The 57,102-nt window shown below is 70.7% G+C and carries 49 protein-coding genes and 2 pseudogenes (1 of these 51 only partly in view); 26 read left to right on the forward strand and 25 right to left on the reverse strand.

The window, feature by feature from the left end; genetic code table 11:
- Positions 1-301: pseudogene (locus HHX35_RS31935) on the reverse strand (esterase); the annotation flags it as partial.
- A gap of 777 nt (positions 302-1,078) precedes the next feature.
- On the opposite strand from HHX35_RS31935, the gene HHX35_RS31940 reads away from it, so the two are divergent.
- From HHX35_RS31940 to HHX35_RS31955, 4 genes are all read left to right on the forward strand, one after another.
- Positions 1,079-2,461, forward strand: coding sequence for an endo-1,4-beta-xylanase (locus tag HHX35_RS31940; protein WP_310739440.1), 1,383 nt, complete (start codon positions 1,079-1,081; stop codon positions 2,459-2,461).
- Between the two features lie 123 nt (positions 2,462-2,584).
- Positions 2,585-3,094 (forward strand): HAD domain-containing protein, encoded by a 510-nt coding sequence (locus HHX35_RS31945; protein ID WP_182902393.1) that lies wholly within the window; start codon positions 2,585-2,587, stop codon positions 3,092-3,094.
- Between the two features lie 76 nt (positions 3,095-3,170).
- On the forward strand, positions 3,171-4,058 hold the full coding sequence (locus HHX35_RS31950; RefSeq protein WP_182902394.1) for a sulfotransferase: 888 nt from the start codon (positions 3,171-3,173) through the stop codon (positions 4,056-4,058).
- Positions 4,055-5,230 carry a glycosyltransferase family 4 protein gene (locus HHX35_RS31955; RefSeq protein ID WP_182902395.1) on the forward strand — a complete coding sequence of 392 codons (1,176 nt, stop codon included), beginning with the start codon at positions 4,055-4,057 and terminating at the stop codon, positions 5,228-5,230. Before HHX35_RS31950 ends, HHX35_RS31955 begins: the two co-directional genes overlap by 4 nt.
- 137 nt (positions 5,231-5,367) lie before the next feature.
- Here HHX35_RS31955 and HHX35_RS31960 read toward each other — a convergent pair whose 3' ends face one another.
- From HHX35_RS31960 to HHX35_RS31970, 3 genes are read right to left on the reverse strand one after another with little or no spacing between them, the layout of a single operon-like run.
- Positions 5,368-8,121 (reverse strand): alkaline phosphatase family protein, encoded by a 2,754-nt coding sequence (locus HHX35_RS31960; RefSeq protein WP_182902396.1) that lies wholly within the window; start codon positions 8,119-8,121, stop codon positions 5,368-5,370.
- Positions 8,122-8,124: 3 nt separating this feature from the next.
- Positions 8,125-9,480: an ABC transporter permease gene (locus tag HHX35_RS31965; protein WP_182902397.1), complete on the reverse strand. Its 1,356-nt coding sequence runs from the start codon at positions 9,478-9,480 to the stop codon at positions 8,125-8,127.
- Positions 9,477-10,460: an ABC transporter ATP-binding protein gene (locus HHX35_RS31970; RefSeq protein ID WP_182902398.1), complete on the reverse strand. Its 984-nt coding sequence runs from the start codon at positions 10,458-10,460 to the stop codon at positions 9,477-9,479. Before HHX35_RS31970 ends, HHX35_RS31965 begins: the two co-directional genes overlap by 4 nt.
- Before the next feature lie 351 nt (positions 10,461-10,811).
- On the opposite strand from HHX35_RS31970, the gene HHX35_RS31975 reads away from it, so the two are divergent.
- A complete protein-coding gene (locus HHX35_RS31975; protein WP_220506148.1) occupies positions 10,812-12,044 on the forward strand; it encodes an alkaline phosphatase in 1,233 nt (410 codons plus the stop codon).
- Here the strand turns inward: HHX35_RS31975 and HHX35_RS43935 are convergent.
- Both HHX35_RS43935 and HHX35_RS43940 read right to left on the reverse strand, forming a co-directional pair.
- The gene (locus HHX35_RS43935) at positions 12,033-12,557 is read right to left on the reverse strand and encodes a helix-turn-helix transcriptional regulator (RefSeq protein ID WP_259405597.1); all 525 of its coding nucleotides are present in this window, start codon (positions 12,555-12,557) and stop codon (positions 12,033-12,035) included. The genes HHX35_RS31975 and HHX35_RS43935 overlap by 12 nt on opposite strands.
- A complete protein-coding gene (locus HHX35_RS43940; protein ID WP_259405598.1) occupies positions 12,554-13,027 on the reverse strand; it encodes a hypothetical protein in 474 nt (157 codons plus the stop codon). The genes HHX35_RS43935 and HHX35_RS43940 overlap by 4 nt, the downstream gene beginning before the upstream one ends.
- On the opposite strand from HHX35_RS43940, the gene HHX35_RS42795 reads away from it, so the two are divergent.
- On the forward strand, positions 12,999-13,946 hold the full coding sequence (locus HHX35_RS42795) for an MFS transporter (protein WP_310739441.1): 948 nt from the start codon (positions 12,999-13,001) through the stop codon (positions 13,944-13,946). The two genes, HHX35_RS43940 and HHX35_RS42795, sit on opposite strands and share 29 nt — an antisense overlap.
- Positions 13,947-13,996: 50 nt before the next feature.
- Here HHX35_RS42795 and HHX35_RS43945 read toward each other — a convergent pair.
- A pseudogene (locus HHX35_RS43945) lies at positions 13,997-14,146 on the reverse strand (winged helix-turn-helix transcriptional regulator); the annotation flags it as partial.
- 184 nt (positions 14,147-14,330) lie between these two features.
- Between HHX35_RS43945 and HHX35_RS31990 the strand changes: the two are divergent.
- The 4 genes from HHX35_RS31990 to HHX35_RS32005 are packed head-to-tail and all read left to right on the forward strand — an operon-like array spanning position 14,331 to position 17,313.
- Positions 14,331-14,762 carry a nuclear transport factor 2 family protein gene (locus HHX35_RS31990; protein ID WP_182902400.1) on the forward strand — a complete coding sequence of 144 codons (432 nt, stop codon included), beginning with the start codon at positions 14,331-14,333 and terminating at the stop codon, positions 14,760-14,762.
- Positions 14,763-14,798: 36 nt separating this feature from the next.
- Positions 14,799-15,716 (forward strand): ADP-ribosylglycohydrolase family protein, encoded by a 918-nt coding sequence (locus HHX35_RS31995; protein WP_182902401.1) that lies wholly within the window; start codon positions 14,799-14,801, stop codon positions 15,714-15,716.
- Positions 15,713-16,333, forward strand: coding sequence for a hypothetical protein (locus tag HHX35_RS32000; protein WP_182902402.1), 621 nt, complete (start codon positions 15,713-15,715; stop codon positions 16,331-16,333). The genes HHX35_RS31995 and HHX35_RS32000 overlap by 4 nt, the downstream gene beginning before the upstream one ends.
- Positions 16,330-17,313: a nucleotidyl transferase AbiEii/AbiGii toxin family protein gene (locus HHX35_RS32005; RefSeq protein WP_182902403.1), complete on the forward strand. Its 984-nt coding sequence runs from the start codon at positions 16,330-16,332 to the stop codon at positions 17,311-17,313. Before HHX35_RS32000 ends, HHX35_RS32005 begins: the two co-directional genes overlap by 4 nt.
- Positions 17,314-17,319: 6 nt before the next feature.
- Here the strand turns inward: HHX35_RS32005 and HHX35_RS32010 are convergent, their stop codons facing one another.
- Positions 17,320-17,847, reverse strand: a complete 528-nt coding sequence (locus HHX35_RS32010; RefSeq protein ID WP_142620493.1) for an NUDIX hydrolase family protein — start codon at positions 17,845-17,847, stop codon at positions 17,320-17,322.
- 398 nt (positions 17,848-18,245) lie between these two features.
- Here HHX35_RS32010 and HHX35_RS32015 point away from each other — a divergent pair, with 398 nt between their 5' ends.
- The 3 genes from HHX35_RS32015 (at position 18,246) to HHX35_RS32025 (ending at position 20,341) form a co-directional block, all read left to right on the forward strand.
- The gene (locus tag HHX35_RS32015) at positions 18,246-18,449 is read left to right on the forward strand and encodes a cold-shock protein (protein WP_139572803.1); all 204 of its coding nucleotides are present in this window, start codon (positions 18,246-18,248) and stop codon (positions 18,447-18,449) included.
- Between the two features lie 995 nt (positions 18,450-19,444).
- On the forward strand, positions 19,445-19,918 hold the full coding sequence (locus HHX35_RS32020) for a hypothetical protein (RefSeq protein ID WP_182902404.1): 474 nt from the start codon (positions 19,445-19,447) through the stop codon (positions 19,916-19,918).
- Positions 19,919-19,936: 18 nt separating this feature from the next.
- Positions 19,937-20,341, forward strand: a complete 405-nt coding sequence (locus HHX35_RS32025) for a hypothetical protein (RefSeq protein WP_182902405.1) — start codon at positions 19,937-19,939, stop codon at positions 20,339-20,341.
- A 181-nt stretch (positions 20,342-20,522) separates the two neighbouring features.
- On the opposite strand, the gene HHX35_RS32030 is transcribed toward HHX35_RS32025, so the two are convergent.
- The 3 genes from HHX35_RS32030 to HHX35_RS32040 are packed head-to-tail and all read right to left on the reverse strand — an operon-like array spanning position 20,523 to position 24,015.
- On the reverse strand, positions 20,523-21,734 hold the full coding sequence (locus HHX35_RS32030; protein WP_182902406.1) for an acyl-CoA dehydrogenase family protein: 1,212 nt from the start codon (positions 21,732-21,734) through the stop codon (positions 20,523-20,525).
- A 56-nt stretch (positions 21,735-21,790) separates the two neighbouring features.
- Complete coding sequence (locus tag HHX35_RS32035; protein ID WP_182902541.1) at positions 21,791-22,756, reverse strand: glucosyl-3-phosphoglycerate synthase; 966 nt, start codon at positions 22,754-22,756, stop codon at positions 21,791-21,793.
- 35 nt (positions 22,757-22,791) lie between these two features.
- Positions 22,792-24,015, reverse strand: coding sequence for an MFS transporter (locus HHX35_RS32040; RefSeq protein WP_182902407.1), 1,224 nt, complete (start codon positions 24,013-24,015; stop codon positions 22,792-22,794).
- Positions 24,016-24,131: 116 nt separating this feature from the next.
- On the opposite strand from HHX35_RS32040, the gene HHX35_RS32045 reads away from it, so the two are divergent.
- Both HHX35_RS32045 and HHX35_RS32050 read left to right on the forward strand, forming a co-directional pair.
- Positions 24,132-24,731 carry a TetR/AcrR family transcriptional regulator gene (locus HHX35_RS32045; protein WP_182902408.1) on the forward strand — a complete coding sequence of 200 codons (600 nt, stop codon included), beginning with the start codon at positions 24,132-24,134 and terminating at the stop codon, positions 24,729-24,731.
- 217 nt (positions 24,732-24,948) lie between these two features.
- Entirely contained in the window at positions 24,949-25,947 is a 999-nt protein-coding gene (locus HHX35_RS32050) for a D-alanyl-D-alanine carboxypeptidase family protein (protein WP_182902409.1), read from the forward strand.
- A gap of 28 nt (positions 25,948-25,975) precedes the next feature.
- Here HHX35_RS32050 and HHX35_RS32055 read toward each other — a convergent pair whose 3' ends face one another.
- From HHX35_RS32055 to HHX35_RS32070, 4 genes are all read right to left on the reverse strand, one after another.
- Positions 25,976-26,470: a GerMN domain-containing protein gene (locus HHX35_RS32055; protein ID WP_182902410.1), complete on the reverse strand. Its 495-nt coding sequence runs from the start codon at positions 26,468-26,470 to the stop codon at positions 25,976-25,978.
- A complete protein-coding gene (locus HHX35_RS32060) occupies positions 26,467-28,017 on the reverse strand; it encodes a HAMP domain-containing sensor histidine kinase (protein WP_310739445.1) in 1,551 nt (516 codons plus the stop codon). Before HHX35_RS32060 ends, HHX35_RS32055 begins: the two co-directional genes overlap by 4 nt.
- 7 nt (positions 28,018-28,024) lie before the next feature.
- Positions 28,025-28,699 (reverse strand): response regulator transcription factor, encoded by a 675-nt coding sequence (locus HHX35_RS32065; RefSeq protein WP_182902543.1) that lies wholly within the window; start codon positions 28,697-28,699, stop codon positions 28,025-28,027.
- Between the two features lie 292 nt (positions 28,700-28,991).
- Positions 28,992-30,464 carry a helix-turn-helix domain-containing protein gene (locus HHX35_RS32070; protein WP_259405600.1) on the reverse strand — a complete coding sequence of 491 codons (1,473 nt, stop codon included), beginning with the start codon at positions 30,462-30,464 and terminating at the stop codon, positions 28,992-28,994.
- Positions 30,465-30,708: 244 nt separating this feature from the next.
- Here HHX35_RS32070 and aceA point away from each other — a divergent pair, with 244 nt between their 5' ends.
- Positions 30,709-32,001, forward strand: coding sequence for an isocitrate lyase (gene aceA / locus HHX35_RS32075; protein ID WP_182902411.1), 1,293 nt, complete (start codon positions 30,709-30,711; stop codon positions 31,999-32,001).
- A gap of 111 nt (positions 32,002-32,112) precedes the next feature.
- Here aceA and HHX35_RS32080 read toward each other — a convergent pair whose 3' ends face one another.
- From HHX35_RS32080 to HHX35_RS32095, 4 genes are all read right to left on the reverse strand, one after another.
- Positions 32,113-32,916: an ABC transporter ATP-binding protein gene (locus tag HHX35_RS32080; protein ID WP_182902412.1), complete on the reverse strand. Its 804-nt coding sequence runs from the start codon at positions 32,914-32,916 to the stop codon at positions 32,113-32,115.
- Between the two features lie 45 nt (positions 32,917-32,961).
- Complete coding sequence (locus HHX35_RS32085) at positions 32,962-34,617, reverse strand: serine/threonine-protein kinase (protein ID WP_182902413.1); 1,656 nt, start codon at positions 34,615-34,617, stop codon at positions 32,962-32,964.
- 169 nt (positions 34,618-34,786) lie between these two features.
- Positions 34,787-35,272, reverse strand: coding sequence for a hypothetical protein (locus HHX35_RS32090; protein WP_182902414.1), 486 nt, complete (start codon positions 35,270-35,272; stop codon positions 34,787-34,789).
- Between the two features lie 62 nt (positions 35,273-35,334).
- Positions 35,335-39,981: a DNRLRE domain-containing protein gene (locus HHX35_RS32095; protein ID WP_182902415.1), complete on the reverse strand. Its 4,647-nt coding sequence runs from the start codon at positions 39,979-39,981 to the stop codon at positions 35,335-35,337.
- Positions 39,982-40,610: 629 nt separating this feature from the next.
- Here HHX35_RS32095 and HHX35_RS32100 point away from each other — a divergent pair.
- On the forward strand, positions 40,611-41,594 hold the full coding sequence (locus tag HHX35_RS32100; RefSeq protein WP_259405610.1) for a helix-turn-helix domain-containing protein: 984 nt from the start codon (positions 40,611-40,613) through the stop codon (positions 41,592-41,594).
- Positions 41,595-41,615: 21 nt separating this feature from the next.
- On the opposite strand, the gene HHX35_RS32105 is transcribed toward HHX35_RS32100, so the two are convergent.
- Complete coding sequence (locus HHX35_RS32105) at positions 41,616-42,596, reverse strand: alpha/beta hydrolase (RefSeq protein WP_182902417.1); 981 nt, start codon at positions 42,594-42,596, stop codon at positions 41,616-41,618.
- 116 nt (positions 42,597-42,712) lie between these two features.
- Here HHX35_RS32105 and HHX35_RS32110 point away from each other — a divergent pair, with 116 nt between their 5' ends.
- From HHX35_RS32110 to HHX35_RS32125, 4 genes are read left to right on the forward strand one after another with little or no spacing between them, the layout of a single operon-like run.
- A complete protein-coding gene (locus HHX35_RS32110; protein ID WP_182902418.1) occupies positions 42,713-43,099 on the forward strand; it encodes a DUF3052 domain-containing protein in 387 nt (128 codons plus the stop codon).
- The gene (locus HHX35_RS32115) at positions 43,096-43,896 is read left to right on the forward strand and encodes an ABC-2 family transporter protein (RefSeq protein ID WP_310739446.1); all 801 of its coding nucleotides are present in this window, start codon (positions 43,096-43,098) and stop codon (positions 43,894-43,896) included. The genes HHX35_RS32110 and HHX35_RS32115 overlap by 4 nt, the downstream gene beginning before the upstream one ends.
- 6 nt (positions 43,897-43,902) lie before the next feature.
- Positions 43,903-44,691 carry an ABC transporter permease gene (locus HHX35_RS43950; protein ID WP_182902419.1) on the forward strand — a complete coding sequence of 263 codons (789 nt, stop codon included), beginning with the start codon at positions 43,903-43,905 and terminating at the stop codon, positions 44,689-44,691.
- A 3-nt stretch (positions 44,692-44,694) separates the two neighbouring features.
- Complete coding sequence (locus tag HHX35_RS32125; RefSeq protein WP_182902420.1) at positions 44,695-45,498, forward strand: ATP-binding cassette domain-containing protein; 804 nt, start codon at positions 44,695-44,697, stop codon at positions 45,496-45,498.
- Here the strand turns inward: HHX35_RS32125 and HHX35_RS32130 are convergent.
- The 4 genes from HHX35_RS32130 to HHX35_RS32145 all read right to left on the reverse strand — a co-directional run bounded on the left by HHX35_RS32130 (position 45,425) and on the right by HHX35_RS32145 (position 49,121).
- A complete protein-coding gene (locus HHX35_RS32130; protein WP_182902421.1) occupies positions 45,425-45,898 on the reverse strand; it encodes a hypothetical protein in 474 nt (157 codons plus the stop codon). The genes HHX35_RS32125 and HHX35_RS32130 overlap by 74 nt on opposite strands.
- Positions 45,899-45,962: 64 nt before the next feature.
- Complete coding sequence (locus tag HHX35_RS32135; RefSeq protein WP_182902422.1) at positions 45,963-46,916, reverse strand: ABC transporter permease; 954 nt, start codon at positions 46,914-46,916, stop codon at positions 45,963-45,965.
- Positions 46,903-47,958 carry an ABC transporter ATP-binding protein gene (locus HHX35_RS32140; RefSeq protein WP_182902423.1) on the reverse strand — a complete coding sequence of 352 codons (1,056 nt, stop codon included), beginning with the start codon at positions 47,956-47,958 and terminating at the stop codon, positions 46,903-46,905. The genes HHX35_RS32135 and HHX35_RS32140 overlap by 14 nt, the downstream gene beginning before the upstream one ends.
- Positions 47,955-49,121 carry a DUF2092 domain-containing protein gene (locus tag HHX35_RS32145; protein ID WP_182902424.1) on the reverse strand — a complete coding sequence of 389 codons (1,167 nt, stop codon included), beginning with the start codon at positions 49,119-49,121 and terminating at the stop codon, positions 47,955-47,957. Before HHX35_RS32145 ends, HHX35_RS32140 begins: the two co-directional genes overlap by 4 nt.
- Positions 49,122-49,257: 136 nt before the next feature.
- On the opposite strand from HHX35_RS32145, the gene HHX35_RS32150 reads away from it, so the two are divergent.
- From HHX35_RS32150 to HHX35_RS32170, 5 genes are all read left to right on the forward strand, one after another.
- Positions 49,258-49,932, forward strand: coding sequence for a response regulator transcription factor (locus HHX35_RS32150; RefSeq protein ID WP_139572824.1), 675 nt, complete (start codon positions 49,258-49,260; stop codon positions 49,930-49,932).
- 2 nt (positions 49,933-49,934) lie between these two features.
- The gene (locus tag HHX35_RS32155) at positions 49,935-51,347 is read left to right on the forward strand and encodes an ATP-binding protein (protein ID WP_310739447.1); all 1,413 of its coding nucleotides are present in this window, start codon (positions 49,935-49,937) and stop codon (positions 51,345-51,347) included.
- Between the two features lie 8 nt (positions 51,348-51,355).
- Entirely contained in the window at positions 51,356-52,774 is a 1,419-nt protein-coding gene (locus HHX35_RS32160; protein ID WP_182902425.1) for an aspartate aminotransferase family protein, read from the forward strand.
- 111 nt (positions 52,775-52,885) lie between these two features.
- Positions 52,886-54,655, forward strand: coding sequence for a bifunctional UDP-sugar hydrolase/5'-nucleotidase (locus tag HHX35_RS32165; RefSeq protein WP_220506152.1), 1,770 nt, complete (start codon positions 52,886-52,888; stop codon positions 54,653-54,655).
- 147 nt (positions 54,656-54,802) lie between these two features.
- Positions 54,803-55,870 carry a glycerophosphodiester phosphodiesterase family protein gene (locus HHX35_RS32170; RefSeq protein ID WP_182902426.1) on the forward strand — a complete coding sequence of 356 codons (1,068 nt, stop codon included), beginning with the start codon at positions 54,803-54,805 and terminating at the stop codon, positions 55,868-55,870.
- A gap of 97 nt (positions 55,871-55,967) precedes the next feature.
- Here the strand turns inward: HHX35_RS32170 and HHX35_RS32175 are convergent, their stop codons facing one another.
- Positions 55,968-57,102, reverse strand: partial view of a Cmx/CmrA family chloramphenicol efflux MFS transporter gene (locus HHX35_RS32175; RefSeq protein WP_182902427.1) — the 3' portion only. Its footprint extends 56 nt past the window's final position; the window shows 1,135 of its 1,191 coding nt (coding positions 57-1,191); the start codon falls outside the window, past its right edge — the gene reads right to left on this strand; its stop codon occupies positions 55,968-55,970.

Here is a 57,102-nt window from a genome sequence, read left to right on the forward strand (position 1 = left end):
TGGCCTCGGGGACCACGATGATGTAGCCGTAGCGGTCGGCGGCGGTGACGTAGTCGTGCCCGTTGCCGTTGAAGATGGCGCTGGCCGATCCGCTGCAGTAGTGGACCAGGACCAGCAGCGCCGGCCGTGCCGCGACCCTGTCGGGCACGTAGAGGTACATGTTCAGGTTCGTCGGGTTGGTGCCGAAATTGGTCACCCGGGTCAGCGACGCCGCCGCGGCGGGCCGGACCCCGAGGAACATTCCCGCCACCACCAGAGGCAAGGCGACGGCCGCCAGTATCGCTCTGAACCTTCGTTTCACGCCATGTCCTTCCGTCGCGAGATGACGCGGATGCCGCGCGTATTCGGCCTCTCTTCGAGGCGGCACCGGTCTGTGAGCGTTAACATCAATGGCCGATCAACCCCTTCGATGACGGCGAGATGGGCCGAGGCCCAGGTGCCGCGACGCGGTCTCCAGGGGCGGGCCCCGTCAGGCGGCGAGGCCGGGGTCCGTGGCACTCGACAGTGGCCTTGTTAGCGCTAACATCAGCTGGACGAGTCGACTGCTCCTCTTCCCGTGGAGGCCGGCCGGTGGTGGTGCGCCGGAGCAAACACGAAGCGGGGAGGCGCCGTCAAGAGGGCCGGCGCCCTTCGTTCCACGCCGCCGTACGGGCCGGACGTCGCCCATCTGGAGATATCGGGGATGGCCGGACCACGATCGACACCGGCATTGTGTTGAAAATTTCATCGACGACTCTTCTCACACAGCGAGATAATTGCCGTGTTTTCGAAGGCAGGAGCGCTCATCGGAGCGCATGCAGGGTTTGCCCGGCGACCACGATCGCCGAAAGTTTCAAAGGAGTCTTGACACATTTCGGCGAGATTTCCAGACTGAGTCCCCGAGGCGGTCTCCCCTGCCAGGTCGGTGGTGAAGGGGCAGGGGGGCGCCGTCCGCGACGTCCTCGTGGTGTGCGTCCCCGCAACGGGACGCGGTGCCGATCCCGCGGATGTCCGCTTTCCGTGATTCAGTTGTGGAGGCTCAGGCATGGATACAAACGCCACCCCCTTAGATCGGCTCCGGCGCCCAGGCCGCGGCCGGGTGCTGCTGGCCGGCGCCCTCGGCGTTCTGGGCGCGATCACCGCCGTGGCGGTGTCGGTTCCCGCGGACGCGGCGGCGAGCACCCTGGGCGCCGCGGCCGCGCAGAGCGGTCGTTACTTCGGTACGGCGATCAGCGCGAACAAGCTCGGTGACTCGGCGTACACCACGATCGCGAACCGTGAGTTCAACATGGTGACGGCCGAGAACGAGATGAAGATCGACGCCACCGAGCCGAACCAGAACCAGTTCAACTTCACCAACGCCGACCGGATCTACAACTGGGCGGTGCAGAACGGCAAGCAGGTGCGCGGGCACACGCTGGCCTGGTACGCCCAGCAGCCGGGCTGGATGCAGTCGCTGTCGGGCAGCGCGCTGCGCCAGGCGATGATCAACCACATCAACGGCGTGATGGCCCATTACAAGGGCAAGATCCCCTACTGGGACGTCGTCAACGAGGCCTACGCCGACAGCGGCGGCGGCCGCCGCGACTCCAACCTGCAGCGCACCGGCAACGACTGGATCGAGGTCGCCTTCCGCACCGCCCGCGCCGCCGACCCCGCGGCCAAGCTGTGCTACAACGACTACAACACCGACAACTGGACCTGGGCCAAGACCCAGGGCGTCTACAACATGGTCAAGGACTTCAAGTCCCGCGGCGTCCCGATCGACTGCGTCGGCTTCCAGTCCCACTTCAACAGCGGCAGCCCCTACCCCAGCAACTACCGCCAGACGCTGCAGAACTTCGCCGCTCTGGGCGTCGACGTGGCCATCACCGAGCTGGACGTCGAGGGCGCCTCGGCCACCACCTACGCCAACATCGTCAACGACTGCCTGGCCGTGCCGCGCTGCGTCGGCATCACCACGTGGGGCGTGCGCGACAGCGACTCCTGGCGCTCCAGCCAGACCCCGCTGCTGTTCGACGGCAACGGCAACAAGAAGCCCGCCTACACCGCGGTCCTCAACGCCCTCAACAGCGCTCCCAACACCTCGCCCAGCCCCACCCCGCCGGTCAGCCCGAGCGCCAGCCCGACCCCGCCGGTAAGCCCCAGCCCGACTCCTCCGGTCAGCCCGTCGCCCGATACCTCGCCGCAGCCCGGCGGGTGCAGCGCGACGATGCGTACGATCAACTCCTGGCCCGGCGGCTTCCAGTCCGAGGTGACGGTCAGCGCCGGCAGCTCGGCGGTCAACGGCTGGACCGTGAACTGGACCTGGCCCGGCGGGCAGACCATCAGCAGCCTGTGGAACGGCACGCAGAGCGTGTCCGGCTCCTCCGTGACGGTCCGCAACGCCCCCTACAACGGCTCCATCGCGGCCGGCTCGTCCACCACCCTCGGCTTCACCGCCAACGGCACCGCGGCCACTCCGTCGGTCACCTGCAGCTGACCCCTGGCCCCTGACGAAACCGGATCCGGTTCGGACGATGTCCGGCCGGATCCGGTTTCGCGTTGTCATACCTGCGGATTCGGGGGTGGAGGAGCGGATGCCGACGGCGGGATGATGGCCGTGATGGACGGGACGCTGCTGCTGCTGGACGTCGACGGGGTGCTCAACCCCATTCGGCGCTCCTCTGCGCGCTTCCGCCGCTTCGAGTGCGTGGCGGAGGGCGAGTGGTTCCGCCTGCTGCTCGATCCCCGGCACGGTGCCAAGCTGACCGCGCTGCGCCGGGAGACCGGCGCGACGCTGACCTGGGCGACGACCTGGGGCGAGCGCGCCAACGAGGAGATCGGCCCTAGGATCGGGCTGCCCCCGCTGCCGGTGATCCCGATCGACGGCGACCCTCCCCGCCCGCCCGGCGTGAACCTCAAGACCTGGCACGTCGCCGAGTACGTCCGGGGCCGGCCGTTCGTATGGTTCGACGACGATCTCGGTCCGGCCGATCTGGAGTTCCTGCACGGCCATCCGGGCGTCGGGGAGTTCCTGGTCGTGGCCGTCGACCCCAGAGACGGGCTGGGCGACGCCCACCTGGACGCGGCCCGCCGGTGGCTGACCGCGCGGAGGCCGCAAGCCAGCTGGTGAGACAAGGTGGCGTCACAGGTGAGCGGGGGGTGGATTCTCAGGGTTTTCCCCGGAAGCCCCGGTAATCTCGCGGGCCATGACATGGCAGCGGAGGATCAACGGCGCACTCGTCAAGTTCACAGGAGTCCAGCTCACCCGTGTCCGGCCCGCCGCCCAGTCGTCGCCCGCGGGCTCCGCCCCGGCTCCGGCGCCGGAGGAACTGGTGCGTCCTCCCGCCGACCCTCGCGCCGACCGCCTTCTGGTCGCACCGGTGTTCATCATGTCCCCGGTGCGGTCGGGCTCCACCCTGCTGCGGTCGATCCTGAACGCGCACCCCGAACTCCACGCCCCGCATGAGCTGCACGTCAGACGGCTGACCGTCGGCTTCGGCACGCCGCTGGCCCGCAAGGCCATGGAGGCGCTCGGCCACAACCAGGCCGACCTGGAGCACATGCTGTGGGACCGGGTGCTCCACCGGGAACTGGTGCGGAGCGGCAAACGGACCATCGTGGACAAGACTCCCGCCAACGCCTTCGCGTACGCCCGGATCTCCGCCTGCTGGCCCGACGCCCGGTACGTCTTCCTGCTGCGGCACCCCGCGTCCATCGCCGACTCCTGGTACGAGGCCGACCCCGTCAAGCGCACCCGGGAGGAGGCCGCCTCCGACGCGCTGCGTTACATGAAGGCGGTGCAGCGGGCCAGGAAGGCGCTCACCGGCCTGACCGTGCGGTATGAGGATCTGACCGGCGAGCCGGAGAAGACGACCCGCGCCATCTGCGCCTTTCTCGAGGTGGAGTGGGAGCCCGGCATGCTGGCGTACGGCGAGCAGAAGGTGGTGCAGAAGGGCCTGGGCGACTGGAGCGACAAGATCCGGTCGGGCGCGGTGCAGCCGGGACGCGACCTGCCCGGGCCGGACGAGATACCCGACCTGCTCAAACCCATCTGCCGCAGCTGGGGCTACCTCCCCAAGGAGGAGGGCCGATGAGGATCCGTTACATGCTCCTGCACGCCTACGGCATGGGCGGCACGATCCGCACCGTGGTCAACCAGGCGAACGCGATGGCCACGCTCGGCCACGAGGTCGAGATCGTCAGTGTGGTGCGCCGCCGTGAGGAGCCGCAGTTCCGGCTGAATCCCGACGTCACGCTCACCACGCTGGTGGACCAGCGGACCGGCGTGCAGGCCGACTCCCTCGGCCGGCGCGTGTGGCGGCGGCTTCGCGGCAAGATCGTGCCGTACGGCGAGTTCGCCGCGGGCTACTTCACCGAGCGCGTCGAGAAGGCGGTCATCGACTACGTCACCTCGGTGGACGACGGGGTCCTCGTCACCACGCGCCCGGCGCTGAACCTCATCTCCGCACGCCGCGCCTCCGAGAACGTCGTGCGGGTGGCGCAGGAGCACATGAACCTCGGCACCTATCCCGGCCCGCTGCGCGAGGAGATCGTCCGGCACTACGGCGGGTTCGACGCGGTCGCCGTGCTGACGGCCAGCGACCGGCGCGAGTACGAGCAGGCGCTGCCCGGCACGAGGATCGTGCGGATCCCGAACGCGGTGCACTCGGTGAACCAGACGCCGTCCCGGCAGGAGCACCCCGTCGTGGTCGCCGCCGGACGCCTGGTCAGGCAGAAGGGCTTCGACCTGCTGCTGCCGGCGTTCGCCCAGGTGGTGAAGGAACATCCGGAGTGGCGCCTGCGCGTCTTCGGCACCGGCCCGAGGAAGGCCGCCCTGCGGGCGCTGATCGGCGAGCACGGCCTGTCCGCGCACGTGACGTTGATGGGCCGGACCAACCGCCTCGACGACGAGCTCGCCCGGGCCTCGGTCTACGCGCTCAGCAGCCGTTTCGAGGGCCTGCCGATGGTCATGATCGAGGCGATGACCCACGCGCTGCCGATCGTGGCCTTCGACTGCCCGACCGGCCCCGGCGACGTGCTCACCGACGGGACCGACGGCGTCCTGGTGCCCTGCGAGGACGTGGACGCCCTCGCCGCGGCCATGAACCGGCTCATCGCCGACCGCGACCTGCGGCTGCGCATGGGCGCCGCCGCCGCGGTCACCGCCAGGGAGTACGCGCCGGAGAACGTCATGCCGCTGTGGGAGAACCTGTTCACCGAACTCCTGGGGGCCAAAACGGGCAGCGACGCACGGGCACGGCGGTGACCCGGCTCACGCGGACGCGGCCCCGGCCGGCCTGTCGCCGAGGGAAGCGGCCGGGCCTGCCGCCCGCGTGGGGAACGGAAGAGGCCCCTGGCCGGCGGTGACGCCGGTCAAGGGCCCTTCCGTCTGATCGGCCTGCGTCAGCCGTCGTTGTCCGACGACGGGATGTAGGCGCCCGGCACCTGGTCCGGCGCGTAGACCTCGCCGTCACCCGGGTAGGGCTTCTTGTAGTCGTGCGCCTCGTACCACGAGAAGCGGTTCATCTGCTCCGGGTTCCCGGAGTCGGCCCTGGCGTCGGGCCCGTTGAACGCCTGGTGCGACTTCCAGGCGCCCCACTTCTTCGCGGTCTCCTGCTTGTCCGCGGGCACCTTCGCCGACGGCGCCGCCGCCGCGGCCGGGTTCTGCGGCGCCGGGGTGTCCGCACCACAGGACGGCAGGTTGGAGCCCGACAGGCCCAGCGTCAGCGACGTGCGGTTCGGCAGGGCGGTGAACGGCGTGTAGTCGGGCTTGTTGGTGAAAACCGCCGCCATCGGGGTGGCGGCGCTGTCCTTCTGGTTCATCGGCTGGATCCCGAGGATCTGCTCGATGGTGCGGATCATGGTGATCTGCGTGTAGTAGCGGCTGTCCACGGTGCCGTGCTTGGCCCAGGGGCTGATGATCTGGATCGGGGCACGGTGGCCGTCGACGTGGTCGAGGCCGTTCTGGGAGTCGTCCTCGACGACGAAGATCGCCGAGTCCTTCCAGTACTCGCTGTGCGAGATCTTGTCCACGATCTTGCCCACGGCCAGGTCGTTGTCGGCGACCTGGGCGGCCCCGTTCACCGGACCGCCCGTGTGGTCGCTGGACAGCCAGAACATGTTCAGGTTGGCCAGCCCGTTGGCCTCGAAGTCACGCTTCCAGATCTCGTACCGGTAGATGTCCGGGACGCTGGTGTCGAACTTCGGGAAGCCGTGCACCGACACGTCGTCGAGCGACGGGATCGGCGAGGACGAGTTCAGGGTGTAGGCGGTGTTCTGGCCGGTCGCCTGCATGTTCTTGGTGTCGCAGTACAGGTTCTGCCAGGTGGCTCCGGACGGCTTGGTCAGGAACTGGTGGAACTCGCCGAAGTTCCGCACGGTCTTGCCCGCCGCCTGCGCACCGCTCCAGATGAAGCCGGTCCGCTGGTGGCCGAGGGCGTCGTCCTCGGTGTCGTAGCTGCGCAGGTACTGACCGGCCGAGGACTCGGTGTACTCCGGGTTGTCGGCCTGCATCAGCCAGTTGTGGCCCTCGGCCGAGTTGGTGCCGATGTCGTAGGTGTTGTCGTACAGCCCGAACTGACGCGCCAGCGCGTGCTGGTTCGGCGTCACGTTCTCGCCGTACTGGGCCAGCGACGGGTCGCCGTTGCCCTGCGGAATGTCACCGAGGACCTGGTCGTAGGTCCGGTTCTCCTTGACGATCAGGAAGACGTGCTTGATCGTCGAGGGGTCGCCGAGACGCTTCGGGACCGCCACGGCCTTCTGCTTGTTGCCTTCGGCCTTCTTGACGTCGTTCTTGCCCCAGCCGTTCTGTGCGAACACCCGGGCCGTGTACTTGGCGATCTCCCTGTCGTCCGGCAGCGTGAACCGCTGCAGGCTCGACGTCGTGTCGTGGGTGCCGTGCCCGGCGGCGGTGGTGGGACGGCGGGCGTCGATGCCACGGGTGTTGGAGACCAGTACTTGGTCGCCGATGGTGGTGATCTCGGCGGGGAAGTAGTCCGTCGGGAGCAGGCCGACGTAGCTCACCGGCTCCTGCGGCGTCGTGTAGCGGTAGACGGCGACCGCGTTGGCGCGGCCGAGCGTCACCAGCAGGTGGCCGTCGTCGGTGAGCGTCACCGCGTCGGGCTCGTAACCCACCGAGGCCTCCGGCCACGGCTGGGTGGCGATGGTCTGGACGACCTTGTCGCTGGAGGTGTCGATGACCGACACGTCGTTGGTGGCGGTGTTCGTGACGAACAGCGCCCCGTTCTTGGCGTACAGGGCGGTCGGGTGCAGCCCGACGTCGATGCTCGTGGCGGCGGCGGCCGGGTTCCCCAGGTCGATGACGCTGACCGTGCCGGTGGTGGTGGCGCCGGTGTTCGGGTCGGCCGGCACCTGGGTGCCGTAGGAGTTGATCGTCGTCTCGCCGGGCTTGGCCGGACGTCCGCCCTCGTTGCCGACGTAGAGCTTGGTCCCGACCATGACCATGTCACGGGGGGCGTTGCCCACGGCCCAGCTCTGCTGGACGGCGCCGGTCGCCGCGTCGATGGCGACCACCCGGTTCTGGCCGTTGACGGCGGCGTACACGGTCTTGCCGTCGGCGGAGAACACCGGCTCGCCCACCAGCGCGCGCTTCGAGCCCTGTGCGGCGATGGTGACGTTCGTCGGGTTGGCGAGACTGCCGTCGGGGTTCACGGTGAACCTGGTGTAGCCGTCGGCCCGGCCCAGCCACAGCTGCGAACCGTCCGGCGAGTACGTGGGACCTTCCTGGCCCACGTCGTTGCCGCTGATGCGCAGGTTCGCCGCCGCGTTGTTGCCGACGAGCTGCTGCACCGTCCAGTTCTTCAGGTCGACGACGACGAGCGCCATGCCGCCGTCGGTGATCGAGGCCGCGAGGTGGGTGCCGTCCGGGCTGACCGAGGACGACATGATCTTGCCGTTGTTGATGACGAGACGCTCGCCGATGGGCTTGATGTACTGGTCGGCGGAGACGACCAGGCCCTTGTCGGTGGTCTGGCCGACCTGATCGGTGCCGAAGACGTCGGTGGACGCGTAGGCGATGCCCCCGCCCGCGACGACGAGAGTTGCGGTGGCGGCCGCGAGGAGGCGGGTCCGCCGGCCGGTGCGCCCGTCGAGGAGCCCGGTCCGGACCTTGGCGACGCGCTGGCGCGTGACGTGCATGAATCATTCCTTCGGGGTGCTTGCGAGCAGGTCGACGTTCCCGTCGAACTGCCACAGGGGGTTCGGCGCGTCTCCCGTCGGAGTACGCACCTGGAAGTAGCCGTTGACCTCCTTAGGTCCGTCACCGTCGGCGACGTACCGCCCGTCGGCGGTGACGTCGAGCTGGTAGATGGCGGAGCCCACGGCGGTCGCGCCGGGGAGGCGCCAGGACACGACACACCGCCAGTCGTTGCCCGGTCCCTGGTCGAGGACCCGGGAACCGCCCTTGTCGCAGGACGCGGACGCCCCCAGCTGCGCCTCGGTGACGTCGGGGCGATGGAGCTCCCGCGTCTGCAGCCGATAGAGATGGGCGTACGCCGTGGCGAGGGAGTCCTGCAGCTTCCCCTTCTCGATCCCCGAGCCCGTGGCCGGGGTCGCGACGGCGATCACGCCCACGGTGAGGACGACCAGTGCGGCCAGCGGCAGGGCCCCCGCCACGACGACCCGCCGGCCCGACCCGTCGTACGTCAGGTCGGTGAAGTCGCGGCGCAGGAACAGCCGGTAGGCCAGCGCGGTGGCGGTGACCGCCCACACCAGGCTCACCGCGAGACCGACGAGGAGGGGGCCCGCCTGCGCCGGGCTGGTGAAGAGCCCGCGCCAGGCGAGGAAGGCGCTGCTCGGCAGGGCCGTCCGCACCGCCACCGGTAGCGGGAGCAGCTGCGCGAGCTGCAGCACCAAGGCGAGCAGTGCGGGCATCAGCAGCCCCATCGGCGAGCGGCCCAGGGCGACCGAGCCGAGGAGCCCGACGGCGGCGAACGCCAGCGTCGGCGCCAGCACGCACACCCAGGCGAGCAGAACCGTGGCGGCGGCGTCCGCCGGGGCGAGGAGATGGCCGTCCAAGCCGGCGAGCGGCCGGTTGCCGACCGCGACCAGGCCCCCCGCCACACCCGACGCGGCCAGCCCGGCCGCCAGCAGCAGGAGCACGGTCAGGCTGGCGAGACCCTTCGCCACGAAGATCCGCCTCGGTGAGCGGACCGCCACGAGGAGGTGGCGCCAGGTGCCCAGCCGGTCCTCGGCCGCGAAGACGTCGCCGGCGACCAGCGCCGTCAGCAGCGGGAGCGCCCAGCTGCACGAGAAGTCCAGTACGACCAGCGCTCCCGCCCAGCCGGTCGCGTTCATCCAGCGGCCGAAGACCGTGTCGGCGGGTAGCGAGCTCTGCAGGCTCACGGCGGCCACGAAGGCCGCCGGGGCGATCCAGCAGGCGAGCAGCAGCAGGCGGATTCGCCACTGGGAGAGCAGCTTGACCAGCTCGAACCGATAGCCGGGCAGTACGGGCGCCGGCCGGGCGCCGACCCGGGGTCGGGTGGCGGTCGCGGTCATCGCGGGTCCTCCTGGTCGGTATGCGCGGGTACGGTCCCGGTCAGGCTGAGGAACGCGGCCTCGAGCGGCGTCACCACGGGCGCCAGCTCCCGGAGCGCCACGCCGGCTCGCACCAGCCGTACGACCAGCTCGTCGATGGCCGGCACGGGCCCGCGGACCACGAGTACGTCGGCGTCCGGTCGCAGAGCGGGGTCGCGGCCGGGCGCGACGCGGAGCCCGGGCGTCTCCGACGCCAGCCGGTGGGCGGCCTCCGAGTCGGAGGTGCGCAGCCGGTAGTCGAGCTCGCCGCTCTCGGCGGCGAGCTTGCTCACCGGACCGGAGAAGACGACCCGTCCGGTGGCGAGGATGGTCACCTCGGCGCACAGCGCGGCGAGGTCGTCCATCCGGTGGCTGGAGAGGACCACCGCGGTCCCGTCCGCGGCGAGTCCCGTGATGACGCGGTGCACGTGGTGCTTGCCCGCGGGGTCCAGGCCGTTGGCCGGCTCGTCGAGAACGAGCAGGCGCGGCTTGGTGAGCAGCGCGGCGGCCAGCCCGAGCCGCTGGCGCATCCCCAGCGAGAAGCCCCGGACACGGTCGTCGGCGACGTCGGTGAGGCCGACCTGCTCCAGCGCGTCGTCGACGCCGGTGGCGCCAGCGGTGTCATACCGGCCCAGCGAGGCCAGGGCCGAGAGGTTCTGGCGCGCGGTGAGCGAGGGATAGAGCCCGGGTCCGTCCACGAAGCCCGCGACGCCGTCGGGGACGGCGAGCGTCCGCCCGACCGGCGTGCCCAGGATCTCAAGGCGCCCGCCGTCCGCGACGGCCAGGCCCAGCAGCAGACCGAGGAGCGTCGTCTTGCCCGCGCCGTTCGGGCCGACCAGACCGTGCACCTGCCCGCGCGCCACGTCGAGGTCGACGCCGTCGAGCGCGACGACATCACCGAAGGACTTCGTGATCTCGCGAGCCCGGACCGCGGGGCTCCTGTGCGTCTCGCCTTTTCGCATCCCTGTCCTTCCTCGACAGCCGGCAGCCGGCAGCGAGAAAGTTAGCCACGCTAAGGACGCGGCGAGGTGTGCATCGCGACAACGAAGGATTTATGCCGCGTGAACAGACAGATGATCAGGGCCCCACCTCCGCGGAGCGCTCACCTGTACCGGCACGCCGATCACGCGACGATGCCTCAAGAGCCTCAGGCGAGACTTGGCCCGGTCTGGTTAAAGATATCGCCAAGGCATGTTCACCCCAGCGTGGCCTTCTGCCCGTAATATCCCCGTCTTGCCAACACGTACCCACGGGGGTTTTACATGCTTTCCTCCCGCAAGCGACTGCTGCGGCTGCTTGTACCTACGACGGCTGTGGCTACGACAGCGGTCGTCAGCGCGGTGCTCAATCCCGTCCTGTCCGCGAACGCCGCCACCCCCGACCACGGCGGTGGCCGGGCACGCAGTGTGATCTTCATCAACGGTGACGGCATGTCCGCGGCTCATCGTGAAGCCGCGAGGCTGTACCTGACCGGTCTCGACGGACAGCTGACCATGGACAAGCTTCCGGTCTCCGGGCAGTTGAGCACCAGTCCGCACGACCCCGCGACAGCCATCACCGACTCCGCCGCCGCGGCTACCGCCTGGGCGACGGGGACCAAGACCTACAACGGCGCCATCAGCGTGGACGTCGACGGCAAGCCTCTGCCGATCCTGGGCCTGCAGGCCAAGGCGGCGGGCAAGTCCACCGGCCTCGTCACCACGGCTCAGGTGACCGACGCCAGCCCTGCCGCGTGGTTCTCCCAGACCGCCAACCGCTCCGCTCAGGACGAGATCGCGCGGCAGTACCTGGCGGTCAGCAAGCCGGACGTCATCCTCGGCGGCGGCGAGGACTGGTGGCTCCCGGCAGGTACGCCCGGCGCGTGGCCGGACAAGCCCGCCGAGGATCCGAGCGAGGCCAGCAAGGGGACCAAGGGCAACCTGATCGACCAGGCCAAGAGCGCCGGCTACCAGTACGTCTCCACCGCCCAGGACCTCGCCCGGGCGAAGCGGGGGAAGCTGCTGGGCCTGTTCAGCAACGAGGAGATGTTCCAGCAGAGGCCCGAAGGCCAGGGTGACGTCTACGCTCCGGCCGTGGACCTGGCCACCATGACCAAGAAGGCCCTGGACACCCTCAGCACGAACAAGAAGGGCTTCTTCCTCTTCGTCGAAGAGGAGGGCGTCGACGAGTTCGCGCACGAGAACAACGGCACCCGCGTGCTCCAGGCCATGGAATCCCTGGAGAAGGCCGTCCAGGTCGCCAGGGCGTACGTGACCGCGCACCCCGACACGCTTCTCGTCGTCACGGGTGACCACGACTGCGGCGGTCTCACCGTGGAAGACACCTCAGGCAGCGACGAGAGCGGCAGCGACCTGTCGACCGAGGACGGTCCGTTCCCGGTCCACGGCAGCGACCTCAAGTTCGTCATGGACTGGACCACCACGGGGCACACCGGCGTGGACGTGCCGGTTACGGCGCAGGGGCCCCTCTCCACCCTCTTCACCGGCAAGCACCCCAACACCTACGTGCACGAGGTCCTCTCACAGGTGCTGACCTCACGTCACTGAACGACCGCTCGTCGCGCCGGCGCCGGCCAGCCTGTCGCCCAGGGAGCTGCGCCGGTACAGCACCTGCCGTCCGTCGCGGGCCCGGGTGACCAGGCCCGAGGCGTACAGCATGCGCAGGTGCTGGGAAACGGCGCTCGGGGTGACCCTGAGACGGCGGGCGATCTCGACGGTGGGCAGCGGCTCGCCGAGGAGGCCGAGCAGCCTCGCCCTCGGCGCGCCGAGAAGCGCCACGAGAGCGGTCTGGTCCGCTGCGGGCGCCGGGGCCCAGAGCGTCGCCACGCCGCGGCTGGGATAGACCAGCGTAGGAGGCTCCTCCGGGACGACCGGGGGTGCGGGCTTGTGCGCGAACACGGAGGGCACGAGCAGCAGCCCCCGGCCGGCCGCCGCGACGCGGAAGCCGCCGATCATCTTGTCGACGTACAGCACGCCGTCGTCCCAGCGCAGGTTCGGGTGCATGCCCGCGAACAGCAGGCGGGCGCCTCCCACGGCCAGTTGCCGCGCCCGGTAGGTCATGTCGGCCTCCAGCACCAGCCGCAACTGCGGCCACAACGGCCTGACCGCGATCTCCCAGTAGCGTTCAGGAGATCGCAGCCGGCGTCCCGGAGCCGTACGACCGGCGCGTCGCCGGTGGTGGTGGCGGCGTCGCGCAGCGGCCCGGGGAGCGGAGCCTGCGCGTGCGTGGCCGCCAGGTCGCGGCGGACCAGATCGGGTGGGGTCCGGCGGACCACCGCCAGCTCCTCCTCGAACTCCGGGGCGAAGGTCTCGGGTCTCGGGGTCGGGAAGTCGGGAAGGGTGAACCTCTCCGCCACCAGGGACATCAGCAGGTCCGTGTCGAGCGTGCCGAGCCTGCCGACGACAGATCTGCGCCATGGGAGATGCACCGCGGACAGGCCCGGGTCGCGCAGCACCCGCAGGCTGAGCACCGTCTCGGTCAGGGGCGAGAGGGCGAACCTCGTGTCCGCGAGGTCCTCGACGCCGAGCACAAAACGCCTGCTCGCCGCCGGCGCCCTGGTCGGTCTCGCCACCGTGGCCGCGCAGGTCGTCGGCCCGCTGGCGGCCGGTCTCGCGGCGGCCGACCGCCGGGGAGCGGTGCTCGGCACGCTGCTGAGCGGATCGACCGGCGGCATGCTGCTGGCCCGCACCTTCAGCGGAACCCTCGGCGAATGGCTGGGCTGGCGGGCTCCGTACCTCGTCGCCGCGGCCCTGGCGCTGCTCCTCGCGGCGGGCCTGGCCGTCACGGTGCCGGTCACGGTGCCGGTCACGGCCCCGTCCATCCGCCGGCGTTACCCGGCGCTCCTGGCCGAACCGCTGCGCCTGCTGCGCGCCGAGCCCGAGCTGCGCCGCTCCTGCCTCTATCAGGCGGCCGTCTTCGCCGGGTTCTCGGCCGTCTGGACCTGCCTGGCGCTCCTGCTCACCGGCCCGGCGTACGGGCTGGGCCCCCGGGCCGTCGGGATGCTCGCCCTGGTCGGCGCGGCGACCATGCTGTGCACTCCCGTCGCCGGCCGCCTGGTGGACCGCGTCGCGCCGGATCCGGTGAACCTCGTCTGCATGCTCGGGATCCTCGTCTACATGACCTGCGCCTACCTCGGCGGCAGCGCGGGGTCCTGGCTCGGGATACGCGTCTGGAACGCGGCCGGCTGGCGGGGCGTGTGCGCGCTCGCCGGCCTGCTCGCCGCGGTCGCACTGACCCGCCACCTCCGCGGTCACCGGCGTCAGGGATGTGCGAGGAAGCGGGCGACCAGAGCGGTCCCAGGAGCGGTTCGGCCCCCCGGCCCGGGTGCGGCCACGACGGTGTCGGGGGTGAGCTCTCCCCCGCATCGGTCGCAGGTCATCGTCGGCACGACCGGCGCTCCGCAGCCGGTGTGCACCAGTCGCAGCGGCGGCCCCTGGTCGGCCAGATGACGGTCTCCCCAGGCCAGCAGCGCCAGCACCACGTCGTACAACTCCCGCCCCGCCTCGGTCAGGCGGTACTCGTGGCGCACCGGCCGCTCGGCGTACGGCCGGCGCTCGGCCAGCCCGCCCTCCACCAGCCGGTCGAGCCGGTCGGCGAGCACGTTGGTCGCCACGCCGAGGTCGCGGCGCAGTTCCTCATACCGCGTCATGCCGAGGAACAGGTCACGCAGGATGAGCAGCGTCCACGGGTCCGCGACGAGACCCGCGGTGCGGGCGACCGAACAGTGAATGGCGGCGAATCGTTCCCTGTCCACGCCCGCAGCCTAGTCCCTTGCTAGGAGCAAGTGACTCTTCTAGAGTCCGAGTCACTTGTCGTCAGCAAGGGAGCAGGTCGTGTACCACTGGATCACCGGTCTTCGAGTCCGGCGGCTCTGGCGCCGCGTGGGAACGGGCGACTATCGGGCCGCCGTCGCGATCGCGGCGCCGGACGTGCTGTTCCGCTTCGCCGGGGACACGCCGCTGAGTGTCCAGGCTCGTGGCAGGGAGGCGTTCGAGGCGTGGTTCCGCGAACTTTTCGCACGCCTGCCGGGGCTGCGGCTGACCTTGCGCGACGTCGTCGTCCGCGGCTGGCCGTGGAACACCACGGTCGTGGTCCGCCTCGACGCCGCCGCCACGCTGGCCGACGGCACGGCGTACCGCAACGAGGCCGTGCAGTGGGTGCGCCTGCGCTGGGGACGCATGGTCTCCGACGAAGTGCTGGAGGACACCCAGCGACTGGCCGACGCACTGCGCCGCCAGGCCGCCGCGACCGGCCCCCATAGCTGAGTCCGAGCCCGGTGCCGTGTGCCAGACTTGGCCGCGATGGCGTCAGATCCCCTCACCCGCGCGACCGCCTCCCTGTACGGCCTGGCATTGGGCGACGCGCTCGGTTCCCAGTTCTTCGTGCCCGCCAACCGCGAGGCGCTCACCACCCGAACCCTGCCGCCCGGGCCGTGGCAGTGGACCGACGACACGGAGATGGCCTGCTCGATCTACCGGGTCCTGGCCGACCGCGGCACGGTCGATCAGGACGCGCTGGCGGCCTCGTTCGCCACCCACCACGACTTCGACCGCGGCTACGGCCCGGCCACCGGCCGGATGCTGCGGCTCGTCCGGCAGGGAGGCGACTGGCGGGCGCTCGCGTCGGGGCTCTTCGACGGGAGCGGCTCGTGGGGAAACGGCGCGGCCATGCGCGTCGCCCCGCTGGGCGCCTGGTTCGCCGGAGACCCGGTCCGCGCCGTACGGCAGGCCGAGTTGTCCGCCCGGGTCACGCACACGCATTCCGAGGCCACCGCCGGCGCGATCGCCGTGGCCGTGGCCGCCGCCGTGGCGGCCTGCGAGGCCGACCTGTCCCCCGGCCGGTTCCTCGACGCCGTCCTGGAGCACGCGCCGCCCGGCCGCGTACGGAGCGGGATCGGCGCGGCCAGGCGACTGCTCACGATCACCGATCCCCTGCTCGCCGCCGAGGCCCTGGGCAACGGCCGGAAGGCGACGGCGCACGACACCGTGCCGTTCACGCTGTGGGCCGCGGCCCGGCATCTCGACGACGTCGAGCGGGCGATCTGGACGACCGCGACGGCGGGCGGCGACGTCGACACCACCTGCGCGATCGTCGGCGGCATCCTGGGCGGGCGGGCCGGGATCGGCGGGCTGCCGCACGACTGGCTACGCCGGGTGGAACCGCTGCCCGGCTGGGCCGGGGTGCCGGCGAGCTTGCCGGGAAGCGGCGCCCGCCGATGAACGGCCCGCAGTTCAGGGGCGTCTTCGACATCCACCTGACGGTGGCCGCGGACGACGCCGGGTCGCTCGGCGCCTGGGCGCGGGAGAACGGCGTGAAGTTCACGCACATCATGCTCGAACGCGGGACGGCCCGTTCCCAGCCGATGCTCACCGTCCGGGGCGAGGGCACGCTCGGCGCGCAGAGGACGGCCGCCGCCGCCCACGCCGAGCGGTTGCGGGACGAGGGGTTTCGCGTGGTCCGGGTCAAGATCGAGGCGGCTCCCTGGAACGAGGACGTCCCGGAGACCGCCGAGGCCGCCGCGGCGATGCCGGGCCTCTACTTCGAACACCACGTCAAGGTCGCCGTCCGGGGAGACCTGGCGCCCCTCACCGAACTCGCCGTCGTCCATGGTGCGCACGTGTCGCGGAACGCCCGCCGGCGGCGCGACGACGGTTCACACGAGCGGTTCGTCACGCAGCGATGCCGAGGGGTCGGGCTGGCCACGGCCGGCCGCCGCTTCGAGGCGCTGCTGTCCGATCTCGAAGGGCACGGCTACGCCGTACTCGAAGCCGAGCGAGAGTACGTCGTGCACGACGACAACCCCGGTATCGACCACGGCTGGATCGAGGAGCGATGACGTCAAGCTGGGACCGGTTCAAGGGAGTCAGCCTCCCCGAGGGGACCACGGTTCCGCCTCGTGGCACACCGTGGTTCCCCTCGACCTACCTGCCCGTCACGGACAGGCCGGGCATCCGCCAGCCGCCGATCTTCGATCCGGCGCTGAAGCAGTTCGACCGTGCGTTCCGAGCCGGCGAACCGATCTTCGACGACCCGGAGGTGGAGCGCCGGTGGCGGCGGGCTCGCCGCCGGGCGATCGATCACCTGGTCCGGGTCGTCGCCGAGTCCCCGTGGAACGAGAACCTCGTGCTGCGCGGGAGCCTGCTGCTCGAGGCGTGGGTCGGTGAGGAGGCGCGTGAACCGGGCGACCTCGACTGGGTCGTCGTCCCGCCCACCGTGAACATGGACAGCCCGCTCACCGTCGCGATGTTCAAGGGCGTCATCGCCGCTGCCGTGGCCGGACCGGCCGACGGCAGGGTGACCTTCGATCCCGGCGACATCGCGACGGACGAGATCTGGACGTACGACCGCGTCCCCGGGCGGCGGCTCGTGTTCACCTGGCGGGCCGGCGAACTTCCGCCGGGAACCGTCCAGCTCGACTTCACCTTCAACGAGCGCCTGCCCGTTCCGCCGGAAGTCGCCCTGATCCCCCGCACCGGCGGGGGTGAGCCCACGCCGATCCTCGCCGCCTCCCCGGAGCTGTCGCTGGCGTGGAAGCTGCTCTGGCTGGCCTCCGACGGCTACCCGCAGGGCAAGGACCTCTACGACGCCGTCCTGCTCGCCGAGCGTGTAGCGCTTCCCCGCGACCTCCTTCACGGGGTTCTGCGCGACGCGCTCGGAGAGCGCGAGGCCGGTGAGTTCGGCCCGGAGACGATCCGTTCTCTCGACGAGGTGGACTGGGACGAGTTCCGCGCCGAGTATCCGCACGTCACCGGGAACGCCTGCGACTGGCTGGAACGGCTGGCGCGGGCGCTCGGCCCCGCCTTCGCGGAGGAGTGACCCCGATCAGGTCAGGCGGCCGACGTAAGCGAGCGCCTGCTTGAGCAGCACGCCCTGGCCGCCGGTCATCTCCTGCTGGACGATCGGGGAGGCCGCCTCCTCGGGCGTGAACCACTCCAGGTCCAAGGCGTCCTGCCGGGGCCGGCAGTCCCCGCGTACCGGGACGATGTACGCCAGGGAGACCGCGTGCTGGCGGGGATCGTGGAACGGCGTGACCCCAGGCGTGGGGAAGTACTCCGCCACGGTGAACGGCGTCGGCGAGACCGGCACGCTCGGTAGCGCCACCGGCCCGAGGTCCTTCTCCAGATGGCGCAGGAGCGCGTCACGGATGCGCTCGTGGTAGTACACCCGCCCGGACACCAGCGCCCGGCTCACGGTGCCGTCGGCGCCGATCCGCAGCAGCAGGCCGACGCGGGTCACGGTGCCCGTGTCGTCCACGCGCACCGGCACGGCGTCCACGTAGAGGATCGGCATCCGGCCCCGCACCGACTCGATCTCGTCGGGAGCGAGCCAGCCTGGCGTCGTTTCGGTCATTTCGGTCACGGGTCGATCGTACTTGCCCAGGCGGGGGACGGTTCGCAGGTCGGCGCAACCCGTGCCGGGCCTCCGGCCACCGGCGCGGTGTCAGACCCGGACGGCCGGGCCGCGGCGGGCGCGGACCGTGGATCAAGCCGGGGCCGGCCGGTGCCGCCGGTGGTCCTCGCCGTGCGGGACATCCAGCTTTTTGCACCCCAGATGTGTCCGTCGACTCAGGGGCGTGCTACCATCTCTGCAGTTGCAGTTGTGGTACCCATGAAACTTGTGTGCGCCTGGCGGGATGTAACCTTCAGGCGCATTTTGTTTTTCCGGCCTTCTCCGGAGGGGCCTCATCCGGCGACGCGGAATCTGTGCAGTGCGGATTCCGGTTCGGCCCCTGTTCAAGGAGATTCAGCATGGCTGTCGGAACCGTGAAGTGGTTCAACGCGGAAAAGGGCTTCGGCTTCATCGAGCAGGAGGGTGGCGGCCCCGACGTCTTCGCCCACTACTCGAACATCGCCGCCCGCGGATACCGCGAGCTGCACGAGGGCCAGAAGGTGTCGTTCGACATCACCCAGGGCCAGAAGGGACCCCAGGCCGAGAACATCGTGCTCGCCTGACCCAGGCCCGCATCGTGATTCGGGGTCCGCGCTCGACAAGCGCGGGCCCCGACTCATGTCCGGGCAGACGCTCCGTCGTGCTGCACCTCGTCGATCCTGCAAGCGCCGCTGCCCAATCTGGGCAGGTGCGCTTCCGGCGAGGGCGGACGAAGATTCAGATCCTGGCCGCGAGGAGAGGCGCCCGGGCGTGAACGCCCGCCGGCGTGCCGCCGACGGAGCCGTACTCGCGGGAGGCGCTCCTCCTACGGCGCATCTGCCTCAGAGTTTGTGCAGCTTCTTGTATGGGGTCATGATTCGTTCCTGCTGTGATCGGAAATCGACGATCACAGCGACCCCGTCCTCTACTTCCAGGACCACGCCAAGACCGTAGCGATCATGGGTGACTTGGTCGTTCACACTGAACTGCTCGAGAGGCGGGGCGGGAGGCGGGGGCTTGAAGGGACTTGTGGGCAGGTGACGGCGGGACGCGCCGCTGGCTGGCTTCATTCCCTCCAGTATGTGCTGCTCGCCGAGCCACTCACAACCAACCCCTGGTCTTGACGCGCTGACTTCGTCCCGGCAGCGGTCTGCTTCGGTGACCCATGGTGGCGCGAGGAAGCTCACCGCAGTCGCCGGCGAAGCGATCCAAAATTCCACTGACCTGCGGGGAAGCCCCTGAAAACACTCGCCCCTCGCGGCCGGCTGCGATCGGCGTGCGCTCCCTGCTCACGCCCGCCCGAGCGGCGGGCGGAACACGGTTTCCGCCTGGTGCGCACGGGCCCTGCGCGTGTCGGCCACGATCTCGCGCTAGCGGGCGGCCAGGGCGCGCGGCCGAGCGTGGACGACGCGTTGCCGGTATCCGCGCCGTCTCCGGGGAAAGGACGAGGTTATGCGTTCAGCCGGCCCTTCGCCGACGTCGTTCAATCAGCCTTCCGGACGCCCGGGACAGTCAACCCTATCTGGCAAGATAGGCTCCCGTTCCCTCACGGGCAGGGCATCGGGAGAAGAAACCATAGATGGACACATCCAGTTACGCGGGGCTGCTGGCGCAGGTGATACCGGTGGTCCTGCTTGCCGTGATCGTGGAATACCGCGGCGCCTACGAGGCCTGGCGTATCGTCGGCACGGAATCGCGAAAAAAGATGTCTCCGGAACAGGGACGCAGATTAGCCAACCAGTTCCTGTTCATCCTGGCCGTGCAGACCATATTCCTTTCCGTGCTCACCGTGCTCGAAATGGCGGCCCTGGTGGTCGCCGGGGGCAAACCGGGGTCACACACGCTGGCCGAATCGATCATCCGCTCCGATGCGACCCTGACGGTCGTCTCGATCGGGATCGGCCTGACCATCGCCATGCAAGCCCTCGCCGTCGCGCAGAGTTATCAGCGAGCAGGGATGATCGAAGACGGTCACCGGCGCCACTTTCACTGGGTGATACGAATAGCCGTCGTCGTTGTCGTTCTCGGAACGGGCCTGCTGCTGAAGGGCTGATCAGTGAAGAGGCTCCATGTGCCGGCTTCCATCTCGAACAGGACCGCTATAAGCCTGCTTCTCGTCGGCCAGATCGCATCACTGGCAGGCTGCGGCAGACAGCCGTACTGGGATCAGGTCGTCAGGGCGACGGTCTCGGATGACGAGCGCACCATTGTCGCGATAATGACCATAGGGCCTCCCGAAGCCGACGGCACCTCCTGTTACGAGGTGACGGACAAGGAAACCGAGGAATCCGCCACCCAGGTGCGCATCGCGGTCCAGTTGCGCAACAACTGCACACCGGTCTTCCCCTGGCAGCAGGAATTGACTTCGCTCGAAGGCTACCCGCTGAAGGTGGAATTCCGGCTGAAAGCACCGCTGGCGGAGCGGAAGGTCATCGACAGGCTCAGCGGCGAGCCGATCACGGTCATCGACGGATGACCGGCCGTCCGGCGGCGGACCGACAGGCTCTCCGTCGCGGAAGTCCTCTTCAGGCTCATCGAACGTGACCTGGACGCCGGTTCGCCAGAAGCCACCCCCCGCCTGTTCCGTCCGCGCTCCGTCTCGGACGGAACAGGAACGGAACAGGGGGTCTGGACGTGGGCCGCAGGTGAGGTACGAATCAGCGGACGGGGAGGCCGGTGACGGCACGGCCGATGATGAGGCGCTGGATCTCGCTGGTGCCCTCGAAGATCGTGAAAATCTTGGCGTCGCGGTGGAAGCGCTCGACCGGGTGCTCACGGGTGTAGCCGGCTCCACCAAGGATCTGGATGGCCTGCTCGGTCGTCCAGACGGCCGTCTCGCTCGCGACCAGCTTGCTCATCGACCCTTCGGCCTGCTCGAACCGCCGGCCGTGCCTGGCCATCCACGCCGCCCGCCAGGTCATCAGCCGGGCGACGTCCACCCGGGTGGCCATGTCGGCCAGCAGGAACGCGACCGCCTGGTTCTCCCCGATCTTGCGGCCGAACTGCTCGCGCTCCCGGGCATAGTCGCGGGCGTACTCGTAGGCCGCACGGGCGACGCCGACGGCCATGGCGGCGACGAGGGGGCGGGTGGTCTCGAAGGTCCGCATCGCGGCCTGCTCGCCGGACCGCGCGCCGGCGCGCACCCGGGCGAGCCGCTCGTCCAGCTTCTCCTTGCCGCCCACCAGGCACCGGCCGGGCACCCGTACGTCGTCAAGGACGACCTCGGCGGTGTGCGAGGCGCGGATGCCGTGCTTCTTGAACTTCTGCCCCTGGGACAGGCCGCGCGTGCCCGGCGGGACGACGAAGGACGCCTGGCCCCGGGTGCCCAGGGAGGGGTCGACCGTGGCCACGATGACGTGGACGTTGGCGATGCCGCCGTTGGTGGCCCAGGTCTTCACGCCGTTGAGGACCCACTCGTCCTTCGCCTCGTCGTAGACGGCCCGCGTCCTGATCGCGCCGACGTCGCTGCCCGCGTCCGGCTCCGAGGAGCAGAACGCGCCGAGCTTGACGTCGTCGGGAGTGCCGAACATCTGGGGCAGCCACTCCCCCATCTGCTCGGGAGTGCCGTTCGCGGCGATGGAGGCGGCGGCGAGGCCGGTGCCCACGATCGACAGGCCGATCCCGGCGTCCCCCCAGAACAACTCCTCGAACGCCACGGGCAGGCCGAGCCCCGACTCCTCGAACCACTGCTGGGCGAAGAAGTCCAGCGAGTACAGCCCGATCTTGGCGGCCTCCTGGATGACCGGCCAGGGCGTCTCCTCGCGCTCGTCCCACTCCACCCCGGCCGGGCGGATGACGTCCCGGGCGAACTCGTGGACCCAGTCGCGCAGCTCGCGAAGGTCGTCGCTCAACTCGGGGCAGAAGGTCATCGGGGGGTCTCCTCTCCTTGGTGTTACCAACGGTAACACTCAAAGGAAGGAGCCGGTCAGCGCAGCCGGGACGCATACTGCGGGACCGTCGCCATCGGCGGGCGCTCGGCCACGCCGACGTCCCGCGTCAGCGGGCGGTGCCCGGCGGGCCCGCGTTCGAACTGGACGAGCCGCGCGGACGGCTCGTGCAACGGAACGATCTTGTCCTGGCGCTCCAGCCGCGCCCAGGCGGTGTGCATGATCTGCCCGGCCATCCCGCCGAGCGCCTCCGTCGACTGGTGGGAGTGGACCCGGCGGCCCAGATCGACCTGGGCGAGCGCGTCGAGCCCCACCATGTCCAGGAGGTCGATGAGGAGTCCCAGCTCCACGCCGTACCCGGTCACGAACGGCACCCGTTCCAGGACCGCGCGGCGGCCGGCGTACTCACCCGCGAGCGGCTGCACGAATCCGGCGAGCAACGGCCAGTGCAGGTTGAGCAGCGGCCGGGCGACCAGCTCGGTGACCCTGCCCCCGGCGTTCGGTTCCGTCGCGCCGAGCAGGGGCCGGTCGTAGCACGCCTTCACGTATCCGACCGCGGGGTCGGCCAGCAGGGGCCCCAGCAGGCCGGTCACGAACGAGGTCCGGAACTCGCGCAGGTCGGCGTCGACGAACACCACCAGGTCGCCGGTCGTCACCGCGAGGGACTTCCACAGCGCCTCGCCCTTGCCGTCGTAGCGCGGATCGTGCAGCTCGGGCAGGATCTCGTCCTGCGCGAAGACCTTCGCCCCGGCGCGTAAGGCCCGGGCCGCCGTGTCGTCCGACGACCGGGAGTCGATCACGACCAGCTCGTCCACGAGCGGCACGGCCTCGACGAGGTCGCGCCGCACGGCGGAGACGATCTCCCCGACCGTCTCCTCCTCGTTTCTCGCGGGCAGCACCACCGAGATGGTGGCGCCTCCCTTGGCGGACAGCAGGGCGCGGGCCGGCCAGTCGGCCGCCGACGAGGTACGCCGACTCAGCCAGGCCTCCACCTCAGGCAGCACGCCCGTCCTCCCCCTGTCCGCCACGTTCACTGGCATCACCTTATGCGGCGGCCGGAGGAGGCGATCAGCACGAGCCCCCCTCCCAGCGCGAGCACCCCCGCCACGCCGTACATCAGGGCGGCGAAGCCGTACGGCGCCGCGGCCGAGGCCACGACCGGGCCGATGCTGGCCCCGGTGAACAGGAAGAAGGTGAACAGGGAGACGGCCGTGCCCCGCGCGGGACCGGCCAGCAGGCCCACGGTCTCGATCACGGCGGGGGCGGCGACGCCGATCGCGAAGGCGAAGACGGCGAGCAGCACCGCCAGTGCGGTGACACCGGGGGCGGCCAGCCCGACCACCAGCGCGAGCACCGCGGCGAGCCCGAGGGCCAGCGCCGCCCTGCGGGCCGGGGAGATCCGGGCCAGGTACGGCGTGGCGAACGGGATGGCGATGATCGCCGGCAGCGCGGTGGCCCGCAGCGTCAGCAGCGCGGAGGGGTCGCCGGCGATGTCCGCGGGGCCTTCGAGCTGCAACGCGGTGTAGAGGGCGACGAACGCGCCGAGGATCGTCAGCGTGGCGGCGTACACCAGGACCAGGCGCGGGTTGCGCAGCAGCGCCGGGACGACGGCGTAGGGGTTCGCTCCGGCACGGCGGGCGGTGTCGGGCAGCATCACCCGGCGCAGCACCACGGTCACGACGGCGAACGCGGCGGCGCCGAGCAGGAAGACCGGCCGCCACCCGAGCAGGTCGACGAGGACCTTGGCGGCGAGCTGCGCGACCACGGCCGAGGCGAACAGCGCGCTGACCACGGAGGTCATCGTGACGGCCCGGCGGCGGGGTTCGACGCGCTCGGCGATGTACGCGAAGGCGGTGGGGGCGAAGACGGCGGTGGTGACGCCTTCGACCACCCGCAGGGCGAGCGCCGCCCCGGGCCCGGGGCTCAGCGCGACCAGCGCGGTCGTCACCGCCGTGGCGGCCATGCCCCAGGTCATCACGCGGCGCCTGCCGTACAGGTCGGACAGCGGGCCGAACAGCAGGAACCCGCCCGCGTAGCCGAGGCCGAAGGCGCTGACGAGCCAGGTCAGGACGGCGGCGGGGGCGCCCCAATCGGCCGACATCCGGGCCAGCAGGGGGATCACGACGTAGAGGTGGCCGGTGGCGAGCAGCCCGGCCGGCACGAACGCGGCCACGGTGCGCCACGCCGGCGCGTACGTCTCACGCGGGGTGGCGGGAGCAGCGGGTCCGGCGGGTGCGGAAACGACGGGAGTCGATGTGCTCATGGCGAGGACAGTAGCCAACCAACCAGTTGGGTGTCAACCAACTAGTTGGTGGCAGGAATGGGTATGCTGATGGAGCACCCCTGAGCCCCGTCCACCCATGCACACGGAGGAAGCCGATGTCGCCCCGCAAAGACGTCAAGGACCCCACCGCCGCCACCAAGGCCGCCCTGCTGGAGGCCGCGCGGACGGAGTTCGCGGCGTACGGCGTGGCGGGCGCCCGGGTGGACCGCATCGCCGAGCGGGCCGGGGTCAACAAGGAGCGGATCTACGGGCACTTCGGCAGCAAGGAGAAGCTGTTCGACACCGTCATCAAGTCGGCGCTCGACGAGGTCGCCGCGGCGGTGGCGATGCCGGGCAAGGATCCGGCGGAGTACGTCGGCAACCTCTTCGACTTCTACTCCGCCCACCCCGACCTGGTACGCCTGCTGATGTGGGAGGCGCTGCACTACAGAGGTGAGGACGACCTGCTGCCCGGCCAGGAGCTCCGGGTGGACAAGTGCCGGTCGAAGACCGAATCGCTCGCCGAGGGCCTCGGCCGGGAGCCGGACGCCTCGGTCGCCCGGATGGTGTTCTCGCTGGTGGGTATGGCGATGTGGCCGAGCGTCATGCCGCAACTCGCCCGGATCACGGTGGGTGAGGAGGCGGGGACTCCCGAGGGACGCGAGGCGCTGCGCGAGCACCTCGTGGCGTTCGTCCGCGCCGCCGTCGAGAGATGACCTCCCACCGTCGAGAGATGACCGCTCGCCGTCGAGAGACGACCGGCACTGTCGGGAACTGACCGGCGCCCCCAGACGTGGACGTCCTCCTCGAGTGCGTCTCCTCGTCCGCGCCGTGTCATGGTTGTGTCACGGCCGCGCCGGCGGTGGCCGCCGTCGATGAACGGTGACATGCGGCTGACAACGCGCGCACATGCGGCGTCAATCGTGGTTCGGCATGAACGAGCCACGCACCATCCCCCTTCGGCCCCGAGACCGGCTGTACGCCGCGGTCACGCGGGTGCTCGTCGTCATCGTGTCCGCCGCCCTCGCCGTAGGGGGTTGGCTGGTCTACACCGGCGCGCAGGACCAGCCACCACGGTTGTCGAACTCCACGCCGGCGTCGATCAGCTCGGCCTGGCCGTGGGCTCTGCCCTGGCCGTCGACGGGGCAGGCGGCGGTCGAGGTCGCCGGGAAGGCGGACAGCCTCAGTGTGTACGGCGAGCAGCGGCCCGTGCCGATCGCCAGCGTCACCAAGGTGATGACCGCTCTGGTGATTCTTCGCGACCACCCGCTCGGCAGGAACGCCGCGGGGCCGTCCATCCAGGTCGACTGGCAGGCGGCGGTCGAGTCAGGGAACCGAGACGAGTCCACGGTGCCGATCACCGCAGGCCAGGTCTTCACCGAGCGGCAGCTTCTCGAGTTGATGCTGATCCCCTCGGGGAACAACGCCGCACGTCTGCTGGCACGATGGGACGCCGGCTCTGAGCAGGCCTTCGCCCGCAAGATGAACGCGGCCGCCGCCAAGCTGGGCATGACGAACACCACCTACACCGGGGCGAGCGGATATGAACCCACCACGGTCAGCACGGCGGTGGATCAGCTGAAGCTGGCCAGGCAGGCCATGAAGTCCCCGGTGCTGCGCGACATCGTCGCCACCGCCACGACCGCCGTCCCGGGTATCGCGGGCGAGATCGTCAACGGCAACGCGCTGCTCGGGCTGCCCGGGGTGGTCGGCATCAAGACCGGCACCAGCACCGCGGCGGGCGGAGCGCTGCTATGGGCCGTCCGTGCCACTTCCGGGGGCCGTGACCGGCTGGTCCTCGGGGTGGTCCTGCGCCAGGGCGACCCCGACGACACGCTCGAGGAGAAGAAGGAGGCCGCGTTCGTCGCGAGCAGGAAGCTGATCGAGGCGGCCCTGCGATACCTCAATTCTGAAAGAACGCCGGCTTCGTGAATGCCCCAACCGTTCAGAGGATGGGTCGCTACCGTTGCCTCGGGCAGTTCCGGGGGCCGACGCTCTGCCCAGCACCGACGACGGTGACCTGGACAGGGCTTTCCGGCGTCGTGGCGGCGACCGTGCACACGATCTGCTCGACGGCCAGTGTGGACAGGTCGCGGGCCGCGGCCGACAGGGTCACCACCACGTGGCCGGTCGGCTCGGCGGTCACCGAGAACGGGCCGGCTTCGGGCGGAATGTCGGAGGTCAGTCCGTCCGCCTGTTCTTCCGGAGTGGGTCCGGCGGCCAGCAGCATGAGCGTGTCCCCTGGGAACAGCGGACGACCGATGGGCCGCCGCGTCACCGCGCTGAGCCGGCCGTTCTTCACCAAGAAGAGGGTGATCGTCGTGGTGCGTGCGACGGCTCCGCTGGGCGGGTCGCCGCCGATGATGACGCCGCTGGGTCGCACACCGCAGCCGGCCACGGCGACGAGCGCAACCAGGCCCGCGGCGAGCACGCGGCGGGCGAGCCCGGTCCTCACTCGGGGCCTCCGTCCGGATCGTGTGCCTCGCGCGGCAGCCGCAGCGTGAATACGGCGCCGCCGTCCGGGGCGTTGGTGACGGTGAGGTCGCCTCGGTGGAGGCGCGCGTTCTCCCGCGCGATCGCGAGGCCCAGGCCGCTGCCCTCGGACCTGGCCCTGGCCGCGCTGGCCTTGTAGAACCGGTCGAACACGTGCGGCAGCACCGCTTCGTCCAGCCCCGGTCCGTGATCGCGGACCTCGACAGCGATCCAGTGCGGGTCGGCGTGAAGCCAGACCGACACCGGTGGCTCGCCATGCCGCAGGGCGTTGCCGACCAGGTTCGCGAGGATGACGTCCACTCGGCGCGGGTCCAGCCGCGCCGTCACCGCGGCTGCAAGCTCGGTGTGCACCAGATCCGACCAGCCCCGGACACGCAGGGTCGCGTGCACCAGCTCGGCCACGTCGACCTCGTTCAGCGCGAGGGCCGCCACGCCGGAGTCGAACCTGCTGATCTCGATGAGATCGTTAACCAGAGCGGTGAGGTTGAGCGTCTCCTGGCTGACCAGCCTGGCGGCCCTGCCGGCGGGCTCGGGCAGCCGGACCGCCTCCTCGTCCAGGACGTCCGCGACCGCGGCCAGCGCGGCCAGCGGGGTACGCAGCTCATGCGACACATCGGCCACGAACCTGCGGGCGTCGGCCTCCATCTCGCGCAACTGCTCGACGTGCCGTTCCAGCTCCGCGGCGGTGGTGTTGAACGTGCGCGCCACCTCGGCCAGCTCGTCAGAGCCGCGCACCGCGATCCTGGTCCGCAACTCGCCCTCGCCCAGCAGGCGTGCCGCCCGGCCGAGCTCGCGCACCGGCCCCAGCACGCCACGGGTGGCCAGCAACGCGAGGACGACCGCGAACGCCAGGGCCGCCCCGCCGATGCGCCAGGCGCGTGCGGCGAGCTCGTCGACGCTGAGCTGCTCGGGCAGCAGGCTGCGCGCGGTGTAGACCTCGATACCCGACACACGCGCCGTCCGGTCCTGGTCGACGATCAGCAACGGCATGCCGATGATCAGGAAGGGCGCGTCCTGCCACACCACGCGTTGCCACGCGATGTCGCCGCCGGCCACCGCCCGCCGCAGCCCCTTCGGAATCACCCCGGGATTCAGGGGCGGCAGGTTCCCGCCCAGCGTCTGATCCCCCGGCGGCGGCCTGACCGGCGCGTCCGGGATCACCCCGGGATCCAGGGCCGGCGCGTTCCCGCCCGGCCTCCGGTCCCCCGGCGGCGGCCTGACCGGCGCGTACGTCTCGTGGTAGACGGCGATCGCGGAGCTGTACCGGTCGGTCACCGCGCCGGCGATCTCGCCGAGCTCGTCCGGGCCCGGCGCGGGACTCCGCAACGGGTAGAGCGCCTCCAGGCGGCTCTTCATCGCCTCCACCGCGGCATCCTGGGTTCGCACCAGGATGGCGTTGCGGGCCAGGAGGTACATCCCGCCGGCCACCGCCGCCGCGGTGACCACAGACAGTAGTGCGAAGGCGAACAACAGCCGGGCACGCAGCCCCGGGCTCGGCCGAGATTTCACCGGCGGCTCACACCGGCCCGAACCGGTACCCGAACCCGCGCACCGTCTGCACGTAGACGGGCGCCGCCGAGTCGTCCTCGATCTTCGCGCGCAACCGCTGCACGCACGCGTCCACGAGACGCGAGTCGCCGAAATACCCGTGCTCCCACACCGACTCCAGCAGTTGCTGGCGGCTGTGCACCCGGCCCGGCGTGCCGGAGAGCTCGAGCAGCAGGCGCAGCTCGGTCGGAGCGAGGCTGACCGGCACGCCGCCTTTGGCGACCACCAGCCCGGCCCGATCGATGGTCAGGTCCCCGTGCCGCTCCAGCTCCGCCTGGTCCCGGCCGATCCGCCGGAGCACCGCGCGCATGCGTGCCTCGAGCACCCTCGGCTGCACCGGCTTGACCACGTAGTCGTCGGCGCCCGCCTCCAACCCGGCCACCACGTCCATGTCGTCGCCGCGCGCGGTCAGCATGATGATCGGTACCTCCCGGGCGGCCCGGATGCGGCGGCAGACCTCGAACCCGTCCATGCCAGGCAACATCAGGTCGAGCACGACGACGTCGGGAAGGTCCGTACGCAGCCGCTCCAGCCCCTGCTCACCGGACTCCACCGCCCGCACCCGGTACCCGTGCAGGGTCAGGGCCAGCTCAAGGCCCTCCCGCACGGCCGGGTCATCCTCGATCAACAACACTCGCGACACGCCGCCGGGTCTCACCGCACGCTCCGTAACTCGCCTGCCGGTCAACCCATCCACTGTCGGCCGGTCGTGTCCCCACCTCGTCCGCGCCGTGTCATGGTTGTGTCACGGCCGCGCCGACGGTGGCCGCCGTCGACGGACGGTGACATGCGGCTGACGACACGCACATAATCGGCGTCAATCGTAGTTCGTCATGGCTGAGCCACGCACAGCCGGGCACCTGGACGAGGACGTCCGCGTCCCCTCGCCACCCGAGGTGCCGCGCGGCCCGTCCCGCCGCCGGGGGTGACCCGGCTCAGCCGTGGGCGGCGTGGCGCTCCAGGAACGCGTACACGTCGGCCTCGTCGACACCGGGGAACGACCCGGGCGGCAGCGCGGCGAGCACGTGCGAGTTGGCGCGCGCCGACGGCCAGGCGTAGCCCTCCCAGCGCTGCGCGAGCTCGGCCGGCGGGCGGCGGCAGCACTCGCCGTTCGGGCAGTTCGACTTGGTGCGGTGGGTGGTCTCGCGCCCGCGGAACCACCGCGACTCCCGGTACGGCACGCCCAGCGTGATCGCGAAGTCTTTCTCCTGCGACGGGTCCACGTGGGCGACGCAGAAGTAGGTGCCGGTGGGCGAGTCGGAGTACTGGTAGTACAGCGAGAACCGGTCGGGCGAGAGGAACACCTGGCGGCCCGACCACTGCTGGCACATCCGCTGGCCCTCGATCGCCCCCTGCTCGTCGGCCGGGAAGACGATCCCGTCGTTCTCGTACGCCTTGTAGATGATCCCTCCGGCGTCGTTGCGCACGAAGTGGCAGACGAGGTCGAGGTGGCGGGTGGCGAGGTTGGTGAACCGGTGCGCCGCCATCTCGTAGGACACCGCGAACACGTCGCGCAGGTCCTCCACCGAAAGCGCCTTGTCCTGCTTGGCCTCCCGCAGGTAGGGCACGGCCGCCGTCTCGGGCACGAGGACGGCCGCGGCGAAGTAGTTGGCCTCCACCCGCTGGCGCAGGAAGTCGGCGAAGTCGCGCGGCTTGTGGTGCTGGAGCGCGATGTGCCCGAGTGTCTGCAGCAGCACGGTACGCGGCGTGTGCATGCCCAGCTGCTGGCGTTTGACGTAGATGCGCCGGTTGCGCAGGTCGGTGACCGACCGCGCCGATCGCGGCAGGTCGGGCGCGGTGTGCACGGCGAACCCGAAGTGCGACACCAGCGCCTGGACGGTGCTCTCCGACAGCGCGCCGGTCCGGTAGCCGACGGCGGTCAGGGCCTCGGCGGCGGCCTTCTCGATCTCCTCGAAGTAGTTGCCCAGCTCGCGCTGCTTGCGCCGCAGCTCGGCGTTGGCCGCCCGCGCCTCCTCCGGCGTGGCCGTGCCCTTCGCCTCCCTGGCCTTGAGCTCATCGAACAGGCTGAGAATGTGCTCGAGCACGTCGTTGGGCACCCGTGAGGAGACCTTCAGCCGGCTCAGCCCGAGCCCCGCGTAGAGCGGGTCGCGCTGGGCCTCCTCCAAGGCGATCTCGAGTTGGGCCCGCCGGTTCGGCGCCTGCCTGCGCAGCAGCTCCTCCACCGGCACGTTCAGCGCGGCGGCCAGCGACTTCAGCAGCGAGAGCTTGGGCTCGCGCTTGCCGTTCTCCAGCAGCGACAGCTGGCTGGGCGCACGCCCGACCCGCTCGCCGAGCTCGGAGAGCGTGAGACCACGCTGCTTGCGCAGGTGCTTGAGCCGCTGGCCGAAGGCCAGAAGATCGAGCTCGTGCGTCAAAGACAGCAGTTCTTCGCCCAGAACGGAGGTCATGACCCGATCTTATGCGGAAAATCTGCGTTTCTTCCACCGGCGCGTGATCCACCCCACACGGATTGGTCTAGTCCATAGCGAAAACTCTTCGTTTCTTCACCCTCGAATACCCGCCAGTCTTACCCAAGAGGGAAGATTTGACGTTCTTTCGGCTGGCGGCTCCTTGTGAGCGTCTTGATATCGACACAAACTCGGAAGCAAGCCCCAGGTGACGCCAACGCACGCAACAAGGGAGTGACCGGAGATGTCGGATCGCCTCACCGCAGCCGCCCAGCGGCTGCAGCAGGACTGGGACACCAATCCGCGGTGGACGAACGTCGAGCGGACCTACACGGCCGAGGACGTGGTCCGCCTGCGCGGCTCGGTGCAGGAGGAGCACACGCTGGCCCGGCTCGGCGCGGAGCGCCTGTGGGGCCTGCTGCACCACGAGGACTACGTCCACGCCCTGGGCGCGCTGACCGGCAACCAGGCGGTTCAGCAGGTGAAGGCGGGCCTCAAGGCCATCTACCTGTCCGGCTGGCAGGTGGCCGCCGACGCCAACCTCAGCGGTCACACCTACCCCGACCAGAGCCTCTACCCGGCCAACTCGGTCCCCGCCGTGGTCCGCCGGATCAACAACGCGCTGCTGCGGGCCGACCAGATCAGCTGGGCCGAGGGCGACGAGGACGCCCCGCACTGGCTGGCGCCCATCGTGGCCGACGCCGAGGCCGGCTTCGGCGGCGTGCTCAACGCGTTCGAGCTGATGAAGGCCATGATCGCGGCCGGCGCCGCGGGCGTGCACTGGGAGGACCAGCTCGCCTCGGAGAAGAAGTGCGGCCACCTCGGCGGCAAGGTGCTGATCCCCACCGGCCAGCACATCAAGACCCTCAACGCGGCCCGCCTCGCGGCCGACGTGGCGGGCGTCCCCTCCCTGGTCATCGCGCGGACCGACGCCCAGGCCGCGACCCTCCTGACCAGCGACGTGGACCCTCACGACCGCGCCTTCTGCACCGGCGACCGCACCGCCGAGGGCTTCTACCGGGTTCGCAACGGCGTCGACGCCTGCGTCGCCAGGGGCCTCGCCTACGCGCCGTACGCCGACCTGCTGTGGATGGAGACCTCCACACCCGACCTCGACGTGGCCCGCGAGTTCGCCGAGGCGATCAAGCGGGAGTACCCGGACCAGATGCTGGCCTACAACTGCTCGCCGTCGTTCAACTGGAAGAAGCACCTGGACGACGCGACGATCGCCAAGTTCCAGCGCGAGCTGAGCCACATGGGGTACAAGTTCCAGTTCATCACCCTGGCCGGCTTCCACTCGCTGAACTACTCGATGTTCGACCTGGCCCGGGGCTACGCCGAGGAGGGCATGACGGCGTACGTCGGGCTCCAGGAGGCCGAGTTCGCCGCCGAGGGACGCGGCTACACCGCCACCCGCCACCAGCGCGAGGTCGGCACCGGATACTTCGACCTGGTCAGCACGGCCGTCGCGCCGGACTCCTCCACGACGGCCCTGAAGGGCTCGACGGAGGAGGCGCAGTTCGCCGGGGCTCACTAACCACAGCGGACATCTGGGACACAGGTCGGTGGCGTGCCCCGCCGCCCATCCGCAGGTCACCCTCGGGGATCTGACGGATCGGCGGCGGGGCCTCGCCGTGCACGGGGCCGGTCAGACGCGCAGCGCGCGGGCGTACCAGCGGCCGTCCAGCGCGTCGATGCGCAGCCGCCGGCCGAAGCAGTCGGACAGGTTCGGCCCGGTGAGCACCTCCCCCACGGGACCGGCGGTCAGGATGCGGGTGTCCCGCATCAGCAGGGCGTGCGTGGTGGTGGCCGGCACCTCCTCCAGGTGGTGCGTGACCATCACGGTCGTGAGCCCCTGACGGGTCCGGGCCAGGTCCTCAAGCGCCTCGATGAGGTCCTCCCGAGCCGGCAGGTCGAGGCCCGCGAACGGCTCGTCGAGCAGCAGGATCGCCGGGTCGGCCATCAGCGCCCTGGCCACCCGGATCCGGGCCCGCTCCCCCTGCGAACACACCTGGAACCTGCGGTCGGCCAGGTCCTTGCAGCCGAGGTCGGCCAGCAGCCGGTGGGCCCGCTCCCGCTCCTCGTCGCCGTACCGGTCCCACAACGGCGCGCTCGTCCCGGTGTGCCCGGTGAGCACGACGGTCAGCGCGGTGGCGCCCTCCTCCTCCAGCAGCGACTCGTCCACGAGCCGCTGGCTTGCCGCGACCAGGCCGATGCTCCGGCGCAGTTCCCGCAGGTCGACCGTGCCGAGCCGCCGCCCGAGCACCGTGGCCGTCCCCGAGCTCGGGTGCCGTACGGCCGCGGCGACCGAGAGCATCGTCGTCTTGCCGGCGCCGTTGGGGCCGAGGATCACCCAGTGCTGGCCGTGCTCCACCCGCCAGTCGGCACCGGTCACCAGGGTCCGGCCGACCACGCGGACGGTCACGTCGTCGAGTTCGAGAGCTGCGTCCATGAACACACAGCATGCTGTATGGAGGCACCCGATCGGGACGTCGTTTCAGGGTATGGACGGCGCGGGGGTGGCCACCACGCTGGGCGGTTGGCTCTCCGGCGGCGTGCTCGGGCTCGGCGGGGGCGACTCCCCGTCGCCCCACTGCGGCTCCTGGCTGATCCCCGACGGCGGGATCGGAACGCCGGTCTGCCCCGGCTGTCCCGGCTGGCCTGGGTGCCCTGGGTGCCCTGGGTGCCCTGGGTGCCCTGGCGGGGAGGGCCGCGTGGAACGGCAGTCTCTCGGCCGCCCGGTGACGCAGTGCCCGCCCGCGGGCGGACGCAGGGTGACTCCGGCCGCCGAGGGCGAGGGCACCGAGGAGGTCCTCCCGCCGTCTTCGGTCGCCGGCCCGCGCACCGACCCGGGCGGCGGCATGGTCCGCGTGGCCGTGACCGTCACCCTGGGCCGGGCACCGTCCACGATGGGCACCACCGGCGGCCGGGCGGTGCCGAGCACGTCCTCCGGCGGGAGGGCGCTGTCCTCGCCGGGGATCACCACGGGCTGCGCGGGCGGCGGATCCGCCGTGCTCTCCATGTGGGCCGACCCGGTGCCCGCCGCCACCACCGTCACCGCGGCGATCGTCACGGTGGCGAGCGCCGCGAAGCCCGCGTGGGACACCTGTGCCCGCGAGCGCGCCGCCCGGCGCCGCGCCGCCCTGCCCCGTGTCGGCCCCGCTTCCTGGGAGTCCCTGCCCTGCGTGCGCTGCCCCTGCGTGGCCCGGCCTGGGATGACCCCCGCCGGGTGGGGCACGGGCTGCCAGATCTCGTCGAGCACGGCGGCGACCGCCCGCCGGGGGTCGGCGGTCACGTGGACCCCGCCCGCCGCGAGCAGGGAGGCGAGCAGCCAGGCCGCGTCAGGACGGTCGGCAGGATCGCGCCGCAGCGCCGCCGCCACGCCGCCCCACAGCAGCTTCGGCACGGCGTCGATCCGAGGCTCCTCGACCAGGATGCGCCGGGTGAGCACGTCGAGGTCGCCGGCGCCGAACGGATGCAGACCGGTCGCCGCGAACGCGACCAGGCAGCCCCAGGAGAAGACGTCCGAGGCGGGGATGGCGTGGTGGCCGCGAAGCCGCTCGGGGGCGACCCAGCCCGGGCTGCCCATGATCTGCCCGGCCTGCGTGTGCGCCATCGCGACGTCGAGGTCACGGGCGATCCCGAAGTCGATGACGAACGGCCCGCGCGGCGACAGCAGCACGTTGCCGGGCTTGAGGTCCCGGTGGACCAGCCCGGCCTCGTGCGTGGCCACGAGCGCGGCGGCCGTGCCGAGCGCCACGCCGTACGCGAGGTCGGGGGTGAGCGGCCCCCGGGCGGCGACCACCTGGGAGAGCCCGGGCCCGGGGACGTACTCGGTGACGAGGTAGGGCCGCTCGCCGTCGAGACCGTCCTCGATGACGGCGGCCGTGCAGAACGGCACCACGCGCCGGGAGAACGCGACCTCCTCGGCGAAGCGGGCCCGCAACGTGGGGTCCCCCAGGTGCACCGGATGCGGCGTCTTCAGCGCGACGTATCCCCCGCGGGGATGCTCGGCCAGGTAGACCACGCCCATTCCGCCGCTGCCCAACCGGCCGAGCAGCAGGTAGCGCCCGATGACGACCGGGTCGCCCACGGTCAGCGGGCGCACGCCGGGAGGCATGCCGTTCTGGGAAGCCGTTCCGCCACGTGCCATACGGAAGCTACCTCTCTCGAAGTGCCGCACAGCCACTGTGGCCGTTTGGAACGCGCCACGCGCTCAAGTAGCGCCAAGCGGCATGAGAGGTAAGGCCAATGACACCCCGAGGTAAGGCAGGACGGAGAAGCCGCAGGTCACATAGATCCCATTAGCCCCAAAACTCCTGTCAGGGGACGGCCGGCCAGAACTGCAGTCTGAACAGATCGGCCTGACCAGCGTCACGAGGGAAATCGGGTTCCGCGTCGTTCCCCAGCCTTCTGCGCGACACGCGCACGTTCCACTCCGCGTCCCGCCTGCCCAGGTCGAACACGGTGTGGAGATCCTCGTACGCCGCATTGGCCGTCAACGCGCTGATCCTCCCCGTGGTGAAGAGGACGGTTCCCGTCCACGTCTCCGCCGGCGTGTGCGCCGACGGATCCGACGGCGGCCCGGACCACAGCTCGTAGCGGACGTACACGCCACCCGTGCCGGACGGCTGCAGAGTGATTCCGTTGGGACCCGCGTCCAGCCATTCGCCCTCGGCCGGTGCGCCGACCTCCCACGCGGACGGCTCGGCCAGGCCGAGCTCGCCGTCCTCTTCGTCCACCGCGACGATGCCGTAAATCTCCTCGAGACCGTCCGGCTCGCTGAACGCCCTGATGAGCTCCGTCATCTGCCCGCCTTTCATGAGGCCAGGCGCCCCCCGAGCAGGGGGCGCCTGGTCAGCGGCTCACGTCACTGGGCGTCGACCCAGAAGATGTCGCTGGTGAGGATCCGGTTGTTCTTGAACCAGAATTTGACCACCAAACCGTGATCTGTGTTCTGTTTGCTCGGGACGTACCATACCGAGTAGTTGTGCTTGGGATCAGCGTAGGCGGCACCCTCCTTCGTGGCCGCGAAGGGGAACTCGTCACAGTCCTTTCCCGCATGCTCCCAGCCCTTGAACTCGATATCGCAGGTACGCTTCGCGAACGCTCGGTTGGCGTCGTTCATCGGCGCGTACGGGACGCGCATGAGCGCGTTTCTCGGACCGTTGCCCGGGATGTTCTTCGCGCTTCTGATATCAGGGAACGTCGGCCCCCCCGGCAGAGGATAGGTGATCGACCCTGGCGTGAGCGCCTTCTTGACGTGATCGTACATGTCCGGGAACTTCGTGCCCTTCGCGTTCTCGTCCCCGCGTGTCATGACCATGGCCGGGATCTCGGACATGACGACACAGCCACCGGGTTCCTTCACCGAGAACCGCACATAGCTCGCGCTGTCGCAACGTACCGTGTCCGACCAGTAGGAGTTCGCACTCTTGGGGTGGGTGCCGTCGGGCCATCTGGTCGACGTCTGAGACGTGTACGTACAGGAGCCGAGCTTGTCCGCTCCCTCCATGGCGGTGGAGGTGTACCGGCCGCTGATCTGCCATTCTTGCGAGTTGGCGGCCTTCCACTCGGCGACGGTGTGGAATCCCGTCATTCCCCCACCCCCTGGCAGCGTCACGCAGGCGGTGTTGTTCGTGGAGTCGTTCGGGTCGATCAAGGTGTGACCGAACGCGAGCGGGTAATTGAGCGTGACGGTGTCGTTCTGGTCGATCCAGACGTGCTTGGACACCTCGAACTCGCGCGCCCGCTGCTTGGGTTGGATCCTAATCAGGATCCGGCCGTTGACCTCGGCGACCTTGGTCTGCCCCTTCCACCAGGTGGCGCGCCACTTGGTTATACGGCAGAAGGCGAACCGGTTCTTCATGTAGCCCCGCTCGGTCCTGGCCCGGCTGTCGGCGGTGCACTCGGTGAAGCTGACCTCGTTCGCCTCGTCCTTGCCCGACGGAACCACGCGCTTGACCTCGTCAGGCGTCATGTCCGAGGCCGGGGCCAGAGTCGTCGTGGCCTGCGGCACGTCGACCCGGAAGTCGTTCCACGCCGACCAGGCGCCGACGCTGTCGCCCGCCTTGCCCCTGGCCCGCCAGCGAACCGTCCAACCGTCCTTCAGCTTGCCGGCCGGCACCTGGACGCTCGCAGCACGTCCTCTACGCGGGCCCTCGGCGGTGCCTTTCCAGATCACCTTGTCACCGTGAGCCAGCTCGACTTCGACGTCCTCGTGCCCGACCTCCACGTTCGCCAGCAGATAGGGGCGCGCCGTGGATGAGACGAGCGTGTCGTTCACCACCTCGGCACCCCGAACCCGCAGCTGCCGGACCTTGACATCGTCAGCGGCGGCTTGCGGCGCGAACGCGGTCTCGAAATACCAGGAGTACGGGCTGAGCGTGTTGCCTGCCGCGTCCTTCGCCCCTTCCACTCGAGCCTCGTAGACGCCCGAGAGCGGCTCCTCCGGTGTGAAGGTGACCTGCGTGCCGTCGGCGCTGGCGGCGGTGTTACCCCTGACCTCCACCTCGGCCAGCAGATCGGTAAGGGTGATTCTCGCGTTCGTGACCGGCTCGCTGAAGCGTACGGTCACCTGCGCGTCCGCGTCGACGTCCTCGGCGCCGTCATCGGGGGACGTGGTGATGACGGTCGGCGGAGTGGTGTCGGGGCCGGCCGTCGGCGTCTGCGTGGGGGTCTGCGTCGGAGAGACCGTGCCATCTCGATAGGTCACGGTAAGGACGGGACGCAGAGTCTCCTGGTCGCTCCGCGAGCTGTGGAACCCGCGGTCATAGACCGGTGCGGTGGTGGACTCGTCCACGCCGCGGAGCACCAGGCCATGGTTGGGCGCTCCCGTCGCCCAGCTTTGGGCGATGGCGGTCACCGGCCATGTCCACGTGGTGTCCGTGGGCGGAGTATCCGTGCAGGCGACGGGGTCTCGTGCCACCGATTGGTTGGCGTCGGTGCTGGCGGGCTGGTTCCACCAGTCGATCGTGCCTGTCGTCCAGGCAGAGGTCAGCTGCCGGGCGGCGATGCCCGATTGAGCGTTGCCGCAGCCGTAGGAGTATGCGTTCCGCAACTCCAGCCGGGCGTCGGTCACGGCCTTTCCTGCGATAGCGCTGGCGTCGAATTTGAGGTAGGTCCGTTCGAAGATGGTCTCGATGCTGTCGTCCCAAGCACCTGCCCACAAGGTGTCGCCGGTAGTGTCCACGGCACCGTCGATGTCGATCCACGCGTCGCTGTCGACGGGCAGACTGATCGTGTGTGACGTTTCCTGCTCCGGACCGAGCAGCTCGAGTTCGTCGGCGTACAGGGTGACCGCGCCGGCCGGGAACGAAAGCCGCAGCTGCGCTGTGGCGGCATTGGGCGGCAGGGAGTACTCCGCCCGGACGGGGCTCCAGGTGTCGGCCATCAACGGGTACTCACCCATGCTGGACGTGATAAGCGTCCCCGAGGCGTCGAAGAAGTCGACCCCGTACTGGATCGTCGCATCCCCACCCGCCGGGAAGAACGAGCCGGACACGGCGTGCAGGTAGCTCGGATTGACCCCGATGCCCGCCTCGGAGCGGAGCGTGACCGTGCTCGCGTCGCCGGAGGGCGTGAGCTTGGCGGAGGCCGTGGCCTCGTGAGCCCTTTCGGTCGAGTGTTCGAGCAGGCCGTCCGCCGCCGTCCACGGTGCGGTCTCGGTCTCGAAATTCGGGTTCGCGTTCAGGACCTTGCTCGGAACGACGGGAGTCGGGTCCGGATTGGGAGTGGGCACCGGATCACCCGGAGCAGGCTCCGGCTCCGAATCCTTGGCGGCCTCGGCGATTTCATCGTCGGTCAGGTCGTCGGGATAGTACGCGCTGAGCAGCCGGGTTTCGACCGACCTGTTGTTCGCCGCGGCCTCTTCCAGTGCTTGCTGCGGAGTGATGGAACGGCCGGGAGCCTTTTCGCCGTCATAGAGGTTGGTCGCCGCCCACTGCTTGTCGTCGGCGTACGACGACGCCGGCAGTTCTTGGTCGGCGGGGTATTCCCGAACGACGGCGAGGTTCTCGGCCGGCTCGAAATCAACGAAGAGCAGGGGCTGGTGAGGGCGCTCCTCGCAGTCTTTACCGTCGTAGCACATCTCGTACTCAGTGGTGCGATAGCGGCGCCAGTTGGTGGAGTCGGACTCGTTACCGGCTGTCAATTGGACACCATAATTCGGCTCGCCGTCGGCCCACTTCTGGACGATGCCGTTGACCCGGTAGATCAAGTCCCACTGCTTGGCCGCCCACAGATTCGACGTACAGTCCGGGCTGTAGGCCCCATATCCGGTGTACGCCCCGGTGGAGGTCACCGACGGCTGATTGTTCCAGGTCATGCTGTAGGGCGACCAGTCGCTCGTGATCCGGCGAACAGTGATGCCCGATCCGACGGAAGTGCCGCAGTCGTTCGACAGGTGATTCCACAATTCGAGATCGGCGTTCTGTACCTTGGCGCCACGCAGAGGAGAATCAGCGGGGATGTCTTCGAAACGGAGGTAGCTGCGCCAGCGGACCGTGCCCGAATTGGATTTACCGACGAGGATCCTGTCCAGGAACTGGTTGTCGATGCTGGTGGGGTAGGCCGCGTTGTTCACGAAGGTGTCAACGGTGGCGTCTTCCTCCGGTTCCCACCAGTCGGACTCCGTCGCGGCCAGTGTCACCGGATAGGTCACCGCGGGGTCCGCCAGGAACCCGGCATCCGGGACAAGCACCAGTGCCGTCCCGCCGGAGGCGGTCTCGACCGCCGTCGTAGCCCTGCCGACACGGCCCGCATCGGGGCCGCTGTCCCCCTTCGCGGCCACCGCGTCCAGCATCAGCCTGGTGGAGATGTCGGCGACCTTTTCCTTGCCCTTTCCGGTGTCGCGGAACAGGGCGGTTTTACCATCGGTGGTCGTGCTGAGGGAGAAACCCGCGGGCGGGTCGAGCGGGATGCGGAACTTCAGCGGTTTGACCGGGCGCTGCCGTATCACGATTTGCTGGCGAAAACCCGTCGCTGTCGCCGTCACTACCAAGTCAGCACCTGGGCCGTAGGCGGACGCGTACTCCGCCCGGTTACCCGACAACGTGGGTCTGGGCAATACCGTGAGCGCCGATACTTTCGCCTCGCCCGTCTTGGCACCGGCCTTGTCCGACGTCCGCCCGGCGGTCAGAAGCGCGGTGTCGCCGCCGTTGGACAAGGCCAAATCCGACCGTGTCGCGCGTGGCCTGACAGTTCCCTTGTCCACGACCAACCTGGTGTCGATCGACTGCCAGGTTCCGTTGCGTTTGACGCGGACGGGGGCGCCGTTCATCTCCATATGCAGCGTTTTGCCATCTGGGTTGGCATATGTCGTTGACGTTTCCGTACGCAGATTCTCGATTTCGAGTCTCTTACCCTGCCGCTTGGCCTCCTGCTGGACGGCCGCGATCGGATCAGAGGCAGAACGATCGGAGGACGCAGGAGACGGGGGACTGGGATTCGGGTCGGCGGAGGCGACACCAGCGGGGAGGGCGGAAACCAGGGAGGTGGTCACCACGACTGCGGTCATCACAGCGATGACACGTGATGGAAGGAATCGGATCGAGGTTGATTGGCCTAACCGCTTGGTCATCAGGCCCCTTCTGGGACTCGTCGTCTGGGCGGGTCGATAGTGCAGGGGAACCGCGGTGTTGCCGGCCGCCCCCTTTCTCCTGACGGCGGCACATCGCTCGGTGGACCGGTGAACGCGTAGTCAGCGTGTCCGGAACCGGCGGGGATGTCTTGACCATCTCTGCACAGTTGCTGACGTTCTCTGCACGGAAGCCGTCCCGGCCAACCATGCCTCGCGAGTCGGAAGGCCATTAGGCCTGCCGCCCACCCGAGCGCAGTGGACGACCCAACGCCGCATGAGACCCACGGAGAGGCCGATCAGGATCCGCCGAAATTGCGAGATCTCTAAGGACAGGCGGCCCGAGTGACACCTGCATCGCCACAGATATCGCTATTCAAAAAATTCATCCATTTCTCCTGTCACATATCGCGACATATCCGTCACAATTGTGATCTTGACTAGCATTGGTTAAGAAGCCATGATCCATGCTGTTTGCTCTGGATGTCAGTCAGCTCTATCGCTGAGCAGTGCTCCGCGGAGCGAACGAGCGCGCCAACAACGGACGATCATCGGGGGAACGCGTGGAGATGCTTGAGTGGCACACGAGGGGCCTGGCCGTTCGAGACCGGTTCCCCTCCTGGCGCGACACGATGTCGCAGACGCTTGTCGCCACGTGGTTGGCCACGCAGCAGCCGGCCAGCTTTTATGCGTCAGCGCGAGTATTCGACCTCGGCGGGCTTCAGTTGTCTGCGATGAGTCACAACACGCTGCAGGCGGACCGGCCCGCAAAGCTCATCCGACAATCGGATCCGGAGGTTTTCCAGCTGCACTTGGTTCTCACCGGCAGCGGCGGCATAACACAGGCGGGGCGAAGTGCCGTCTTCCAGACGGGACAGTTCCTCCTCATCGACTCCTCCCGACCTTACCGAGGGTGGCGAGGAGCCGATGATGTTCCGGTCGAGTCGCTGATCATTCAGTTCCCGCGGGCCGCGCTCGGCCTTCGGGCAAAAGTGGCCGAGCAGCTCGTCGCGGCGCCGTTTCCTGTCGAAGGCGGGATCACCGGCGTCCTCGCCGGGCATCTCACACAACTGTCCGAGAACGCCGAAAGCCTCACTCGGCAGAATGCGGAGACCCTGGCCTCCGTCACACTCGACCTGATCGCGGCCGCCTGCGCTCACCAGCTCGAAGCCACCGGCATGCTGTCTCCCGAGTCGCGGCGTCAGGCTCTGCTGTCGCTGATCCACCAGTTCATCCGACAACGGCTCGGTGACCCGGACCTCACTGCAGAGACTATTGCCACAGCACACCAGATCTCCTTACGCCAGCTGTACAAGCTTTTTCAGGAGCAGGGCATGACCGTAGCCGGCTGGATTCGCCGGTGCCGCCTGGAGCAGTGCCGCCGCGACCTCGCCGACCCCTGTCAGCGGTCCCGTCCCATCCAGACCATCGCCGCCCGCTGGGGCTTCAACGATGCCGCAACCTTCAGCCGCAACTTCCGCGCCACCTACGGCATGTCTCCCCGGGATCACCGCAATCTGTCGGCAGCCGACCGCGCCATGTCCGCATCCTGATCGCCGGGCCAGGCGGAGCGATCAGGCGGCCTCGGCGCCGGAGGTGGGGTGGTGGGCGTGGACGGCGTCGAGGAAGCGGGAGACGTGCTCGAAGAACAGGCGGCCTTCGGGGAGGACGTCGGCGAGGAGGGGGAAGATGTGCGGCATGCGGTTCCACTCCTCGTAGGTCACCTGCACGCCGTTCTCGCGGGCGCTGAGGGCGACCCGGCGGGCCTCGTCGCGCAGGACCTCGGTGGAGCCGGTGACGATCATCAGCGGGGGGATGCCGGTGTAGTCGCCGTACACGGGGGACACGAGGGGGTCGAAGCAGTCGAGGCCGTCGGTCCAGCGGCGGGCGAGCCAGTCGACGCGGCCGGCGGGGAGCATGGGGTCGGACCAGACGTTGGCGCGGCGGCGGCTGGAGCTGAGGTCGGTCCAGGGGGACAGGCAGATCCCGGCGGCGGGGAGGGGCATGTTCCGGTCGCGGAGGGACAGCAGCGTGGCGAGGGTGAGATGACCTCCGGCGGAGTCCCCGGCCAGCACGATGTCCTGGGCGGCGTACCCGAGGTCGAGCAGGCACTCGTACGCCTGGAGCGCGTCCGACAGCGACTCGGCGAGAGAGTGGATCGGCCCCTGGCGGTAGTCGAGGGAGAACACCGGACGGCCGGTGACGGCCGAAAGCCGCCACGTGATCGGCCGGTGGGTGGCCGGGGAGCAGACGAAGTACGCCCCGCCGTGGAAGTAGAGCACCACCTTGCCCTCGTCCAGGCCGGTCCCGCCGTGCACCCATTCCCCCGTGCACGAGCCGAACCCGTCTGGAACGATGGACACGTGCTTGGGGAGGATGCCGGGGACCCGCTCGCCGAGGCAGATGATGCGGCTGGCGACGGCCATCCCCGCGGTGTTGCGCACGAGGATGGTGGAGATCGGTTTCATGGTGCCCCGCAGGACCCCGTTGATCGCGGCGGCCTGCCAACTGACCGGATATTCCGGACGGATGTCTACATTCAGCTCATGCCCCATGCAAGCCTCCCAAAAGGGACATTCCCCATTTGGTCATCCGTTCTACCGGTAGGTATGTTTCACTCCCCTTACAGCGGTGTTACGAGAAGGTAACGGCCACAGGACATGAGCCACCCATGATTGGATATTCGAGGGCTCCGCTGCCCCGGAAGCTCGGTGTCAAGCCCGGCCACCGCGTGTTGCTGGTAAACGCTCCGCAAAATCTGCCGATCGACGGCCACGATAAGGACGACGGAAGTCCCGAGCCGTATGACGTGATCGTGATGTTCTGCCCCGACGAGGCCGCCCTGCGATCCGGGTTCCCGCAGGCGCGCGAGCGCCTGGCACGGGACGGCGGCCTGTGGGTGGGCTGGCCCAAGAAGTCGAGCGGCGTCGCCACCGACCTGTCGGGCGACGTCGTCCGCGCCTTCGGGCTCGGCGAGGGCCTGGTGGACAACAAGGTCTGCGCCGTGGACGAGGTGTGGTCGGGGCTGCGCTTCGTCTACCGCCTCGCCGACCGGTGATCCTCGGCCACGGCGCCGCCGTCTCCCTCTATCCCCGGCTGGCCTGGTACGGCTTCCGCAGGCACGCCACCTACTGGGCCGCCGCGCTGGCCGGGGCGTTCACCAACACCGTCTTCGGGGTGCTCCGCGCGTACGTGCTGATCGCGCTGTGGCAGGCCCGCCCCGGCCTCGGCGGCTACGACGTGGCGGGCGCGGTCACCTTCACGTTCCTCACGCAGGCGTTCATCGGCCCGATGCAGTTGTTCGGCGGCGGCCTGGACCTGCCGCAGCGGATCCGCACCGGCGACGTCGCGCTCGACCTGGTCCGCCCGGCGTCCCTCCAGATGTGGTGCCTGTCGGAGGACCTGGGCCGGGCGGCGTACCTCTTCGTCGTCCGCGGCGGCCCGCCGACCCTCGTGGGCGCGCTGCTGTTCGGCATCGTCGCCCCGCACGCCCCGGCCGCGTTCCTCCTGAGCGTCGCCCTGGGCGTGGTCGTGAGCTTCGGGTGGCGCTACATCGTCGCGCTGGCCACGTGCTGGGTGATGGACGACCGAGGCCTCGGAGTGCTGTCGATGGTGCTCACGACGTTCTTCAGCGGGCTCATGCTGCCCCTGGCGATCTTCCCCGGATGGTTCGGCGAGCTGGCGCGGGCGCTGCCGTGGTCGGCGATGGCACAGGTGCCCGCCGACGTCTACCTCGGCACGGCCGACCCCGCCCGCGCCCTCGCCTTCCAGGCCCTGTGGGCCGCCGTCCTGCTGGCCCTCGGCGCGCTCATGACCGGCGCCGCCCGGCGGAAGGTCGTGATCCAAGGTGGTTGAGCGCCCATGATCAGGACATACGCGCTGCTCGCCTGGACGTGGACGCGGGCGGCGGCGCAGTACCCGTTGTCCTTCGCGCTCATGACGGCGGGCGGGCTGGTGGTCGGCGGCCTCGACATCGCGGTCATCTGGGTGATCTTCGCCAACACCGACGCGCTGGCCGGCTTCGGGCTGACCGAGGTCATGTTCCTGTACGGCGCGTCGCAACTGGCCTTCGCGCTCGCCGACATGCTGTTCGGCAACGTCGACAGGATCAGCCAGCACATCGGGGCCGGCACGCTCGACGTCATGCTGATCCGGCCGGTGTCGCCCTTCGTGCAGGTCGCGGCCGACCGGTTCACGCCACACCGGATCGGCCGGTCGATCCAGGCCGGAGCCGTGCTGGCCGTGGGCCTGACGCGGCTGGACGTCCCCCTCGGCCGCGTCTGGATGGTGCCCGTCATGGTCGTCTCGGGCATCGTGATCTTCGCGGCGCTCTTCACGCTCGGCGGCGCGCTGCAGTTCCTGCTCACCGCCGCCCCCGAGGTGGCCAACGCCTTCACCTACGGCGGGGCGACGCTCACGCAGTATCCGCTGAGCGTCTACGACACCCGCGTCGTCCGGGGGCTGACCTTCGTGCTGCCCCTGGCGTTCGTCAACTGGCAGCCGGGCCTGTACGTGCTCGGCCGGCCCGACCCGCTCGGGCTGCCGTCCTGGACGGGCCTGCTGTCCCCCGCCGCCGCGCTCACGCTGGCCGCCGTCGCCGCGCTCGCCTGGCGTGCGGGGATCCGCCGCTACCGATCGACGGGGAGCTGACCAGTGATCGAGGCAGACGGGGTCGGGAGGACCTTCACGGTCCGCCGCCGGATCGTGCACGCCGTACGGGACCTGTCCTTCCGCGTCGCGGCCGGGGAGTTCGTCGCCTGCCTCGGCCCGAACGGCGCGGGCAAGTCCACCACGATCAAGATGCTGACCGGGATCCTCACGCCCACGTCGGGCCGGATCAGGGTGGCCGGCCTCGATCCCTCCCGCCGCCGTACGGCTCTCGCCCGCAGAATCGGCGTCGTCTTCGGCCAGCGGACGACACTGTGGTGGGACCTGCCGCTCCGGGACAGCCTGGAACTGGTTCGGCTCCTTTACAAAGTAGATCGCAAGGTGTTCCGCGAGCGGCTCGACGAGATGTGCGACCTGCTCGACCTGAGCGGCTTCCTCGCCACGCCGGTGCGCCAGCTCAGCCTGGGCCAGCGGATGCGGGGCGACATCACCGCCGCCCTGCTGCACGACCCCGCCGTGCTGGTGCTGGACGAGCCGACGATCGGGCTCGACGTCGTCAGCAAGGCGGAGGTGCGCGACTTCCTGCGGCGGCTGAACGCCGAACGCGGGACGACGGTGCTGCTGACCAGCCACGATCTGGGCGACGTGGAACGGCTGTGCCGCCGCGTGCTGCTGATCGACCACGGCCGGCTGGCCTTGGACGGCACCCTGGACGACCTGCGGGCGACCGCGCCCGGCGTGACGTCGATCGAGGAGGTGGTGGCCGGGCTCTATCTCAGAAGCCGAACGACTCCTCGTACTCCTCCTGCTCCTCGTCCGGCTCCGGACGGGCCCAGCGGGACGGCATGAGCACCGGGAGGAACAGCGCGACGCCGAGCAGGCCGTACACGCCGGTGGACAGCAGCGTGAGCATGCCCCGGCCGGCCTGCAGCAGCTCGGCCTGCACGGACGGCCCGGTGGGCACGAGGCTCGCGGCGCGCGACACGTCGAGGACGTAGACCACGGTCCAGGCCAGCAGCGCCATCGACGGGACGAACGTCGCCAGCGGGGACACCCGGCCGACCAGCACCAGCCCGAGCAGCAGGCCCACGACGGCCATCACGCCGAGGGCGATCAGCATCCGCGTGTCCTTGGCCGGGTCGACGCTCTGCGCCGCTCCCCGGACCGCCTCCTGGGATGCCCATCCACCACCGAGGAGAAGAGCCGCCGCGACGACAACGCCCAGGAGCAGCCCGAAGAAGTGCCGCATGAACACCGCCTTGGGTGAGAGGTCCGCGGCAACACTAGCGACAAAGGACGGTAAAGGGCAGCACTTACGCCGTGATGTCCTTACTCGTGAAGCGCGACCAGGCGAGGGAGCCGAAAACCAGGACGTACGCGGCGAAGGCGAGCAGCCCCTGCCCCATCTGGTCGAACGCCACCGGCGCCCGCAGCGCCCCGTCGAACGCGCCCCACCACGAGGTCAGCAGGACCGGCCGGACGGCCGCCACCTGCGGGATCGCGCTCAGGACCTGGCTGACCACCACCAGCACCACGCTCGTGGCCACCGCCCCGATCGGCGCCTCGGTCAGCGTGGAGACGGCGAGGGCCACCGCGCCGAGCGCGGCCATCCCCGCGGCGGTGTACAGGACGACCACCCCGACGCGCAGCAGGGCGTCGGCCGCCGGGATCGTCGTGCCGGACAACAGCGTCACCGGCCCGACGGGGAACAGCACCAGCCCGGCCACCAGCGCCGACAACGCCACCAGCGCGCACGCCGCGAGGCAGAAGACCACGACGTTGGCGTACTTCACCAGCAGCAGCCTGGTCCGGCCCGCCGGAGCGACGAGCAGGTAGCGCAGCGTGCCCTGGGCCGCCTCGCCGGCGATCGCGTCGCCCGCCACGACCGCCACGGTCAGCGGCAGCACGATCGGCATCATGACGGCGAACGCGGCGAAGGTCAGCATCAGGCCGTTGCCCGCGATCTGGCTGAGCAGCGAGCCGCCCGAGTCGGCGCCCGACGCGACCCGCACCGCGACGCCGACCAGCACCGGCACGACCGCGAGCACCCCGAGCATCGCGAGGTTGCGCGGGCGGCGGAACGTCAGCCCGATCTCGGAGGCCAGCAGCCGCGTCAGGTGCCGCAGCCGGCTCGGGGTGGGCCCGGTGGCGTGGGCGGACGGCCGCTCCTCCCGTGGCGCCGTCCGCGCCTCCGCCCGCCGCGACGGCGGGGCCTCCTCCCCCGGCCGGGCCTCGGACACGGCTGCCGCGTTCTCACGCACCGACATCGAACCCCTCCCCCGTCAAACCGACGAAGATTTCCTCGAGCGTGGGGCGCTCCACGCCGAACCCGCGCACGGCCACGCCCTCGCCGACGAGCAGCGCGCAGATCTCTTCCGGCGCCCGGGCGCCGGCGACCGCCGTGACCTCGCCGTCCGCGACGCGCACGTCGCCGAGCCCGGCCCGGGCCAGCACGGCCGCCGCCGCGCCGGCGTCCGGCGTCTCCACCCGCAGGCGCGGCTCCTCGCCCGAGGCGCGCAGCGCGGCGATCGGGCCCTGGGCGACGAGCCTGCCGGTGCGCATGACTCCCACGTGGGTGCACATCTGCTCGACCTCGCTCAGCAGGTGGGAGGAGACGAAGACGGTCGTGCCGTCCTCGGCGATCCTCCTGATCAGCGTGCGGACCTCCCGGGTGCCCTGGGGGTCGAGGCCGTTGGTCGGCTCGTCCAGCACGAGCAGTTCCCTCGGGACCAGCAGCGCGGCGGCGATGGCCAGGCGCTGGCGCATGCCGAGCGAGTAGTTGCGGTAGCGCTTGCCCGCCGCCGCCGTCAGCCCGACCCGCTCCAGCGCCGCGCCGATCCTGGCCCGCGCCGTACGCGCGTCGGCTCCTGGGTCCGCCGCGTCGAGGCGGCGCAGGTTGGCCTCGCCCGACAGGTACGGATAGAAGGCCGGCCCCTCGACCACCGCGCCGACGCGCGGCAGCGCCCGGGCCAGTCCGGCGGGCATGGGCGTCCCGAGCAGCGACCACGTGCCCGAGGTCGGGGCGACCAGGCCGAGCAGCATGCGGATCGTCGTGGTCTTGCCCGAGCCGTTGGGGCCGAGGAAGCCGAAGACCGATCCGCGCGGCACGGCCAGGTCGACGGCGTCGACGGCCACCTGGCCGCCGCGGAAGCGCTTGGTGAGACCGGACGTGACGATGGCGTGCGCGCCCGCGCCCTCGGGGGAGGGCGGGGGCGCCCCGGTGTCTTCCCGTGGCGCCCCCGCGCGCGTGCCCACCGTCACCGCGTCCACCGCGACCCCCGCTCGTCCGCGGTGCGTGGGCTCGGTCATTCCTTCACACCGGCTGCGCGGTAGAGGGCCTCCGGGGTCACGGCGCCGGCGAGCAGGCGGCCGTCGTCGGTGATCAGGATCGACACCACCTTCGTGCGCAGCAGCCGGCCGCTGCCCCACTCTCCGCTGACGGGGGTGGCCGCCCCCTTCAGGCCGTCGAGCAGCGCGGCCACGTCCATGCCGTCACGCCCCTTCCCGTCCTGCTTCTGGGCGGGAACGTCGGGCAGGGAGGTGACGAGCACGCTGTCCCAGCCGGAGCCGACGACGCGGCCGCGGTCGTGCGCCTCGGCGGCCGCCTCCGGCCGGTGGCCGGCCGGAGGCGTCGCCGTCCCCTGCTCGACCTTCGCGCCGGCGGGCGGCGTGAAGGAGAAGTTCTCCGGCGCGGGAGCGGTGAACGACAGCGACTCGAAGCCGACCTCGAAGGCCGGCTCGGCCGCCCCCTTGGTGAACACCTGGACGCGCAGCGGCATCAGCTTCTCGCCGTCGAGCGCCACCCGCACGTCCTTGATCAGCGAGTCGGCCGACTTGGGCGTCAGCACGATCTGGTAGGCCGCGCGGCCCGCGACCGTGACGACGTCGCCGACGCTGATCGCGGTGTCGGTCCCGGCCGCCTCCAGCGCCTGCCGCGCGGCCTGCTCCGGCGTCGCGAACGGCGACGCGTACGGCGACGCGGCTCCGGACTTCAGCGGGAAGGCGCCGTGGGGCCCGCCGCGGAAGGCCGCCGGAGCGGTGAGACGGGTCGCCTTGTTGGCGGCGCTGTCCCACAGCCACACGGTGTCGCCGTCGGCGACGACGTCGGTCTCGCTCATCTCCCCCGGCAGCATGAGGCGGAACCGGTCCTCCCCCGCGTACCAGATCTTGAGCTGGTGCGACCCCGACAGCAGCGACGCCGCCGAGGCCCCGGACGCCGGCGCCCCGGACAGGCCCGGCAGCGCGGGCAGGCCGAGCGACGCCGTCTCGACGATCGTGCCGGACATCGGCGGCATCCGGCCGCTCTGCCAGGTGCGCGCGACGTCGGCCAGCAACTGCTCCGCCGTACGGCCCGGCAGGGACGGATCGCTGCGCACCGCCGCGATCACCGGTCCCGTCCCCACGGCCGCCGCAACCACGGCCACCGCCGCCACCGGCACTCCCCACCTCACGGCGCGGGCTCTCTTCGCCATTTCACATCTCCCACTATGGGCGGAAAACCTGACGACCCGAGACTGCCGGGACGTTCCTGTGCCGACGCTGAGACGGGCTGAGAGGGCTCTCAGGCTCACCTGCACCCGCACGTCCGGAAGGGTCCACACTGGGGCAATGCGGGTTCTGGTGGTGGAGGACGAGCGGCGGATGGCGGCGGCGCTGCGCCGCGGGCTGCAGGCGGAGGGCTTCGCCGTCGACCTGGCGCACGACGGGAACGAGGGCCTGCACCTGGCCCGCGTCGGCGACTACGACGTGGTCGTGCTCGACATCATGCTGCCCGGTATGTCCGGCTATAACGTGTGCAAGCAGTTGCGCGCGGAGGAGAACTGGGTGCCGATCCTCATGCTGTCGGCCAAGGACGGCGAGTACGACATGGCCGACGGGCTCGACCTCGGCGCCGACGACTACCTCACCAAGCCGTTCTCGTACGTGGTGCTGGTGGCCCGGCTCCGGGCGCTGCTGCGCCGGGGCGGCGGCCGAAGGCCCGCCGTGCTGAGCGCGGGCGACCTGTCGCTCGACCCCGCGGCGCGGGTGGTCACGCGGGGCGAGGCGCCGGTCGAGCTGACGCCCAGGGAGTTCGCCCTGCTCGAATACCTGATGCGCCGGCCGGGCGAGGTGGTGTCGAAGCCGGAGATCCTGGAGCACGTGTGGGACACCTACGACACCGATCCGAACGTGGTCGAGGTGTACGTCGGGTATCTCCGCAGGAAGATCGACACGCCCTTCGGCCGCGCCGCCCTGCAGACCGTGCGGGGGGCCGGCTACCGGCTCGCGAGCGACGGCGGCTGAGCGTGTCCGAATCACCTGGGCCGGAGTCACCCGCATCGGGTCTGGCCGTGCTCGCGCGCCCGGTGACGTGGTGGCGGCGGCAGAGCCTGCGGTTCCGGGTCACCGCGGCGGCGACGGCCGTGCTGGCGCTCGCCCTCGCCGTGTCGGCGTACGTGTTCGTCGCGGTGCTCGGCGAGGCGCTCGTCCGCGGCATCGACGACCAGGTCTATCAGCGGGGACGTGAGATCGTCGCGCTGTCCGACGCGAACCGGCTGTCCGATCCCGTGGTCTCGGTGGACAACACGATCGTGCAGGTGCTCGACCGGGACGGGCGGATCGTCGACGCCACCCCGAACACCGACCGCCTGGTTCCCCTGCTGCCCGCGGGGGCGCGGGAGGCCGCCGTGCGCACCGGCGCGCCCCGCTTCCTGGACGGCCGGCCGTACGCCCTGCCGGGGCCGCTGCGGGTGCGGGCGCTGAGCGCGGACCGCGGCGTGACGGTGATCGTGGCACGGTCGTTCGGCGAGGTGGAGAGCAGCCTGGTGACCACCGGGCACGTGCTGATCGCCGGCATGCCGCTCCTGCTCGCGCTGCTGGCGGCGGTCTCGTGGCTGGTCGTCGGGCGCACGCTGCGGCCGATCGCGCTGCTGCGGCGGGGCGCCGCCGAGGTGGGCGCCACGGCGCGGTCGCGGCGGCTGCCGGTGCCCGAGGCGCGCGACGAGGTGCACGCGCTCGCCACGACCCTCAACGACATGCTCGGGCGGCTGGAGGAGGCCGACGCGCGCCAGCGGGCGCTGGTCTCCGACGCGGCGCACGAGTTGCGCAGCCCGCTCGCCAGCATCCGGCTCCAGCTGGAGGTCGCGCTAAGCCACCCTGAGGGGCAGGACTGGAAGGAGACGGCCGAGGGGGTGCTCGAGGACACCCTCCGGCTGTCCCGCCTCGCCGAGGACCTGCTCGCGCTCGCCCGGCTCGACGAGGGCCGCCTGGGCCGGCGGGAACCGGTCGACCTGGCCGAGATGGCCCGCCGTACGGCCGAGCGATACGGCCTCGGCCTCGACCTCGCGCCCGGTGTGTCTGACGGCGTAGCGTCTCCCGTCGTGCTGGGCGACGCGCTGGACCTGCGGCGGGTGCTCGCCAACCTGGTCGACAACGCCCTGCGGCACGCGGCGTCGGCGGTCCGGATCGGCGTACGCGCCGGGGGGAGCGTCGCCGAGCTCACCGTCACCGACGACGGGCCGGGTATCCCGCCCGAGGAGCGGGAGCGGGTCTTCGACCGGTTCACCCGGCTCGACGACGCCCGCAGCCGCGACGACGGCGGCGCCGGGCTCGGTCTCGCGATCGTGCGCACCACGGTCGAGGCCCACGGCGGTACGGTCCACCTGGAGGACGCCTCCCCCGGACTGCGCGCCGTCGTCCGGCTCCCCCTGGCACGTTGAGGAGTTTCATGCTTCCCGAGTACGGCAGGCCCGTCACCGAACTGCTCGCCGAGCTGACCGCACTGAAGGAGGCCGACCTGCCGGTGCGTGGCGGCAAGGTGACGGCCTACGTCTACGACACCGGCCTGCCGGAGGTGCACGAGGCCGCGCACCGGGCGTACGCGGAGATGCTCGAAGTCAACATGCTCGACCCGACGGCCTTCCCCAGCATGGTCGCGCTGGAGCGGCAGGTGGTCGGGGCCGTCGCCGAGCTGCTCGGACGGCCCGGTGCGCCGGGCATCTTCACCAGCGGCGGAACCGAGTCGATCATGCTGGCCGTGAAGGCCGCCCGCGACGCCCGTCCCGGCGCCACCCGGGTCGTGCTGCCGGTCACCGCGCACCCGGCGTTCCACAAGGCGGCGCACTACCTCGGCATGGAGATCGTGCCGGTCCCGGTCGACCCGGTCACCTATCGGGCCTCCGTCCCGGCGTTCGAGGCCGAACTGGACGATCGTACGGCGCTGGCGGTGGTCTCCGCGCCGTCCTATCCGCAGGGCGTCGTCGACCCGGTCGAGGAGGTGGCCGCGCTCGCCGCCGCGCGCGGCGTGCCGTGCCACGTGGACGCCTGCGTCGGCGGATGGCTGCTGCCGTGGCTGCGCGAGGCGGGCGCCGCGATCCCGCCCTTCGACCTGAGCGTGCCCGGCGTCACCTCGATCTCGTGCGACCTGCACAAGTTCGGGTACGCGCCGAAGGGGGCGTCGGTGCTGCTGTTCCGCGACCCTGAATTGCGCCGCCGGGCCTACTTCGCCTCTGCGGCCTGGCCCGGCTACACGATCATCAACGCGACCGTGCAGAGCTCGCGGTCGGCCGGGCCGCTCGGCGGCGCCTGGGCCACCCTGCAGGCCCTCGGCCGGGAGGGCTACCTGGAGCTCGGCCGCAGGACGCTGGAGGCGACCCGGCGGCTGGCGGAGGGCGTGGGGAAGATCCCCGGACTGCGGGTGCTCGGGAAGCCGGAGGCCGCGCTGGTCGCCGTCGCCGGCTCCGCCGAGGTGGACGTCTTCGTGCTCGCCGACGAGGCGCGCCGGCTCGGCTGGTTCCTCCAGCCGCAGCTGTCGTACGCCGGGATCCCGGCCAACATCCACGTGACGGTCACCGGTGTGACGCTGGCGGGGGTGGACGCGATGCTGGAGGTGATCGCGGAGGCGGCCGAGGCCGCCCGGCGACGGGGACCCGCCGAGGTGCCCGATGGCCTGCCCGAGCTCATCGCGTCCCTCGACCTCGACGCCCTGGACGACGCCACGTTCACCGAGCTCGCCGCGTCGGTGGGGATCGACCTCACCGCGACGGGACAGCCCGGGATGGCGGTCGTGAACGCCGTGCTCGACGCGCTGCCGGCCGCGACCCGCGAGGCGATCCTCGTCCGATTCCTGTCGGTTATGTACTCCTGATGCGGCTGTCTTCCCGATCTTCACCTTTTGGGTGCGCACCCGCCCGTTGTCCGTCATCTGGCGTTGATCAGATGCCTCCGCAAGCAAGCACGAGCCAGCGAAGGCATCTACGTGGATCACAACAGTTTCCGGCGCTGGGCGACGGCCACGGCGGCCCTGGCCCTCTCGGTGACGACGGCCCTGCCGGCCGCCGCCGACGCCGCACCGCCGCCGGTGGACGTGCAGCTCCTTTCGTTCACCGACCTGCACGGCTACCTGACGCCGCAGAACGACGCGGCGAACGGCACGGTGAAGGACGCCCAGGGAAGGACGATCGTGGTGGGGGGCGCCGCGTACATCGCCGCCCACCTGAAGAACCTGCGGCAGGGCCACGACAACTCCATCACCTTCACCACGGGCGACGACTTCAGCGGCTGGCCGGTCGAGGTGGCCTACCACGAGGACGAGCCCACCGTCGAGTTCCTCAACTCCATCGGCGTGGAGTTCGCGGCGGTGGGCAACCACGAGCTGGACCGGCCGCTGGAGTTCCTCCGCGACCACATGGGCAAGGGCCAGTGCTTCGGCGTCGTCGACGTGGACAGCTGCTTCACCGACTCCACCGGCCGCAGGTTCCATGGGGCGGACTACGCGATCTCCTCCGCGAACGTCACCCGCAAGGGCTCCACCACGCCGATCTTCAAGCCGTACGTGATCAAGCACGTGAAGGTCCACGGCGGCCGGGAGGTCCGGATCGGCTTCATCAGCCTGACCACCACGACGACGGTCACCGGCTCGACGTCGTATCAGCCCGAACTGGACAACCTGCCGCTGGTCGAGACGGCCAACCGGTACGCGGCCGAGCTCAAGCGCCAGGGCGTCGAGGCCATCGTGGCCGACGTGCACGAGGGCGGCTCGGCCGGCGGCTACTACAACGGCTGCACCAACCCGTCGGGTCCGGTCGTCGACTTCGCCAAGCAGGCCTCCCCCGACATCGACGCGATCGTCACGGGGCACTGGCACGCGCTGTTCAACTGCACGATCCCCGACCCGGCCGGCAACCCCCGTCCCGTCGTCGAGGCGGCCAACCACGGACGCCTGATCAGCGAGATCAACCTCAAGATCGACCCGAGGACGGGTGAGGTCATCCGCTCCGCCACCACGGCGGTGAACCACCCGGTCACCCGGGACGTCGCCCCCGACCCGGCGGCGGTGCGACTCGTCGACTACTGGAACGCCCGGTCCGCGCGGACGGCCGCCCGCCCGGTCGGCAGGATCAGCGGCGACATCACGCGGACCCGCGCCGCCGACGGCGAGAGCACTCTGGGCAACCTCGTCGCCGACGTGGAGTACGCCGACGCGCGGCGCGGCGGGCCGGTCGACCTGGCGCTGGTGGCCGCGGCGCCGCTGAAGGGCTCCGCCAGCCTGCGCGGCGACCTGCGCTTCGCCAAGGGGGCCAACCCGGCGGACGCCGACGGCACCGTCCTGTTCGGCGAGGCCTGGGGCGCGTACGGCTACGCCAACCCGGTGCTCACCGTCTCGCTCACCGGGCGGCAGATCGAGCAGGCGCTCGAACAGCAGTGGCAGACCCAGGCGGACGGCACGGTGCGGTTCGGCCCGCTGGCGGTGTCGGCGAACGTCCGCTACTCCTATGACGCCTCCCGGCCGGTGGGCGACCGGATCGACCCCTCCCAGGTGCTGATCGGCGGCGCCCCGCTGGACCTCGGGAGGACCTACCGGGTGGCCGCCCTCGCGTACACCCTGATCGGCGCGGACGGCTTCACCGCGCTGACCGCCTTCACCGACCCCGTGCGCAACTCCCGCGACTACGACGCGTTCCGCGCCTACCTCCAGGCGAACGAGACGGTCGCTCCGCCCGCGCTCGACCGGGTGACCGCGCTCTGATTCAGGGCCGGCGAGGCGGGTCTCCCCTCCCGGAGACGGCCCCGCCGTCCACCGTCCCAGCAGACTCCCGCATGTCCCGTCGGCAACGGCGACCGGCCGCCGATCCGGTGTCCCGGCGTCGGACCGACCCAACGAACCGGAGCCTCCGTGCACCTTCGCAAGCTTCTGTTGAGCCTGACCCTCGCACCCGCACTCGCCGCGCCGACGGCCGCCCACGCCTCGGCGGCCGGCGGCCCCGGCGTGCTGCCCCAGAAGACCCACTTCGACCTGCAGGCCCACCGCGGCGGCATCGGCATGACGACCGAGGAGTCGCTGGAGGGCTTCGCCAAGGCCCTGCGCCTCGGGGTCACCACCCTGGAGCTGGACACCCACGTCACCAAGGACGAGAAGGTCGTCGTCAACCACGACCGGCAGATCAGCGCCCAGAAGTGCCGCGACACCGGGCCCGTCGTGCCCGGCGACCCGATGTACCCGTACGTCGGCAAGTACATCAAGGACCTGACCCTGGCCCAGATCAAGACCATGGACTGCGGCTACCAGCAGCTGCCCGGGTTCCCCGAGCAGGAGGTGATCCACGGCTTCCGGATGGCCGAGCTCAAGGACGTGCTGGACCTCGTCAGGAGCTACCACGCCAAGCAGGTCACGTTGAACATCGAGACCAAGGTCGAGGCGGGCGCGCCGGAGCAGACCGCGCCACGCGAGCTGTTCGTCCGCCGGGTGTACGAGGAGATCCACGCCTCGGGCATCGAGGATCAGGTCACCATCCAGTCCTTCGACTGGGGCGCCCTGAACGAGATGCACAGGCTCGCCCCGGGCTGGCCGCTGGTGGCGCTCACCAACTACGACTTCCTCCAGGTGGGCAGACCCGGCGCCTCGCCGTGGCTCGGCGGGCTCGACGCCGACGACTTCGACGGCGACTTCGTGAAGGCCGCCGCCGCCATCCCCGGCGTCACGGCGCTGTCCCCGGTGTACGGCTTCCCGCAGAACGGGAAGATCAGTGACCCCGGTTTCCGCTTCTACGTGGACGAGGCGATGGTGACGCGGGCGCACGCGCGCGGTCTGAAGGTCATCCCGTGGACCTGCGACGACCCGGCGACCATCGAGGCTCTCATGGACATGGGCATCGACGGCGTCATCACCGACTATCCGAACGTCGTCCGCCGGATCATGGCCGACCGCGGCATGCGGCTGCCGAAGGCCTACGAGCCGCACTGACGGTCGCGCCCCGCGCTCGAACCGCGCTCTGATCCGGCGCCGGCAGGGCCGCCTCCCTCATCCGGAGGCGGCCCTGTCGCGGCTCACGGACCGGCGCTCACAGTGCTGCATCCTGGGGAGACGGCGTTCTCCTGCCGGCCCTCCCTGCTCTCAGCGCCGCCAGGGCCGGCACCGCCACCGTGAACGCCAGCGCCACCAGCAGCGCGCTGACCCACAGCGGAGATCGGTAGCCCAGCCCGGCGCCGATGGCGACCCCGCCCAGCAGGGGCCCGGCGGTCGCGCCCACGTTGAAGGCGGCCGTCGCGAACGAGCCGCCCAGCGACGGCGCGTCGGCCGCCGCGTAGAGCGCCCGCGCGATCAGCGTGGAGCCGACGGCGAAGGACAGCGTGCCCTGCACGAAGACGAGCACGAACACCGCCGCCGCGTTGCCCGCGGCCGCGCCGAACACGATCCAGCCGGTCAGCAGGGCCAGGCCGCCGGGCACCAGCAGCCACATCGGCCGCCTGTCCGCCATCCGCCCGCCGATCGACACCCCGGCGAACGACCCCAGGCCGAAGAGCGCCAGCAGCACCGGCACCCACTGCCGGCCGTACCCGCCGACGTCGGTGACCACCGGAGCCAGGTAGGTGAAGGTGCAGAAAGTGGCGCCGTTCACCAGGGCGCCCAGCAGCAGGGTCACGAGCAGCCGGGGCCGGCGCAGCGCCCGCAGCTCCCGCCGTGCGTCGGGTACGGCCGCGTCCGGCGGCGTGGCCGGAACGGCGCGCGCGACCGCGACGACGGCCGGCACCGAGACGACCGCCACCGCCCAGAACGCCGAGCGCCAGCCCCACACCTGGCCGAGCACGGCGCCGGCCGGCACCCCGGCGACGCAGGCGAGCGTGATCCCGCCGAGCAGTACGGAGGCGGCCCGGCCTTTGGCGCCGGGCCCGGCCATGGCGGTCGCCGTCGCGAGACCCACGGCCAGGAACCCGGCGTTGGCCAGCGCTCCGGCGACGCGGGCGGCCAGCAGAACGCCGAAGCCGGTGGTGACCGCGCCGGCCACGTGAACGATCATGAAGACGGTCAGGAAGACCAGCAGCGCCCGCCGTCTCGGCCACCGCAGGCTGAGGACGGCCGTCAGCGGCGCGCCCACGATCATCCCCACGGCGAAGGCCGACGTCAGCGCCCCGGCGGCCGGGACGGACACGTGCAGGTCACGGGCGATGTCGGGCACCAGGCCCGACAGCATGAAC

It is taken from the genome of Microbispora sp. H10830, assembly GCF_014161375.1.
Lineage (GTDB): Bacteria > Actinomycetota > Actinomycetes > Streptosporangiales > Streptosporangiaceae > Microbispora > Microbispora catharanthi.

Excerpts from the sequence above, each read along its gene's own strand:
- HHX35_RS32030 (WP_182902406.1), bottom strand. The coding sequence starts at position 21,734 with ATGACCTTCTGCCCCGAGTTGAGCGACGACCTTCGCGAGCTGCGCGAC.
- HHX35_RS32145 (WP_182902424.1), bottom strand. The coding sequence starts at position 49,121 with ATGGCGAAGAGAGCCCGCGCCGTGAGGTGGGGAGTGCCGGTGGCGGCG.
- HHX35_RS31950 (WP_182902394.1), top strand. The coding sequence starts at position 3,171 with ATGACATGGCAGCGGAGGATCAACGGCGCACTCGTCAAGTTCACAGGA.
- HHX35_RS31970 (WP_182902398.1), bottom strand. The coding sequence starts at position 10,460 with ATGCGAAAAGGCGAGACGCACAGGAGCCCCGCGGTCCGGGCTCGCGAG.
- HHX35_RS32135 (WP_182902422.1), bottom strand. The coding sequence starts at position 46,916 with ATGTCGGTGCGTGAGAACGCGGCAGCCGTGTCCGAGGCCCGGCCGGGG.
- HHX35_RS32010 (WP_142620493.1), bottom strand. The coding sequence starts at position 17,847 with ATGACCGAAACGACGCCAGGCTGGCTCGCTCCCGACGAGATCGAGTCG.
- aceA (WP_182902411.1), top strand. The coding sequence starts at position 30,709 with ATGTCGGATCGCCTCACCGCAGCCGCCCAGCGGCTGCAGCAGGACTGG.
- HHX35_RS32150 (WP_139572824.1), top strand. The coding sequence starts at position 49,258 with ATGCGGGTTCTGGTGGTGGAGGACGAGCGGCGGATGGCGGCGGCGCTG.
- HHX35_RS32080 (WP_182902412.1), bottom strand. The coding sequence starts at position 32,916 with ATGGACGCAGCTCTCGAACTCGACGACGTGACCGTCCGCGTGGTCGGC.
- HHX35_RS32070 (WP_259405600.1), bottom strand. The coding sequence starts at position 30,464 with ATGACCTCCGTTCTGGGCGAAGAACTGCTGTCTTTGACGCACGAGCTC.
- HHX35_RS32110 (WP_182902418.1), top strand. The coding sequence starts at position 42,713 with ATGATTGGATATTCGAGGGCTCCGCTGCCCCGGAAGCTCGGTGTCAAG.
- HHX35_RS32130 (WP_182902421.1), bottom strand. The coding sequence starts at position 45,898 with ATGCGGCACTTCTTCGGGCTGCTCCTGGGCGTTGTCGTCGCGGCGGCT.
- HHX35_RS31955 (WP_182902395.1), top strand. The coding sequence starts at position 4,055 with ATGAGGATCCGTTACATGCTCCTGCACGCCTACGGCATGGGCGGCACG.
- HHX35_RS31965 (WP_182902397.1), bottom strand. The coding sequence starts at position 9,480 with ATGACCGCGACCGCCACCCGACCCCGGGTCGGCGCCCGGCCGGCGCCC.
- HHX35_RS32090 (WP_182902414.1), bottom strand. The coding sequence starts at position 35,272 with ATGACGGAGCTCATCAGGGCGTTCAGCGAGCCGGACGGTCTCGAGGAG.
- HHX35_RS31995 (WP_182902401.1), top strand. The coding sequence starts at position 14,799 with ATGGCGTCAGATCCCCTCACCCGCGCGACCGCCTCCCTGTACGGCCTG.
- HHX35_RS31945 (WP_182902393.1), top strand. The coding sequence starts at position 2,585 with ATGGACGGGACGCTGCTGCTGCTGGACGTCGACGGGGTGCTCAACCCC.
- HHX35_RS32140 (WP_182902423.1), bottom strand. The coding sequence starts at position 47,958 with ATGACCGAGCCCACGCACCGCGGACGAGCGGGGGTCGCGGTGGACGCG.
- HHX35_RS32160 (WP_182902425.1), top strand. The coding sequence starts at position 51,356 with ATGCTTCCCGAGTACGGCAGGCCCGTCACCGAACTGCTCGCCGAGCTG.
- HHX35_RS32000 (WP_182902402.1), top strand. The coding sequence starts at position 15,713 with ATGAACGGCCCGCAGTTCAGGGGCGTCTTCGACATCCACCTGACGGTG.
- HHX35_RS43935 (WP_259405597.1), bottom strand. The coding sequence starts at position 12,557 with ATGACCTACCGGGCGCGGCAACTGGCCGTGGGAGGCGCCCGCCTGCTG.
- HHX35_RS32045 (WP_182902408.1), top strand. The coding sequence starts at position 24,132 with ATGTCGCCCCGCAAAGACGTCAAGGACCCCACCGCCGCCACCAAGGCC.
- HHX35_RS43950 (WP_182902419.1), top strand. The coding sequence starts at position 43,903 with ATGATCAGGACATACGCGCTGCTCGCCTGGACGTGGACGCGGGCGGCG.
- HHX35_RS32040 (WP_182902407.1), bottom strand. The coding sequence starts at position 24,015 with ATGAGCACATCGACTCCCGTCGTTTCCGCACCCGCCGGACCCGCTGCT.
- HHX35_RS32095 (WP_182902415.1), bottom strand. The coding sequence starts at position 39,981 with ATGACCGCAGTCGTGGTGACCACCTCCCTGGTTTCCGCCCTCCCCGCT.
- HHX35_RS32005 (WP_182902403.1), top strand. The coding sequence starts at position 16,330 with ATGACGTCAAGCTGGGACCGGTTCAAGGGAGTCAGCCTCCCCGAGGGG.
- HHX35_RS32020 (WP_182902404.1), top strand. The coding sequence starts at position 19,445 with ATGGACACATCCAGTTACGCGGGGCTGCTGGCGCAGGTGATACCGGTG.
- HHX35_RS31960 (WP_182902396.1), bottom strand. The coding sequence starts at position 8,121 with ATGCACGTCACGCGCCAGCGCGTCGCCAAGGTCCGGACCGGGCTCCTC.
- HHX35_RS32050 (WP_182902409.1), top strand. The coding sequence starts at position 24,949 with ATGAACGAGCCACGCACCATCCCCCTTCGGCCCCGAGACCGGCTGTAC.
- HHX35_RS32015 (WP_139572803.1), top strand. The coding sequence starts at position 18,246 with ATGGCTGTCGGAACCGTGAAGTGGTTCAACGCGGAAAAGGGCTTCGGC.
- HHX35_RS32085 (WP_182902413.1), bottom strand. The coding sequence starts at position 34,617 with ATGGCACGTGGCGGAACGGCTTCCCAGAACGGCATGCCTCCCGGCGTG.
- HHX35_RS32105 (WP_182902417.1), bottom strand. The coding sequence starts at position 42,596 with ATGGGGCATGAGCTGAATGTAGACATCCGTCCGGAATATCCGGTCAGT.
- HHX35_RS32100 (WP_259405610.1), top strand. The coding sequence starts at position 40,611 with ATGCTTGAGTGGCACACGAGGGGCCTGGCCGTTCGAGACCGGTTCCCC.